54 protein-coding genes (1 of these 54 running past the window's edge) are annotated in these 57,671 nt (G+C 30.9%); 5 read left to right on the forward strand and 49 right to left on the reverse strand.

The annotated features are described in order from the left end of the window. Positions 1 to 497: 497 nt before the first annotated feature. The 40 genes from ABWP20_RS05050 to spoVG form a co-directional block, all read right to left on the reverse strand. Positions 498 to 971, reverse strand: coding sequence for a spore coat protein (locus tag ABWP20_RS05050; RefSeq protein WP_353094361.1), 474 nt, complete (start codon positions 969 to 971; stop codon positions 498 to 500). A gap of 106 nt (positions 972 to 1,077) precedes the next feature. Further along, positions 1,078 to 2,289: a glycosyltransferase family 4 protein gene (locus ABWP20_RS05055; RefSeq protein WP_353094363.1), complete on the reverse strand. Its 1,212-nt coding sequence runs from the start codon at positions 2,287 to 2,289 to the stop codon at positions 1,078 to 1,080. 128 nt (positions 2,290 to 2,417) lie between these two features. Beyond that, entirely contained in the window at positions 2,418 to 3,896 is a 1,479-nt protein-coding gene (gene lysS, locus ABWP20_RS05060) for a lysine--tRNA ligase (protein ID WP_353094365.1), read from the reverse strand. 31 nt (positions 3,897 to 3,927) lie between these two features. Then, positions 3,928 to 4,404 (reverse strand): transcription elongation factor GreA, encoded by a 477-nt coding sequence (gene greA / locus ABWP20_RS05065; RefSeq protein ID WP_353094367.1) that lies wholly within the window; start codon positions 4,402 to 4,404, stop codon positions 3,928 to 3,930. A 155-nt stretch (positions 4,405 to 4,559) separates the two neighbouring features. Further along, positions 4,560 to 5,420, reverse strand: coding sequence for a hypothetical protein (locus ABWP20_RS05070; protein ID WP_353094369.1), 861 nt, complete (start codon positions 5,418 to 5,420; stop codon positions 4,560 to 4,562). A 124-nt stretch (positions 5,421 to 5,544) separates the two neighbouring features. After that, positions 5,545 to 6,513, reverse strand: coding sequence for a tRNA dihydrouridine synthase DusB (gene dusB / locus ABWP20_RS05075; RefSeq protein ID WP_353094371.1), 969 nt, complete (start codon positions 6,511 to 6,513; stop codon positions 5,545 to 5,547). A gap of 44 nt (positions 6,514 to 6,557) precedes the next feature. Continuing rightward, positions 6,558 to 7,340, reverse strand: a complete 783-nt coding sequence (locus ABWP20_RS05080; RefSeq protein ID WP_503012512.1) for a type III pantothenate kinase — start codon at positions 7,338 to 7,340, stop codon at positions 6,558 to 6,560. 10 nt (positions 7,341 to 7,350) lie between these two features. Further along, on the reverse strand, positions 7,351 to 8,100 hold the full coding sequence (locus ABWP20_RS05085; protein WP_353094375.1) for an ECF transporter S component: 750 nt from the start codon (positions 8,098 to 8,100) through the stop codon (positions 7,351 to 7,353). Positions 8,101 to 8,264: 164 nt separating this feature from the next. Next, positions 8,265 to 9,236 (reverse strand): P1 family peptidase, encoded by a 972-nt coding sequence (locus tag ABWP20_RS05090; RefSeq protein ID WP_353094377.1) that lies wholly within the window; start codon positions 9,234 to 9,236, stop codon positions 8,265 to 8,267. Between the two features lie 156 nt (positions 9,237 to 9,392). Then, positions 9,393 to 10,577, reverse strand: a complete 1,185-nt coding sequence (locus ABWP20_RS05095; protein WP_353094379.1) for a sodium ion-translocating decarboxylase subunit beta — start codon at positions 10,575 to 10,577, stop codon at positions 9,393 to 9,395. Between the two features lie 27 nt (positions 10,578 to 10,604). After that, positions 10,605 to 10,991 (reverse strand): DUF2118 domain-containing protein, encoded by a 387-nt coding sequence (locus ABWP20_RS05100; protein WP_353094381.1) that lies wholly within the window; start codon positions 10,989 to 10,991, stop codon positions 10,605 to 10,607. Positions 10,992 to 11,016: 25 nt separating this feature from the next. Then, positions 11,017 to 11,382: an OadG family protein gene (locus ABWP20_RS05105; protein WP_353094383.1), complete on the reverse strand. Its 366-nt coding sequence runs from the start codon at positions 11,380 to 11,382 to the stop codon at positions 11,017 to 11,019. A 14-nt stretch (positions 11,383 to 11,396) separates the two neighbouring features. After that, positions 11,397 to 12,941, reverse strand: a complete 1,545-nt coding sequence (locus ABWP20_RS05110; protein WP_353094385.1) for an acyl-CoA carboxylase subunit beta — start codon at positions 12,939 to 12,941, stop codon at positions 11,397 to 11,399. A 27-nt stretch (positions 12,942 to 12,968) separates the two neighbouring features. Beyond that, positions 12,969 to 13,370, reverse strand: a complete 402-nt coding sequence (gene mce, locus ABWP20_RS05115) for a methylmalonyl-CoA epimerase (protein ID WP_353094386.1) — start codon at positions 13,368 to 13,370, stop codon at positions 12,969 to 12,971. Positions 13,371 to 13,503: 133 nt separating this feature from the next. Then, the gene (gene meaB, locus ABWP20_RS05120) at positions 13,504 to 14,439 is read right to left on the reverse strand and encodes a methylmalonyl Co-A mutase-associated GTPase MeaB (RefSeq protein ID WP_353094388.1); all 936 of its coding nucleotides are present in this window, start codon (positions 14,437 to 14,439) and stop codon (positions 13,504 to 13,506) included. 15 nt (positions 14,440 to 14,454) lie between these two features. Next, the gene (locus ABWP20_RS05125; protein WP_353094390.1) at positions 14,455 to 14,850 is read right to left on the reverse strand and encodes a cobalamin B12-binding domain-containing protein; all 396 of its coding nucleotides are present in this window, start codon (positions 14,848 to 14,850) and stop codon (positions 14,455 to 14,457) included. A gap of 153 nt (positions 14,851 to 15,003) precedes the next feature. Continuing rightward, positions 15,004 to 16,683, reverse strand: coding sequence for an acyl-CoA mutase large subunit family protein (locus ABWP20_RS05130; protein WP_353094392.1), 1,680 nt, complete (start codon positions 16,681 to 16,683; stop codon positions 15,004 to 15,006). A gap of 255 nt (positions 16,684 to 16,938) precedes the next feature. Continuing rightward, complete coding sequence (locus tag ABWP20_RS05135) at positions 16,939 to 17,292, reverse strand: DUF3870 domain-containing protein (protein ID WP_353094394.1); 354 nt, start codon at positions 17,290 to 17,292, stop codon at positions 16,939 to 16,941. A 63-nt stretch (positions 17,293 to 17,355) separates the two neighbouring features. Further along, complete coding sequence (locus ABWP20_RS05140) at positions 17,356 to 18,183, reverse strand: beta-keto acid cleavage family enzyme (RefSeq protein WP_353094395.1); 828 nt, start codon at positions 18,181 to 18,183, stop codon at positions 17,356 to 17,358. After that, positions 18,180 to 19,547 (reverse strand): aspartate aminotransferase family protein, encoded by a 1,368-nt coding sequence (locus ABWP20_RS05145; RefSeq protein ID WP_353094397.1) that lies wholly within the window; start codon positions 19,545 to 19,547, stop codon positions 18,180 to 18,182. The genes ABWP20_RS05140 and ABWP20_RS05145 overlap by 4 nt, the downstream gene beginning before the upstream one ends. A gap of 38 nt (positions 19,548 to 19,585) precedes the next feature. Next, positions 19,586 to 20,872 carry a dicarboxylate/amino acid:cation symporter gene (locus ABWP20_RS05150; protein ID WP_353094399.1) on the reverse strand — a complete coding sequence of 429 codons (1,287 nt, stop codon included), beginning with the start codon at positions 20,870 to 20,872 and terminating at the stop codon, positions 19,586 to 19,588. Between the two features lie 302 nt (positions 20,873 to 21,174). Beyond that, a complete protein-coding gene (ftsH, locus tag ABWP20_RS05155) occupies positions 21,175 to 22,986 on the reverse strand; it encodes an ATP-dependent zinc metalloprotease FtsH (RefSeq protein WP_353094401.1) in 1,812 nt (603 codons plus the stop codon). Positions 22,987 to 23,063: 77 nt separating this feature from the next. After that, entirely contained in the window at positions 23,064 to 23,600 is a 537-nt protein-coding gene (gene hpt, locus ABWP20_RS05160) for a hypoxanthine phosphoribosyltransferase (RefSeq protein WP_353094403.1), read from the reverse strand. A gap of 29 nt (positions 23,601 to 23,629) precedes the next feature. Beyond that, on the reverse strand, positions 23,630 to 25,009 hold the full coding sequence (gene tilS, locus ABWP20_RS05165; protein ID WP_353094405.1) for a tRNA lysidine(34) synthetase TilS: 1,380 nt from the start codon (positions 25,007 to 25,009) through the stop codon (positions 23,630 to 23,632). 161 nt (positions 25,010 to 25,170) lie between these two features. Next, the gene (gene spoIIE, locus ABWP20_RS05170) at positions 25,171 to 27,498 is read right to left on the reverse strand and encodes a stage II sporulation protein E (RefSeq protein ID WP_353094407.1); all 2,328 of its coding nucleotides are present in this window, start codon (positions 27,496 to 27,498) and stop codon (positions 25,171 to 25,173) included. 278 nt (positions 27,499 to 27,776) lie between these two features. Beyond that, positions 27,777 to 28,196: a S1 RNA-binding domain-containing protein gene (locus ABWP20_RS05175; RefSeq protein WP_353094409.1), complete on the reverse strand. Its 420-nt coding sequence runs from the start codon at positions 28,194 to 28,196 to the stop codon at positions 27,777 to 27,779. A 68-nt stretch (positions 28,197 to 28,264) separates the two neighbouring features. After that, the gene (locus ABWP20_RS05180; RefSeq protein ID WP_353094411.1) at positions 28,265 to 28,591 is read right to left on the reverse strand and encodes an FtsB family cell division protein; all 327 of its coding nucleotides are present in this window, start codon (positions 28,589 to 28,591) and stop codon (positions 28,265 to 28,267) included. Between the two features lie 48 nt (positions 28,592 to 28,639). Then, positions 28,640 to 29,107 carry a spore cortex biosynthesis protein YabQ gene (yabQ, locus tag ABWP20_RS05185; RefSeq protein ID WP_353094413.1) on the reverse strand — a complete coding sequence of 156 codons (468 nt, stop codon included), beginning with the start codon at positions 29,105 to 29,107 and terminating at the stop codon, positions 28,640 to 28,642. A 20-nt stretch (positions 29,108 to 29,127) separates the two neighbouring features. Beyond that, a complete protein-coding gene (gene yabP, locus ABWP20_RS05190) occupies positions 29,128 to 29,406 on the reverse strand; it encodes a sporulation protein YabP (RefSeq protein WP_353094414.1) in 279 nt (92 codons plus the stop codon). Positions 29,407 to 29,473: 67 nt separating this feature from the next. Continuing rightward, a complete protein-coding gene (locus ABWP20_RS05195; RefSeq protein ID WP_353094416.1) occupies positions 29,474 to 29,716 on the reverse strand; it encodes an RNA-binding S4 domain-containing protein in 243 nt (80 codons plus the stop codon). A 74-nt stretch (positions 29,717 to 29,790) separates the two neighbouring features. Continuing rightward, positions 29,791 to 30,069 carry a non-specific DNA-binding protein Hbs gene (gene hbs, locus ABWP20_RS05200; RefSeq protein ID WP_353094418.1) on the reverse strand — a complete coding sequence of 93 codons (279 nt, stop codon included), beginning with the start codon at positions 30,067 to 30,069 and terminating at the stop codon, positions 29,791 to 29,793. Positions 30,070 to 30,166: 97 nt separating this feature from the next. Next, positions 30,167 to 31,627, reverse strand: coding sequence for a bifunctional methyltransferase/pyrophosphohydrolase YabN (gene yabN / locus ABWP20_RS05205; RefSeq protein WP_353094420.1), 1,461 nt, complete (start codon positions 31,625 to 31,627; stop codon positions 30,167 to 30,169). Between the two features lie 27 nt (positions 31,628 to 31,654). Then, positions 31,655 to 33,301: a putative polysaccharide biosynthesis protein gene (locus tag ABWP20_RS05210; RefSeq protein WP_353094422.1), complete on the reverse strand. Its 1,647-nt coding sequence runs from the start codon at positions 33,299 to 33,301 to the stop codon at positions 31,655 to 31,657. Between the two features lie 95 nt (positions 33,302 to 33,396). Next, positions 33,397 to 33,948: a stage V sporulation protein T gene (gene spoVT / locus ABWP20_RS05215; protein WP_353094424.1), complete on the reverse strand. Its 552-nt coding sequence runs from the start codon at positions 33,946 to 33,948 to the stop codon at positions 33,397 to 33,399. 171 nt (positions 33,949 to 34,119) lie between these two features. Then, positions 34,120 to 35,067, reverse strand: coding sequence for a peptidylprolyl isomerase (locus ABWP20_RS05220; RefSeq protein WP_353094426.1), 948 nt, complete (start codon positions 35,065 to 35,067; stop codon positions 34,120 to 34,122). Positions 35,068 to 35,121: 54 nt separating this feature from the next. Beyond that, entirely contained in the window at positions 35,122 to 38,628 is a 3,507-nt protein-coding gene (mfd, locus tag ABWP20_RS05225; RefSeq protein ID WP_353094428.1) for a transcription-repair coupling factor, read from the reverse strand. A 35-nt stretch (positions 38,629 to 38,663) separates the two neighbouring features. Then, positions 38,664 to 39,245: an aminoacyl-tRNA hydrolase gene (gene pth, locus ABWP20_RS05230; protein WP_353094430.1), complete on the reverse strand. Its 582-nt coding sequence runs from the start codon at positions 39,243 to 39,245 to the stop codon at positions 38,664 to 38,666. 18 nt (positions 39,246 to 39,263) lie between these two features. Continuing rightward, the gene (locus ABWP20_RS05235; protein ID WP_353094432.1) at positions 39,264 to 40,211 is read right to left on the reverse strand and encodes a ribose-phosphate diphosphokinase; all 948 of its coding nucleotides are present in this window, start codon (positions 40,209 to 40,211) and stop codon (positions 39,264 to 39,266) included. A 21-nt stretch (positions 40,212 to 40,232) separates the two neighbouring features. Beyond that, positions 40,233 to 41,618, reverse strand: coding sequence for a bifunctional UDP-N-acetylglucosamine diphosphorylase/glucosamine-1-phosphate N-acetyltransferase GlmU (gene glmU, locus ABWP20_RS05240; protein WP_353094434.1), 1,386 nt, complete (start codon positions 41,616 to 41,618; stop codon positions 40,233 to 40,235). A 133-nt stretch (positions 41,619 to 41,751) separates the two neighbouring features. Beyond that, positions 41,752 to 42,015, reverse strand: a complete 264-nt coding sequence (gene spoVG, locus ABWP20_RS05245; protein WP_353094436.1) for a septation regulator SpoVG — start codon at positions 42,013 to 42,015, stop codon at positions 41,752 to 41,754. A 287-nt stretch (positions 42,016 to 42,302) separates the two neighbouring features. On the opposite strand from spoVG, the gene murC reads away from it, so the two are divergent. Further along, complete coding sequence (gene murC / locus ABWP20_RS05250; RefSeq protein WP_353094438.1) at positions 42,303 to 43,706, forward strand: UDP-N-acetylmuramate--L-alanine ligase; 1,404 nt, start codon at positions 42,303 to 42,305, stop codon at positions 43,704 to 43,706. Between the two features lie 124 nt (positions 43,707 to 43,830). Here murC and ABWP20_RS05255 read toward each other — a convergent pair whose 3' ends face one another. Further along, positions 43,831 to 44,829, reverse strand: a complete 999-nt coding sequence (locus ABWP20_RS05255; protein ID WP_353094440.1) for an LCP family protein — start codon at positions 44,827 to 44,829, stop codon at positions 43,831 to 43,833. 381 nt (positions 44,830 to 45,210) lie between these two features. Here ABWP20_RS05255 and yfcC point away from each other — a divergent pair, with 381 nt between their 5' ends. After that, entirely contained in the window at positions 45,211 to 46,896 is a 1,686-nt protein-coding gene (gene yfcC, locus ABWP20_RS05260) for a putative basic amino acid antiporter YfcC (protein WP_353094442.1), read from the forward strand. Positions 46,897 to 46,931: 35 nt separating this feature from the next. Further along, the gene (gene iadA / locus ABWP20_RS05265; protein WP_353094444.1) at positions 46,932 to 48,110 is read left to right on the forward strand and encodes a beta-aspartyl-peptidase; all 1,179 of its coding nucleotides are present in this window, start codon (positions 46,932 to 46,934) and stop codon (positions 48,108 to 48,110) included. A gap of 35 nt (positions 48,111 to 48,145) precedes the next feature. Here iadA and ABWP20_RS05270 read toward each other — a convergent pair whose 3' ends face one another. The 5 genes from ABWP20_RS05270 to ABWP20_RS05290 all read right to left on the reverse strand — a co-directional run bounded on the left by ABWP20_RS05270 (position 48,146) and on the right by ABWP20_RS05290 (position 52,878). Then, entirely contained in the window at positions 48,146 to 48,994 is an 849-nt protein-coding gene (locus ABWP20_RS05270) for a 3-hydroxybutyryl-CoA dehydrogenase (protein ID WP_353094446.1), read from the reverse strand. A gap of 27 nt (positions 48,995 to 49,021) precedes the next feature. Then, positions 49,022 to 49,801 carry a short-chain-enoyl-CoA hydratase gene (locus ABWP20_RS05275; RefSeq protein ID WP_503012513.1) on the reverse strand — a complete coding sequence of 260 codons (780 nt, stop codon included), beginning with the start codon at positions 49,799 to 49,801 and terminating at the stop codon, positions 49,022 to 49,024. A 110-nt stretch (positions 49,802 to 49,911) separates the two neighbouring features. Beyond that, entirely contained in the window at positions 49,912 to 51,036 is a 1,125-nt protein-coding gene (locus ABWP20_RS05280; RefSeq protein ID WP_353094448.1) for a SpoIIE family protein phosphatase, read from the reverse strand. Between the two features lie 111 nt (positions 51,037 to 51,147). Next, the gene (locus tag ABWP20_RS05285) at positions 51,148 to 51,669 is read right to left on the reverse strand and encodes a cob(I)yrinic acid a,c-diamide adenosyltransferase (protein ID WP_353094450.1); all 522 of its coding nucleotides are present in this window, start codon (positions 51,667 to 51,669) and stop codon (positions 51,148 to 51,150) included. Between the two features lie 75 nt (positions 51,670 to 51,744). Then, complete coding sequence (locus ABWP20_RS05290) at positions 51,745 to 52,878, reverse strand: THUMP domain-containing class I SAM-dependent RNA methyltransferase (protein ID WP_353094451.1); 1,134 nt, start codon at positions 52,876 to 52,878, stop codon at positions 51,745 to 51,747. 141 nt (positions 52,879 to 53,019) lie between these two features. Between ABWP20_RS05290 and ABWP20_RS05295 the strand changes: the two genes are divergently transcribed. Further along, complete coding sequence (locus ABWP20_RS05295) at positions 53,020 to 53,397, forward strand: class II SORL domain-containing protein (RefSeq protein ID WP_353094453.1); 378 nt, start codon at positions 53,020 to 53,022, stop codon at positions 53,395 to 53,397. 462 nt (positions 53,398 to 53,859) lie between these two features. Further along, entirely contained in the window at positions 53,860 to 55,083 is a 1,224-nt protein-coding gene (gene tyrS, locus ABWP20_RS05300) for a tyrosine--tRNA ligase (protein WP_353094455.1), read from the forward strand. Between the two features lie 66 nt (positions 55,084 to 55,149). Here the strand turns inward: tyrS and ABWP20_RS05305 are convergent, their stop codons facing one another. The 3 genes from ABWP20_RS05305 to ABWP20_RS05315 all read right to left on the reverse strand — a co-directional run. Beyond that, entirely contained in the window at positions 55,150 to 55,719 is a 570-nt protein-coding gene (locus ABWP20_RS05305) for a xanthine phosphoribosyltransferase (protein ID WP_353094457.1), read from the reverse strand. 169 nt (positions 55,720 to 55,888) lie between these two features. Continuing rightward, positions 55,889 to 56,662, reverse strand: coding sequence for an alpha/beta hydrolase family protein (locus tag ABWP20_RS05310; RefSeq protein WP_353094459.1), 774 nt, complete (start codon positions 56,660 to 56,662; stop codon positions 55,889 to 55,891). A 338-nt stretch (positions 56,663 to 57,000) separates the two neighbouring features. Beyond that, positions 57,001 to 57,671: the 3' portion of a hypothetical protein gene (locus ABWP20_RS05315; protein WP_353094460.1), read on the reverse strand. 130 nt of this gene lie beyond the right edge of the window; 671 of the gene's 801 nt are visible here — the last part of the coding sequence; the start codon falls outside the window, past its right edge; the stop codon is at positions 57,001 to 57,003.

Below are 57,671 nucleotides of genomic sequence, written 5' to 3' on the forward strand. Positions count from 1 at the left end.
TACTCTCTTTTCCAAGAGTTGTCAACTGTTTTTTTGAACTTTTTTCAAATCTTTACTTGACTTGTTTAATTCAGTGTCACAGCCGACCTTTATTATGATACATGGTTTTAATCATAAAGTCAATACCTTTTTTTAAAAAGATTGAATTTAAATAGAAAGTCTATATATTTGTCTATTTTTCTAAATTCTACAATTAATTTATCTTTAGAAACTAAGTTAAAAGTCAACTAATCTAAAAATATAAACTTGTTTAATTTATCTTTTAACATTGCTTATAGTATAAATAAGCAGCCCCATAATAGAATTAAATCTTTTAATTCCATTATTTTAATCTTTAAAATATACTTAAACTTGCCTATCTATATCATTGTTTTTTTATAATTATAGTTTTCTACTTAATCTATACTTTTTAAAAACAAAAACTGCTAACAAATTTTACTTCGTCAACAGTTTAAAATAAATAACATACCATTATATATTACTAACTCTCTGTGATTTTATTTCACATTATACATTCCATTGGCATGCATATAATTAAATAATTCTTCTCCATGTTTTTGTTCTTCCTTCTGTATATGTTGAAGAGCTTCTCTTACATCTTTATTAGCAGACTCAAATATTCCTGTATCATAGAACCCAGAAACATATTTTTCGGTAGCTAATAAATCACTACATAATAAAGCGTCTTCAGGATTGTTAAAAGACATATTGTTACTATTATTCGCATTAGTATTTTGTTGACTATTCGCGCTTTGATTGCTATGTGTAAGATTTGGCTTTTTCCCTTGCAACAAATCGCTTACAATATTATAATGATGCTGCTCCTCTGAAGCTAGTTTATTTAGCAGCTGCTTTAAATTAGGATCCTTTGCCTGATTAGCAAAACTCTGATATTTCTTAACACAAATATCCTCTTGTTTTTTACCGTCTTCTAAAATCATTCTCTCTTTTTGACTTAAATTTATTTGCATAATATGCCTCCTAATAATATTTTAATTACCAATAGCTTTTGCTTTTATCTACGTTTATATTCATATTTAATAGCAGAAAATAATTAAAGCCCTATAAAAATAAGGCTTAAAAATATTTCTCTATTTTATTAAATATATTTCTCCAAGATAATCTCTCTATTTCCTTTCTTAAATCATGATCCATAGTATAATTTTCATATACTCTTCCAATTTGCTTCTCAATTGCAATTTGAAGTCTGTTTTCAAACAATGGTAACTCTTCTTCCACTGGTCTATCTACTTGAATCACACCAGGTAATTCTACATACTCTATTGCTCCACTGTTATTAATCACTTCACCTAAATTCGATTTAAGACCTGAAATTTCTGTTACAACTATTAATAATCCACTAGCTAAAGCCTCTATTGTAACTAAAGATAATCCTTCATAAAAAGAAGGCAATACAAATATATCTGACTCTCTAAATACTTCCCCTAAATTTTTTTGAGTCATCTCTCCCAAAAACTCTATACCTTTACCTATCCGCTTTCCTAATTCTTTGATACTTCTTTCTTCTTCTCCTGTGCCTGAACCAATTAAAAGTAGTTTAATATTATATTTATCATTTAATCTTTCAAATACTTTAAGTAGTGACATTACTCCCTTAGCATAGCTAAGCTTTCCTGCATATACTATCTTTATTTCCTCATGGTGAATTTTATTTAATGAAGGAAAAAATATATCTCCATTATATCCTCCACCTATGACTATAATGTTTTCATTAGGAATTCTATATTTTTCATTGATAATTAACCTTTGTTCTTCACTCAATGAAAAAACCTTATTTAACTTCTTGCAACTATCTATTATCTCTTGTCTGTACTGTGGACATTTCTCAAATTGTCTAATATCTGTGCCATGGCATACCCCTATTACCTTAGTACCTTTAGCCACTTTCACTGTTAGAGAAGTTGACAGCCACAAATGATGGGTCAATATAACATTAGGTTTGAAATCTTCTATAGCATTGACAATTATATTATTAAAGCAGTTCTTCCATTTCTCTAACATATCCATAGTTAAGTCACTATATCTCATGCTTTCATAGGGCATAATATCACTCATGCCTACTATGGGAAAGGGAAGTTCCTCTGTATTAAATATTACAGGATAAAATCTATCTATATTCTCAATATCGATATAATCTTTATTTTGTATTCCAGCAATCAAACCTTGAACATATCCTCTTTTATTACTTTCTCTTATTAATGATTGTAGATATATTCCACTTCCTGTTTTGCCAGGATATTGAGATATAATATGTAAAATCTTCTTCATTAAATACTCCTCCTTATTTTAAGGAAAGGGGCTTCTCTATAAATACACCCAGATATATCAAAATAATATTTATTTCTAAATAATAAAAGAGCAGGATTTTAATATCCTGCCCAAAATCAAATCTCTTATTACTCTTCTATTGGTTTCATAGTAGGGAAGAACAATATATCCCTTATACTTGGTTGATTTGTTAGTAATATTACCATTCTATCAATACCAATACCAAGTCCTCCAGTAGGTGGAAGTCCTACTTCTATTGCATTTAAGAAATCAGTATCCATAGGATGTGCTTCATCATCTCCTAAGTCCTTTTGTTTAACTTGATCTTCAAATCTTTCTCTTTGATCTATTGGGTCATTTAACTCTGAGAAGGCATTAGCTAATTCCCAAGTATTGATAAATGCCTCAAACCTATTAGTCTTTCTTGGGTCATCTGGATTCCTCTTAGCAAGAGGTGATATTTCTACTGGATGTCCAGTAATAAATGTAGGTTGAATTAAATGTTCTTCACAGAATTCTTCAAACATTTCTGATATAACATGACCTCTTGTCATACCAGGCTTTATTTCAAGTCCTTTTGCTTTAGCAATGGCTATTGCTTCTTCATCAGTACTAATCGTAGAGAAATCTACACCAGTAAATTCTTTTACTGCATCTGCCATATCTAATCTTCTCCATGGTGGAGATAATTCTAATTCAGTACCTTGATAATTTATCTTAGTAGTTCCTAAAGCCTTTTCTGCTACATAGGCAAAAAGATTTTCAGTTAATCTCATCATTTCTTCATAATCTACATATGCTTGATAAAGCTCTATATTAGTAAACTCAGGATTATGTTTTGGACTCATCCCTTCATTTCTAAACATTCTGCCCATTTCATAAACTTTCTCAAATCCACCAACAATAAGTCTCTTTAAATATAATTCATTGGCTATTCTTAAATACATGTCTATATCTAAAGCATTATGATGTGTAGCAAATGGTCTCGCATTTGCTCCTCCTGCTATTGGGCTTAAAATTGGAGTTTCTACTTCTAAAAATCCTCTATCATCTAAGTATTCTCTTACAGCCTTAAGTATCTTTGTTCTTAGTATAAATGTTTCTCTTACTTCAGGATTTACTATTAAATCTACATATCTTTGTCTATATCTTAGATCTTGGTCTTTTAAACCATGAAACTTTTCTGGCAATATTTGTAAAGATTTAGTCATTATAACTATCTTCTTAGCCCTTATAGATATTTCACCAGCATGTGTTCTAAATACTTCTCCCTCAACACCTATAATATCTCCAATATCTAAAAGACTTAAGTCCTTATATTCTTCTTCACCTAATAAATCTTGCTTAGCAAATATTTGAATACGTCCTTCACTATCTAATAAATCAATAAAACTAACTTTTCCATGTCCACGTCTAGACATAATTCTTCCTGCAACTGCTACACTACTACCGTCTAACTCTTCAAATTTATCCTTAATAGTAGTACTATGATGTGTATAATCAAATTTTTCAACTAAAAAAGGGTTTTTACCCTTTTCAGTCAATTCCTTAAGTTTTTCTCTTCTCATCATTAACATTTCATTTAAATTTAATTCGGTTTCTCCCATTATTTTGCCTCCTTAGTTTATTAACACCTATTTATCTAGTAATAGTTAATATCTCATATTGGATTTTCCCGTCAGGAACTACTACTTCTACAACATCACCAGATTTATATCCTAAAAGTGCGGAACCTACAGGAGATTCATTTGATATTTTACCATTATAAGGGTCAGCCTCCGCAGAACCTACTATAATAAATTCCATTTCTTCATCATATTCTAAATCTTTTACTAAAACCTTAGAACCAATTCCTACTACATCTGTTGTTATATCATCTTCATCTATTATTTTTGCATTTCGTAGCATGGTCTCTAATTTTGCAATTCTTTCTTCTAATTGAGCTTGGTCATTTTTTGCCTGATCATACTCCGAGTTTTCACTTATATCACCAAAACTTAAGGCTTGTTTTATTTTTTCAGCAATTTCCTTCCTTCTAACGGTTTTTAATTCATCTAATTCCTCTTCTAACTTCTTTAATCCATCCTCAGTTAAAAATACATCTCTTTCTGGCATTTCATTCTCTCCTTTACCCAATAAATATTATTGCTTTTTTAACTTATTTATAAATATTATCTAATCTATGGAAACTATTTATTATTAATAGAAAAATTACATTTCCTACTTGTATGCAAGATATTATAATCAAGTGGAACCATAATGTCAAGTACCTAGAACTTCCCTTTGACTCTTATAAAGGAATTTACATAATCTTTTATGGTATAATGCTTCCCTTGGGAATATAAATATGTTACTGCTTCAATATTATTACATATTAAAGATTCAGCTAAGCTAGAAAGAACTTCACCTCTTATCCATCTATTTTCATTGATTCCTAAATCATTTAAATTAAACGCAAAATCCTTAATAGGGAAGAAAGATTTTTTGTTATCTAAATAAATCCCATCTACAAAATCAAAGATTATACAATTTCTTCTGACTTTAGAAAAATTAATCTCTAAATTATCTATCAAATTAATTATTATACTATAATTTCCTAAGATTCTTTCAATATTAGATGGATAAAACAAGGATAATCCTGTTTCATCTAATATATATTCATAAATTTCTTCATTATCCTCTTCGCAGCCTATAGCAGTTATAAACCTAACATTCCTTGAAATTCCTTTAATTATCTTCTTCATTCTTTCCTTATTATCACAAATAATTAAAATTTCTTTCTCCTCTAGATTATCTTTCAATAGGTTACATATTTCTTTCATCACTTTAGAAAGATTGGTTATCTTAATATATTCTCCATCTGATATTTTCATATTTGTAAATTCTTCTATGTTAAATATTATCTCTTTATCTAAATCCTTACACCCTTCAATAAACAATCTATCATAGCTTTCATCTTCTTTAAACTTTATTAAAACATTTAAATATTCTCTAAACTCATGTTTATCATTAAAATCAATAGGCTTTAAATTTATTCCAGCTATTTTACCTACTATATCATTTCCCCTCATAATATCATCTATTACATTAGGTTTGATTTTAGGTAAAATAAATTCTGGTATATATTTCATAAAGCCTTTTTTATAATGTTTTAGATATCTCCCACTATCTACTATATATAAAAGTCCTATAATAACCCTCCTCTCTAATTTTAACACTATTATATGAGAAAGGTTTTATATTCATTACATATACCTATGGATAAAGACTAATATATTCTAATAATACTTTCTCCATCTCTTCCTTATTATCAATAGTATATATTAAATTCTTTATTTCATTTGAATTTCTTAGTCCTTTTAAATACCAGGCAGTATGTTTCCTCATTTCATTTACACCAACTCTTTCGCCTTTTATGGAACAAATTAGATCTAGATGCCTTATACACATATTAATTATTTCTTCTTTTGAAGGCAATACATCTTTGCCCCCATTCATTAAATTAATTATCCTTCTAAATATCCATGGATTCCCTTGGGCCCCCCTACCTATTGCTATGGCATCACAATTCGTCAATTTAAGCATCCTAAGTCCAGCTTCTGGTTCAAATATATCCCCATTTCCTATGACAGGTATATCTATGCTTTCCTTGACTCTTTTAATAAATTCCCAATCTGCTTCACCAGAATAAAACATATCCCTAGTTCTTGCATGAACTGTTAATGCAGAAACTCCTTCTTCCTCTGCAATTTTAGCTATCTGTATTCCATTAATATTATCATGATCCCAACCCATTCTTATTTTTAAAGTAATGGGTTTTTTCGAAACTCTAACCACCTCCCTTAGCACCTGCCTAGCTAATATTGGACTCTTCATTAAAGCACTACCATCACCATTTTTAACTATTTTAGGAGCAGGACACCCCATGTTTATATCTATAATATCTATGTCTTTCCTTGGATTTAAATATTCTTCTACAATATTCGCCATTATATGCGGATCTGAACCAAATATTTGAATTGCTATCGGCCTTTCCATAGGATTTACTTGCAATAATGTTTTCGTTCCTGGATCCTTATGATATATACCTTTACTGCTAACCATCTCAGAGACTACCAATCCTGCTCCCATTTCTTTACATAATATTCTAAAAGCTAAATCTGTAACTCCTGCCATTGGAGCTAAAAATACCTTGTTTTTAAATTCAATATTTCCTATTTTCATGCTTTCACCTCAAATATTAGAAAAGTAAGTAGCTTATAAGCTACTTACTTATTTCTTTCAAATATTATCTTCAAGCCTTCTAATGTTAGCATCTTATCTATATTATTTACATATTTGCTTTCAGAAGCTATAAGATTTGAAAATCCACCTGTTGCTATGATATTTACAGTATCTTCTCTTTCTCCCATTTCATGAATCATTTTTTCTATAATATAATCAACCATTCCTATATAACCAAAAACTAGCCCTGATTGAATACTATTAGTAGTGTTTTTAGCTATTACTTTGTCAGGCTTTGCCAATTCTACTTTTGGAAGCTTAGCTGTTCTCATAAATAATGCCTCTGCAGATATTTTTATTCCAGGGGTTATTGCACCTCCTAAGTAATCGCCTTCCTTAGATACTGCACAAAAAGTAATTGCTGTACCAAAATCTACTATTATCAAAGGACCGCCATATTTCTCATAAGCAGCTACAGCATTTACTATTCTATCTGCTCCCACTTCTCTTGGATTATCATATTTTATATTCATCCCTGTTTTAACACCTGGTCCTACTACAATAGGATCAATACCAAAATATTTTATACTCATTGCTGGTAATGTATGCATCAGTGGCGGCACTACAGAAGAAATAATAACATTGTTTACTTCTCTTGGATTTAGCCCATGATATCTAAATATTTGCTCAAATAAAAGCCCATATTCATCAGATGTTCTATCTCTTTCAGTTGCTATTCGCCAGTCATATAATAATTCTTTATCATCATATACCCCAAATACTATATTAGTATTACCAACATCTATAACTAATAACATTATTTCCACTCTCCGTTCCTTATCTTTTGCTCTTTAGTGCACCTACTACAGAAGTTACTATTATAATTGCAACTATTGTCTCAGGTATTCCATTAACTAATCCTATACCAAAGATAACTTGTCTTGCAGAAGAAATATCTCCGCCTATGGCTTCTACAAATCTTTCGGCATAAAACAAATATATCATTAAAAGAACTCCCATAGTATTAGTTAATGTTCCAACAGCAGATACTATTATGGTATCTAATGCTTTTCCATTAACCTCAGTTTGAGCAAAGTAAGCTATGATTAAAGTTAGTGCTATAAGAAATACATTGATTATGGTTACCCATATACTCCCTGTATTCTTTATATTACTATATATTCCATAGGATAAATATCCTACAATTACTAACCAAATAAAATACAAAATTGTTTTGGTCTTACTTTTGCCTAGTTTTCTCAAAATAGTATATACATAAGAAGATACTACTCCTATTAAAACTCTAGGCAACACAGAAACCAATGGATTTAAAAATACAAAAGACACTGGTGTCGGATTAGTCATAGCTTGGAAAATACTAAATAATCCAAATATCAGTCCAATAAACCCACCTACAACCGGCCCTTCCATTATTGCACCAATTATAACAGGTATATGCATTATTGTTGCTCTTGTAGGCCCTATAGGTATAAAACCTAAAGGAGTCATACCTAACACCACAGAAACAGCACCTAATACCCCAATAATGGTCATCTTTCTCACACTAAATCCTTTTTCTTTTACCATTAAAATCCCTCCCGCTCTAGTTCCTTTTTTGTTGGATACCAGTCGATAAAATATTAAATTTTAGCTTTTACTAAGTCCAATTCTAATATGATATTGGCTATCTAACAAAAATATTATAATTCTATTTTCACATTAATTCAATAATAATTTTGTTAATTTATCTTTTAATTATCAATTGATTGAATATCTTTCCATGTTTTTAACCCACAAACTCCTTCTGCAAGTGATACGCCATTAATAACAGCTTTACTCATTACTTCAGCTGCAATGGTCCCTATAAGGCTTATATCTGTCTTTATTTCATTAGTAGCCATAGTAAATATTGTATCTCCATCTACCATGGTATGAATTGGATTTATTGACCTTGCAAATCCGTTATGAGCCATTTCTGAAACTTTATTTGCCTCAGCTTTAGTCAAAATTGCATTTGTAGCTATTATACCTATTGTCGTATTTTGTACATTGAATCCTAAATCCTTATTTTTATTTTTCATAATATCTATTGTATTTAATAATTTATTATTTTCATAATCATATACTCCAGCAATTTGCTCATTGTTTCTATAATCATATATATCACCAAAGCTATTTACAGAGACCATTGCTGATACTATTAACTTCCCTACTTTTACAGTAGCAGAACCCAAACCTGATTTCATAGCATTCTTTGGTCCTAAAATCTTTCCTATTGTGGCTCCCATACCACATCCTATATTACCTTGTATATTATCATTAATATTTGCATTTTGAGCTGCAATGTATCCCATATTAAAATCTGGTCTAATCCTATAATCTCCAATATTTAAATCAAATATCACAGCAGAAGCTACTATTGGAACTTTAGTTACTCCCACATCAAATCCTATATTCTGCTCCTCTAGATATTTCATAACACCTGATGCAGCTTCAAGACCAAAGGCAGAGCCTCCTGATAATACTACTGCATGAACTTTATCTACCATCTTCTTTGGCTCAAATAAATCTGTTTCTCTTGTGCCTGGAGCTGATCCTCTTATATCCACACCACCTGTTGCACCTTTTTCGCATATAATTACAGTACATCCCGTCATACCTTCATTTGACTGGGCATGGCCTACTTTGATACCTGAAACATCAGTTATATATCCTTTGTACATATTATCACCTCTATTCAATTAACAAACAACGATTAACAATTAACAGAATAAAAACCGAGATCCTTCGCTACACTCAGGATGACAAATTAGTCACTCCAATATGATGAAGAATCTCGATTTAATTGTTCTTTGTTCTATGCTAATTGTTAATTGATTCTAACCTCCAAAGAAATTCAATAATAATCCTGCTGCTATAGCTGAACCTATTACTCCTGCTACATTTGGTCCCATAGCATGCATTAATAGGAAATTTCTTGGATTAGCTTCCTGTCCAACTTTTTGTGACACTCTAGCTGCCATTGGCACTGCTGATACTCCAGCAGATCCTATAAGTGGATTAATCTTTCCACCTGAAACCTTATACATGATCTTACCAAATATTACGCCTGTTGCTGTGCCTATGGAAAATGCCACAAGTCCTAATACTATGATACTCAGTGTTCTAACTGTAAGAAAAGTTTCAGCATTAGCCGTTGCCCCTACAGTTGTACCTAAGAATATTGTAACTATATTTACTAACTCATTTTGTGCTGTCTTAGATAATCTATCTACTACTAAGGACTCTCTAAATAAGTTACCTAACATCAACATACCTACTAATGCTGCTGCTGATGGCAATAATAAAGCTACTAATATTGTAACCATAATAGGGAAAATAACCTTTTCTTTTTTGGATACTACTCTAAGTTGATCCATCACTACTTCTCGTTCTTCTTTGGTTGTTAAAGCTTTCATAATTGGTGGTTGAATAATTGGTACCAAAGCCATATATGAATAAGCAGCAACCGCTATAGGTCCTAATAAATGTGGTGCTAGTTTAGATGTCAAATATAAAGCTGTAGGTCCATCTGCTCCACCAATAATACCAATACTTGCTGCCTCTGGTCCTGTAAATCCTAAAAGAATTGCACCTATAAATGTAACAAAAATACCAAATTGTGCTGCAGCTCCAAGTAATATACTCTTTGGATTTGCAATAAGTGGTCCAAAGTCTGTCATCGCACCTACTCCTAAAAATATAATAGGAGGGTAAATACCTAATTTAACGCCTTGGTATAAATAATATAAAAGTCCTCCGTTCTCCACAACTTTAGAGACTAGTTCTCCAGTCTCAGGATCGGGAGCAATTTTCACAACTGGAGGTGCCATAAGTCCTGCTTCAGGTAAATTAGCCAATAACATACCAAAAGCAATTGGAATAAGTAATAAGGGTTCAAATCCCTTAACTATTGCTAAATATAACAGTATACAGGATACTAAAATCATCAGCGCTTGTCCCCAAGTAATGGCAGCAAATCCCGTACTCTGGAAAAATTCCAGTAATATATCTCCTAAATTCATGAAACTTACCTTCCTTTCTCAATGGAATTAGTCTAATACTACTAATTTATCACCTGTATTTACAGTAGCTCCTTGCGCAGTATTGATGCTAGCTACTATTCCATCTCTAGGAGCTAATATTTCATTTTCCATCTTCATAGCTTCTAATATTAGTAGTATATCTCCAGCCTTAACTTTATCTCCTTCTTTTACTTCTATCTTCCATATATTTCCTGGCATTGGAGCTTCTACAACTTCTTGTCCAGCTGATACTACTACTTCCTTCTTCTCTACCTTTGGTGCTGGCGCTGCCTTTGATGCTGGTGTTGAAACTGCTGGTGCTGCTGGCCTTTGCACACTACTACTTCCTGTAGTTACTTCCTCAACTTCAACCTCATAAGAATTTCCGTTAACATTTATCATAAACTTTCTCATTATTATGCCTCCTTAGAAATTTATATTATAATTTACCATATATTTGTTCTTGTCTACTAGCTGTTGCCCAAGCTGGAGAATTTTGAGGTATTCTTCTAATACTCTTTATATTTACTTCCGGTATACTAATTCCCAAACTTGCTGCTACAGCTGCAGCAATAACTGCCACTAATTCCTCATCATTTGTAAGGCTTTCCTCTACATTTTCTACTATAGTTTCTTTGGATTCAATTGGCGATGGTGATTTTTTAACAACTTCAGATTTTTTTTCGCCACCTATTTTTTTTAACACCGATATAAGCATTGCAAGTACTATCAAACCTGCAAATACTACAACCATACTAAATACCGTAATTACTAAACTATCTCCCAAACTAATAATATCACCCAATGATTTCACCTCTTTTATACTGGTAAATTACCATGTTTTTTCGCAGGCCTATTTTCTCTCTTAGACTCTAACATATCAAATGCCGAGATTAATCTAGGTCTCGTAATGCTTGGAACTAATATATCGTCTACAAATCCTCTTTGAGCAGCAATATATGGATTAGCTACAGTATTTCTATATTCAGCAATTTTTTCCTGTCTTGTTGCAATTGGATCATTAGAGTTCTCAATATCCTTCTTAAATATAATATTTGCAGCACCATCTGGTCCCATAACTGCTATTTCAGCATTTGGCCATGCGAATACTTGGTCTGCACCTAAATCCTTAGAACACATTGCAAGATAAGCACCACCATAAGCTTTTCTAATTATTAATGTAACCTTAGGTACTGTTGCTTCACTATAAGCATATAACATCTTAGCACCATGCCTAATTATTCCGCCATATTCCTGTTCAGTTCCTGGTAAAAATCCTGGAACATCTACTAAATTAAGTAAAGGAATATTAAAGGCATCACAAGTCCTTATAAATCTTCCTGCTTTATCTGATGCATTTATGTCTAGACACCCTGCTAAAACCTTAGGTTGATTACCAACAACTCCTATGGTTCTTCCATTTAATCTAATATATCCAGTTATAATATTTTGTGCATAACATGGTTGAATTTCAAAGAAATCTCCACCATCAGCTAAAAGTTTTATAATTTCTTTCATATCATATGGTTTATTAGGATTTACTGGAACAATTTCATTTAATCTTTCTTCAACTCGATTTATATCATCTTCTATTGTATAAATTGGTGCAATTTCTAAATTATTAGATGGTAAGAAAGATAATAATTCCTTAATTCTCTCAATACATTCTGATTCAGTCTTATCTAAGAAGTGTGCTACTCCTGATATTTTATTATGAGTATTGGCACCGCCCAATTCCTCTTGAGTAACTTCTTCACCTGTTACAGATTTAATTACTTGTGGTCCAGTAATGAACATCATACTAGTCTTATCTACCATAAATATAAAATCTGTTAATGCTGGTGAATAAACTGCTCCACCTGCTGAAGGTCCCATTATAACTGAGATTTGAGGTATAACTCCAGATGCAATAGTATTTCTATAAAATATCTTTCCATATCCTGATAACGCATCTACACCTTCTTGAATTCTAGCTCCACCAGAGTCATTAAACCCTACAATAGGAGCTCCCATTTTAATTGCCATGTCTTGAATCTTGCAAATCTTAGCAGCATGCATTTCTCCTAAAGAGCCACCAACTACTGTAAAATCTTGAGCATAAGTAAATACTAATCTTCCATCAACTGTACCATAACCAGTCACCACTCCATCAGCAGGAGCTTCTACCTTTGCCATATCAAAGTTTGTACATCTATGTTCAACAAACTTATCAATTTCTACAAAAGTACCTTCATCAAATAGCAAGTTAATTCTTTCTCTTGCAGTAAGTTTTCCTGCCTTATGATGTTTTTCAATTCTTTTATCTCCACCACCAAGCTCAATTTTCTTAGTAGTTTCTAAGAGTCTTTCAATTCTCTCCTTCATATTTACCCTCCTTCTTGTGTTAAGTACCTAATCCCTTTGACAAAGCTCTATAAGCACTCCAAAGGTTGACTTTGGATGTAAAAAGGCAATTTTAGCGCCACCAGCACCATATCTTGGTTTCTCATCTATCATTCTAATTCCTTTTTCTTTCATTTCTTCAATGGCTTTCTCAATATCATCTACTCTATAAGCAATATGCTGAATTCCCTCACCTTTTTTTTCAATAAACTTAGCTATTGGCCCATCTTCTTCTGTTGATTCAAGTAGCTCAACCTCTGTATCCCCTATAGGTAAAAATGCCACTTTAACTTTTTGCTCTTCAACTACTTCTTTATCTATACATTTCATCCCTAAAATATCTTCATAAAATTTAAGTGTTGCATCTAGATTTTTAACAGCAATACCTATATGATCAACTCTACCAACCATATGACCGCCTCCCTTTCTATTCAATCCACAATAAAACCATAATACTACAAATTCCAACATTTGTAAAAGTCATAAAAATAATAAATACATTAAATTATGGTTATTTTAACCTATTAAATATTAATTGTCATCATCAACTCCTCATTAACTGCATTATTTCGTCCTTTGCAGTATAAGGGTCTATTTCCCTTAATGTGACTTTTCTCGCTAAATTTTCAATTAAATCTTCTTTAACCGCTTTATCTAATATTAAATTCATTAACTCTTCTTCTACCATTTTAAGTATCTCTAATTTATTATTCCTCGTCCTTATTTCTTCAAGTTCATTAGTCTTTTCTACATATTCTCTGTGTTCTAATATTTTCTCTAAAAGTATATCTATATCCTTATTCTGTCCTGCAGACACTTTGACTACTGGTGGTCTATAATCTCTCTTTTCATTTAAATCTAAGTTCATCTCTATTTCCACCTTAGTCTTATCCGCTCCATCAAGATCCGATTTATTTATAGTAAATACATCTGCAATTTCCATAATTCCAGCTTTTATTGCCTGAATATCATCTCCAAGATTAGGCACCATAACCATAAGAACAGTATCAGCTGTCTTTACTATATCTACTTCTGATTGTCCAACACCTACTGTTTCTATAAAGATGTAATCACATCCAAAAATATCTAATACCTTTACAGCACCCCAAGTAGCCATGGACATACCACCTAATGAACCGCGTGTACCCATACTTCTTATAAATACATCTTTATCTAAAGAAAGATCACTCATTCTTATTCTGTCTCCTAAAATAGCCCCTCCACTAAAAGGACTAGTAGGGTCTACTGCTACTATGCCTACTTTCTTTCCTTGTTTTCTGAGCTCTTTAGTTAACTTATCAGTTAAAGTAGATTTCCCAGCTCCCGGAGGACCAGTTACACCAATTACATAAGCTTTACCTGATTTTTTATATAATTTCTTTAATATATCAATCGCTTCTCTATCATTATTTTCCAACATTGTAATGAGCCTAGCACATGCCCTTTTACTACCTTGTAATAAACCTTCGTTTATATTCAAATAAGACACCACCTATTATCTTTTAAGGTTATTTGTAATAAAATCAATTACATCCTTTGTTGGTGTACCTGGAGTAAAAATAGCTTCTATACCTGATTCTATAAGATGAGGGATATCGTCCTCTGGAATAACCCCTCCCCCTAGTATAAGCATATCATCTACTCCTTCTTCTCTCAATAGATTAACTACCTTTGGAAATAAATGATTGTGAGCTCCTGATAATATACTCATAGCTACTACATCTACGTCCTCCTGAATTGCAGCAGCAACTATTTGTTCTGGTGTCTGTCTAAGACCTGTATATATAACTTCCATTCCTGCATCTCTTAATGCTCTTGCAATTACCTTTGCCCCTCTATCATGTCCATCAAGTCCAGGTTTTGCCACTAAAACTCTAATTGGTCTATCCATGTTCCTTTATACCTCCCATTTATTCAATTGCCGATTAACAATTAATAATGTTAATTAGTCATCAGTTAACAATTTATAGCAACTAAAGCCAATTAGTAAATCAGTCTCTTAGCTGTTAATTGTTCTTTGTTAATTGTTCTTTGTTAATTGTTTTTATAATATTACTGATTGTTGGTATTCTCCAAATACTTCTCTTAATACATTACAAATTTCTCCAAGGGTTGCATATTCTTTAACCGCATCTAATATAAATGGCATTAAATTTTCATCAGTATTTGCCTTTTCCTTTAATAAATTTAATGTTCTTTCAACTTCTTCATTATTTCTTTCCGACCTTAATTTTTTTAACTTTTCTCTTTGATTTATTTCAACCGTTCTATCTACTTTCAGCAATTCCTTTTTACCTGTTTCTTCAATATGGAATTTATTCACTCCTACAACTATTCTATCTAAGGATTCTATTTCCATTTGATATCTATAAGCAGCATTTTGTATTTCTTTTTGGATATATCCTTTTTCTATTGCCTTAGGTGAACCACCTAATTCATCTATGGTTTCTATATATCTAACCGCTTCTTCTTCAATTTTATTAGTTAGGCTTTCAATATAATAAGAGCCTGCTAATGGATCTATTGTTTCCGTTACTCCAGATTCATGAGCTACTATTTGTTGAGTCCTTAAAGCAATTCTAACAGAATCTTCTGTTGGCAATGCCAAAGCCTCATCTCTTGAATTAGTGTGAAGTGATTGAGTTCCACCAAGTACTGCCGCTAGTGTTTGAATTGTAACCCTTATTATATTATTATCAGGTTGTTGTGCTGTTAATGTGGAACCTGCTGTTTGAGTATGGAATTTAAGCTGCATTGATTTTGACTTCTTTGCTTTAAATCTTTCTTTCATTATTTTAGCCCATAGTCTTCTAGCTGCTCTATATTTAGCCACTTCTTCTAAGAGGTCATTATGAGCATTGAAGAAGAATGATAGTCTTGGTGCAAAATCGTCTACATCAAGTCCTGCATTAATAGCTGCATCAACATAAGCTATACCATCAGCCAATGTGAATGCCACTTCCTGTGCTGCAGTAGAGCCTGCTTCTCTTATATGATATCCACTAATACTTATGGTGTTCCATGCTGGAACTTCTTTTGAACAATATTCAAAAATATTAGTAATAAGTCTCATGGATGGCTCTGGTGGGAATATATAAGTTCCTCTTGCTATGTATTCCTTTAAGATGTCATTTTGTATAGTCCCTCTTAATTTATCCTTTGAAACTCCTTGTTTTTCTGCAACAGCAATATACATCGCCAATAAAACAGATGCTGGCGCATTTATAGTCATTGATGTACTAACCTTGTCTAATGGTATGCCGTCAAATAAAACTTCCATATCCTCTAAGGAATCTATTGCTACACCAACCTTGCCAACTTCTCCTTCAGATAATCCATCATCAGAATCATAACCTATTTGCGTAGGTAAGTCAAAAGCAACACTTAATCCCGTTTGACCTTGTTCCAATAAGTATTTATATCTTTGATTAGATTCTTCAGCTGATGCAAATCCTGCATATTGCCTCATTGTCCAAAGTCTACCTCTATACATAGTAGATTGAACACCTCTAGTAAATGGATATTCTCCCGGGAATCCTAAATCTTCGTTATAATCTATATCCTCTATATCTAAAAGGGTATATAGCCTATCTACTTCAATATTTGAGCCTGTAGTAAACTTTTCCTTTCTCTCTGGAAATCTAGCTAATGATTTTTGTACTACTTCCTTATCCCACTTATCTACTGACACCTTAACCTCTTCAATTTTTTTATCATCAAACAACTCTTTTACCTCCTTGTTATGGTAATTTTAAAATTTACCCAAAAAGTTATCTTCATAGTATATTATAGTAATAAGTAATAGGGTTTTGCAACATATATTTCAATATATTTTGAAAATGAATGGAATATTGCATTTATTTATATAAATATGTATGAATTTTTTTAATATAATATGTAAAATATACATAGAAAATAATACTAATGGTATCTATCTTTCATTAGTATTAAATCTTAAAGTGTTTTATTGCTTTAACGATTAATTAACTTTCTTATTATTCTGCTTCCATTGCATATATCTGGAATATACTCCTTTAATACACACTATGATAGCTTTTTGTGAATAGCCAAAAAACCGATTATCAATTTTGTCAACAATTTCATCTACACCATCTCTATCAATATTGTGCCCTACTATTAGATATGCTAAAAATTCCTTACATAAATCAGAAATTAATGTTACCATAATATCTTCTATAATTCCTGTTTTTGTATTGATTAAAAAACCAACTCCCACTACCTTATGTACATAAGTGGCTGAAATCTCTTCTGGAAGTTTAGAATAATGAACAAAATACACAGTATCTAATCCAAAGTCTTTGGCATCTATCATCGTTTACATCCTTTCTATATATTTTTTAGAAGGCTGCGTTAAGATACGCAGCCTTGTTTTCTATTAACCTATACCCAATATTTTCCTCGCTTCATCAGGAGTTGCAATTTCTCTACCTAATTCTTTTGCAATTCGTAAGATCCTGTCTATTAACATATGATTAGTGGCCAATATCCCTTTATCATATAGTACTGTATCTTCTAATCCTGTTCGTACATGACCTCCTAATAATATTGCCATTGTTAGCATAGGTATCTGACTAGGTCCAATACCGGATACTGTAAACGTAGAATCTTCTGGTAACGACTCGACCATATGCAAAAGATTTCTAGGAGTACCTTTTACTGAACCTCTTACATTCATCACTAGATTAAATTGCAATGGCTTTTTAAGAACCCCCTCTTTTAATAAATAAGCTGCATTATCTATCATACCTAAATCAAAAGCTTCTATTTCAGGCTTTATATTATTAGCATACATCTTTTTCGCCAATTCTTTTATTAATTCAAAGGAATTTGCATTTATTTGGGAAGGAAAATTAGATGAGCCTGTGGCTAAGCTTGCCATTTCTGCATTTAAATCTAACATTTGTCCACGCCATTCAGCCGTATTTCCTCCTCCTCTAGCACCTGTAGATAGTTGAGTAATTATATCACAATTTTTTTCTTTTAATTTATCCAATACTTCTTTATATAATATTCTATCACAAGTAGGCTCTCCTCTCTCATCCCTTACATGGATATGAGCAACAGAGGCTCCTACTTCCCTACATTTAATAATATCTTCCACTATTTCATCTACTGTAATTGGAGTATTTGAATTCATTTCCTTAGTCGGAACATTTCCAGTTAGCGCTACAGTTATTATAAGTTTTTCTTTTTTATAATTCATGCAATTACCCCCTGTAATTCTTCCGATGTCTTCTTAATTGCATTCTCTAATTTTTCATATAATAAATCTACTTCTTCCTTCGTAATATTTATTGGCGGAGCCAATAATATATGATCACCTCTTATTCCATCTACAGAACCGCCACCTGGATATGGCACTAAACCTTCTTCTAAACAATTGTTGGTTATTTTTCCCCTTACATTATCCGATACATTAAATGGTTCCTTAGTTTCCTTATCCTTAACAAATTCAATACCTATCATTAGACCCTTACCTCTAATATCTCCCACCATTGGATAATCATAAAGAGCCTCAAGTTTTTCCATTAAATAATCCCCTTGATTAGCACAATTATCAACAAAGTTTTCCCTTTCAATAATCCCCATAACCTTGTCTGCAATACCACAAGATAATGGATTACCTGCATAAGTATGCCCATGAATAAAATTCCCTGAACCTTTAACCATAATTGTTTCAAATACTTCGTTAGTACATACAGCTGCTCCTATTGGAGTATATCCACTACTTAAACCCTTAGCAACCACTAGGATATCTGGCTTAGCATTGAAATGCTCTGATGCCATTTTCCTTCCTGTTCTTCCTGTTCCCGCCATAACTTCATCCATTATAAAGAGGATATCGTATTTATCACAAATTTTTCTTACCATATCAAAATAAATTTTTTCAGGATAAGCTCCTGGCACTGCTGAGCCTACTACTGGTTCAGAAATAAAAGCAGCTATATTCTCTGCCCCATGATGTAATATTTCTGCCTCCAAGCTATTAGCAGCAAGTATGCTAGTCTCTTCTAAAGTTTTTGCTCCCCATGGATTTCTATAATGATAAAATTGACTAATTTTAGGAAAATTAGTTAGTAAAGGATCGTATATTTTTCTTCGTCCAATTGTTCCTGTCATAGATAAGGAACCTAATGTTGCCCCATGATAAGAATTCCATTTAGATATAATTTTCCACTTACTTGACTTACCATCTCTTTCAACAAAGTACTGTCTTGCCATTTTCATAGCTGTTTCTGTTGCCTCCGAACCACCAGATACAAAGTAAACATGTTCTAACCCTTCCGGACACCAGTCTGCTATTCTTTCTGCACATTTCTCAATAGAATCAACTGTCCACCTGGATAAATGAGTAAAAGCAATTCGTTCAATATGCTTCTTTGCAAACTCAGCAATTTCTTTATTTCCATGACCTATATTTGCAACTGCAGATCCTGAGCAACCATCAATATATCTCTTTCCATCTTCGCCAATTAGATATATTCCTTCGCCCTTTTCAATTTTAGGATAAATCCAATTTTGATTCCTATAAAATACATTGTTTTTAGGTGCTTTGTTTAAACTCACAAAAATTCCCCCTTTAATCCTTTAATTCATATTAAATATTAACCAACATTACTATTTACTGAAACCATGGATTTTTCATTAAATCTTTTCCTATCTAAATCTCCCTCTAAAGATGATACTGCAACTCCAACTACTAAATCCCCTAAAGCATTAGTAGATGTATGAATTTGATCAACAATTCTATAAACTCCCGCTATTAGTGCTATTCCATCTAAAGGAATCCCCAAACTTGTTAGAAGTGCTATTGATATGATTAGTCCTGTTTGAGGTGCTGCTGCACATCCTATGGATAGCATTGTAGCTGTAAGCACTAACATTATCTGCTGAGTAAATGAAATTGGTATACCATATAATTGAGCAGCAAATATTACTACTACTCCAAAATAAATTCCAGTACCATTCATATTTGCAGTTGCTCCTAAAGGTAAAATAAAACTAGCAGTTTCCTTTGGAATTCCTAGTTCATCAGTGCCTACTTTCATAGTTACGGGTAAGGCCGCAGCACTGCTGCATGTACTAAAAGCTATGGCCCAAGGCTGGAATGCCTTTTTATAGAAAGTTAATGGATTTACTTTAGCTATGAAGTATAATATTAGAGAATACCATATGGTTACATTAAATATATTCGCTCCATAATCAACTAAAATAAACTTAAATACAGGTCCAAATATTCCTACACCAAATGTAGCTACTGCTTTTGCCATAAGTCCGAACACTCCAATTGGGGTAAATTGTATTACTATATCAACTACTTTATACATCATTTCAGAGCATCTATCTACCAAATCAATAATAGGCTCTGCTCTCTCTCCCATGATTAATAATCCAGCTCCAATAAAAATTCCAAAAGAAATTACATGTAACATCTCTCCTTGAGCTAAAGATTCAAATATGTTTGCTGGAAATAATCCTAATATAGAATCAAATACTGTTGGAAGCTCTTTCATCTCTACTGCTCCAGCACCTAATTCAGCAATTTTCAATCCTGCACCTGGTTTAAATATATTAGCCATTAAAAGACCTGTTCCTATTGAAAGAAATCCTGTTCCGAAAAAAAACATTATAGTCTTAGTTCCTATACTTCTAAGCTTCTTGATTTCTGTTAAATTTGATACTCCGCTAATTATTGAAAAAAGTACCAATGGAACTACTACCATTCTAATTAGTCTTAGAAATATATCTCCTAGAAGACCTAACCAAGGCAATAAATTCACGACAAAATCTTTATCTTTCCCTATAGCTGATAAAATAGCACCTATTATAATGCCGAGAAACAATCCAATAAAAATTTTTTGAAATAATTTTATTTTTTTCGGTTTTGACATTAATACGCCTCCTATCTTTTCAGTTTATATATTAAAGATTATTGATTGTGGATACTATTCCTCCTTTCTATGTTAATAAAAAAACCCAGTATTAATGGCAATATTAAACCATTAATACTGGGTTTTATTTGCTCTGCAAACTGGGGTAACCATTTTGCCACAAACAAAGCAGTATTTCTTGAATATTTGGAATTATTTAACATTATTATATAGTATTTCATTAAATCTGTAAAGCATTTTTTGAAAATTTGTTTAACTTTAGTCAAATAAAAAGTAGGCTCCCTTAAAAGGGATTACCTACTTTATACTCCTACAAATAAGGATTCAAATTCCTTACCATCTATAGTTTCTTTTTCCAATAAAACTTGTGCTACTTTATGAAGCTTATCCATATTATCTTTTAGCAATTGTTCTGCTTTATTATATGCAGTATCTATTAAAGTTCTCATTTCTTTATCTATGGCAGCTGCAACATCTTCACTATAATTTCTAGCTCTGCCAAAGTCTCTGCCTACAAATACTTCTTCATCATCAGTACCATAGGTCATAGGTCCAAGTTTATTACTCATACCATAATGGGTAACCATAGATCTTGCAATTTTAGTAGCTCTTTCAATATCATTTTGGGCACCTGTACTTATATCTCCCAATACTAATGCTTCTGCTACCCTGCCTCCAAGAAGAGTCACTAGTTTACCTTCCATTTGCTTCTTTGTTAAAAAGCTTCTATCTTCTTCTGGAATATAAGCTGTAAATCCTCCAGCCATTCCCCTTGGAATAATAGTTACCATATGAACTGGGTCAGTATCTGGCGTAAGTCTAGATGTAAGTGCATGACCTGCCTCATGATAAGCTGTAAGCTTTCTTTCCTTTTCACTAACAACTTTAGATTTCTTCTCTGGTCCTGCTTGAACTTTAATAGAAGCTTCTTCAATTAAATGCATAGGTATTGTCTTTAAATTAAATCTAGCTGTAAGTAATGCTGCTTCATTTACTAAGTTTTCTAAATCTGCTGGAGTGAATCCTGGAGTTCTCTTGGCAACTACTTGTAAATCAACATCACTATCCAATGGCTTATTTTTAGTATGAACTTTTAAAATCTGTTCTCTACCTCTTACATCTGGTAATCCTACATAAATAGTTCTATCAAATCTACCTGGACGAAGTAATGCTGGATCCAGTATATCAGCTCTATTGGTTGCAGCCATTACAATTATTCCTTCATTAGTTGCAAATCCATCCATCTCAACTAATAATTGATTCAATGTTTGCTCCCTTTCATCATGGCCTCCACCAAGACCTGCACCTCTTCTTCTACCTACTGCATCAATTTCATCAATAAATACTATACATGGAGCATTTTTCTTTGCCTGTTCAAATAAATCTCTAACTCTACTTGCTCCAACTCCTACAAACATCTCCACAAAGTCTGAACCAGATATTGTAAAAAAAGGTACTCCTGCCTCTCCTGCTACAGCTTTAGACAAATAAGTCTTACCTGTTCCTGGAGGACCAACTAACAATACTCCTGTAGGAATTCTAGCACCTATTTCAATATATTTTCTAGGAGTTCTCAAGAAATCTACTATTTCTTTTAACTCTTCCTTTTCTTCTTCTAATCCTGCTACATCAGTAAATGTAATAACCTTACCACTATCTTCTTTAACCATTTTAGCCCTAGATCTGCCGAAGGACATTACTTTCCCTCCGCCGCCTTGAGATTGCTGCATAAATACAAACCAAAATACTGCAATAACAAGAAGTGTTAATATGGTTGGAATCATGCCTACAAACCAAGGAGTAGTAGGCTCTGGTACAGCACCATAATTTATTTTTCCACTGTCAACTAATTCCTTTAGATAATCAGAATAAAATGTATATCCCATTTCATTAGGTAACAAAGTCTTAAATTGAGTCTTGTCCTTCAATTTACCTTTGACTTCATTTCCTTCCATTTCAATGCTTTCAACTCTACCATTATTCAAATGTCCTACCAATTCAGTTACATCTATTTTCTTAACCTGTTCCACATCATTTCCAAACTTCGTTACTAAAAGCATTATAACAATTACTATTAGTAGGTACACACTAATACCCTTGAAAAACCTTTTCAATACAAATCCTCCCTCCTCTTATAAGTAAATAATATTTTTTTATTATATCATCATTATATGATTTTTTCAACCTTCTACTAACTATATACTTCCTCTTTAAGTGCTGCTACATAAGGTAAATTTCTTCCTATTTCAGAATAGTCTAGACCATATCCTACTACAAATTCATCTGGAATAATAAAACCTAAATAATCCACATTTACATTAACCTTTCTTCTATCTGGTTTATCTAAAAGAGTGCATACTTTAACAGAAGCAGCTCCTCTCTTTTTTAAATTATCTGTTAAATAAGCCAATGTATAACCTGTATCTATAATATCTTCTATAATTAATACATCCTTGTTCTCTACACTAAAGTCTAAATCCTTAATTATTCTAACTTCACCAGTAGATGTAGAGGATCTTCCATAACTTGAAACAGCCATGAAATCCAGACCTATTGGTTTAGTTATATTCCTAGCTAAATCTGACATGAAAATAACGGCACCCTTTAATATTCCCACTAAAATTAAATCTTTATTCTTATAGTCTTCAGTAATCTGTGCTCCTAATTCTTTTACTCTTTTTTTAATATCTTCTTCGGAAACTAATATGTTTTTGATTATATTTTCCATTATAATCCTCCTTATTATGTATTGTTAAACTAATTATACGATATTAACAAGATTCTTTTTGTTTTTTTAGTAACCCTATACAAATCATTTGTTCTATATCCTACAACCCAAATAATATTTTCATCATCTACTATTAAAGGAATCTTATCCCTTAACTCTTTTGGAATCTTTTCATCAATAAAATAATCCTTCAGTTTCTTTGTACCTCTCATACCAAATGGTATAAATCTATCACCATTTATCCTATTTCTTGCGACTAATTTTCCCTTTACTTTATCTGCATCAAAATATTTAGTATTCTTATCCTTATTCATAATAAAATCTTTATCCATATTAAAAATTTTAATGTTAAAGGAATATCCTATATCCTCTATAATATTAAATCCTGGAAATCTTAGACTATATGAATAATTAATATTGTTTTTATTTATACCTTTTTCAATTACTAAATCCCCATAACTTAATTTAGCTATTATATTATTTGATAAATGAACTTCCTTGCCAGTATCAAAGGTTGATAAAAGATTTATAACTGTAGATATTTGAACTTCACTAATTCCCTGTAAAGAACCATTGATTTTCAATATAGACATTCTTATAATCCTTTGTTGAATACATTTATGTTCATCTAATAATTTTCCTCCATCTAAGATTATACTATGTTTGTCTTGATTTTTCACTATAATATTATATCTTGACTCTGAAAATTCCTCTAAAAATTCACTATCAATAGAAGAAACTCTAGACATTCGCCAAAGGGTATTTACTATATTAGGATTAAAATTTCTTTCAATATAAGGCAGTATCTCTAATCTAACTTTATTCCTACTGTAGATAGGTTCTAAATTTGTCTTATCCAATACTGTTTCTATCTTTTTCTTCTCTATATAAGCTTCTATTTCCTTTCTATCTATACCCAATATTGGTCTAATTATATCCTTAGTTCTAAAATCCATACCCTTTAATCCATCAATTCCTGTTCCTCTCAAAAACCTCATAATCAAAGTTTCAGCTTGGTCATTCTTATTATGTGCTACTGCTATCTTACCACCACCTAACTTTGTGAGAATTCCTCTAAAAAATCCATATCTTAACTCTCGTCCTGCCTCTTCCGAAGATATTCCCTTTTCTTTACCATATTTAATCATATCCACATCCTTAGTATAATATGGAAGACCAAGTTTTCTAGCTACATTTTCAACAAATATTTGGTCTGATTTAGCATCTTCACCTCTTACGCCATGATTTACATGGGCAATATGTATATTAAAATCAATTGAATCCTTAATCTCTAATAAGACATATAACAAGGCCATAGAATCTGGCCCTCCAGAAACACCCACCAATATATTATCATTTTCATTAATTAAATCATACTCTCTAATAGAAGATAACACTTTATTCTTCAAAATAATCACCCTATACCTTATTTACTAGAACTAATGTACACTATACCCCTATTATAACCTAATTGTCAACAAAATTTAAGGTTGCAAATAACTTTTATTCTTTGCAACCTTATACTATTTGATGACAATAGGTTATCTTTAACTATTTTCTATTAAATATTTTATATATTTTTCCAGACCTTTGTTACTAAAACTGTCATATCATCTCTTCCATCAGATACTATACAACTAGCCTCATTTAATATTTCATTAGCTATAGCCTGTGGATTGATACTATCTATCTTCGTTATAATATCTTTCATCCAAAGCTCTGCATCCTCTATATACCTATTTGCATCTAATACTCCATCTGAAACCATAACAATAATATCTCCATCTTCAATATATTCTTCGTATAAATTAAAATCCACATCCTTTAGAATTCCTACAGGTAATGTCCTTGAATTAATTATTTCCACCCTATCCTTCTTCTTTATGAAGGTAGCAGGAGCTCCAGTTTTAATCATCTGCAATTTTCCTAAATATAAATCTATAAATGAAAGGTCTAATGTTGCAAACATCTCATCATTTGATTTTGTCCTTAGTACTGAGTTTATAGTCTTTATTATTATATCCTTATCTACATTTGCCTCCATAAGTTTTTCTAATAAAGAAATCGCTACTGTACTTTCCTCATTTGCCTTTCTTCCTATTCCCATTCCATCACTTAATGCAGAATAGTGGATATTATCAATTTCTCCAAATGTAAAATTGTCGCCTGATATTTTATTCTCCGAATTAGACATTGTTGCCATTTTTGTCATAGCATTAAATCTATTGGATTTTAAAAGTTTAAATCTTTGTCTTTTACTAGATATATCATTAAATCCAGTATCACTTACTACTGGAGAACCTAAACTTTGTGATACCATTGTTTTTAATTTACTATTGGCACTCATAGGTGTATTTAAATCTACAAATATTTCAAAATCTTCTTCTCCCATTTGTACTACTGATATATCTTTTATATCTATTCTATTGTTTTTCAAATCCTTATATAAATTTTCTTCTACTTCTTTGTTAAAAGTAGAGCTAGTATAAATATCAGCAGTCATATCTCGTATTGCCTTACTAATTCCTTCTAGCTGTTCTGATAAAAGTAATCTGCTTTCCATTAATTTTAATTGCCAGTTATAATTTAGTTTTACCCGCTCAACTGCTTTATCAATTGTTTCTATTATCTCCCTTGGTCTAATGCAAAATTCATTGGCTTCAGAATAAATAAGCTCATTATCAGAACTATTGACTTCCACAAGACCTACTAGATTAAAAAAGTTTTGATAAGATCTATAATAATTCTTCTCCCAACACTCTTCATGCCTAGAACAATTTACACAAATATTATTAGCTATGCCATCGACCATACTATATACTTCATTAGCAGAATTAAAGTCTTTTTCTTCCATAGACTCTTTAAATGTAGAGCTTAGGTTGTTAAATAAGTCTGACATCCTATTTAATTTTTTAACTACGATTTCATCCTTCTTCTCAGCATAACCTTTCTTTAAATCTAAATCCATAGTAAACAGTTTAGATATTTTCGAACTCATTTTATCTGCAGTTATTAAGAAAAATAAAGAAGCTATTATTATTTCCTTAAAGTTTAGAAAGGAAGTTCCTAAACCATTTATATAAAAAGAAATAATCCCATTTCCAAGCAAAAATCCTAAGACTGAACCAAATATACCTAAATCTTTAAATATTCCTGCCAATAAACCTGTAATTCCAAATATACCTATAATAAAAGGCATCTCTGGATGAGATATATAAGCTACCATTCCTAGAACTATTCCTGTAACTCCACTTAAAAATGCTCCATAATTATAAGCTAAATGTAATATTATAATTATACTAACTAAGTTTTTAATGGCAACTCCCATTATTGAAATATCTTTAATTCCTGCCAAGGTCAATGCCAAAGTAATAAATGAACAAATTATCTTTTCATTATTAAAATTCGCCCCATTAATTTTTTCTATTGGAATACTAAAAGAAAAAATATAAGTCATGGTAAAAGCCACTACGCCTTCAAATATAACTATAAATAAATCATATATAAAGACTGTCTTGCCAAAAACAATTCCTAAAATCCTGCAAAGTGTAAATATAAAAGCAGATACTAAAGCTGTTTTTAATAAGGAATAATTTCTTTCTTCCTTAAAAAGAGTAAAGAAAGCATAGATTAAAACATATGACAATATATAGCTTGTACTCTTTGTTCCCTGAAACGATAAAGTTCCTAATACTACAGATAGAAATATAGGGATACTTAAATTTTTCATTATAAGATATGAAGCTAAAAATGAAAAGCCAAATGGAGTTAGTTTAGTAAATACATTTACTCTAGCTAGGAAAAACCCCATGATAATAGCTATTATTGTATCATTATCCAGTTCAAATCCTATATTGTAGCAATGCTTTTTAGTAACTAAAGAATCAGTCCTCATCATAAAAATCACTCCTATTATTTGTATTTAACTAAATACTAACAAAGGAGTTCTTTATAATTTGTCAATTCAAGGCACTAGATTTCAAGAAAGTTTAGACATAAATCATTAGTTTGTACTATAACCTTAAGTTTTCCTAAATAAATCTTAATATTCTTTACCTTAAGATGTAACCCTTGTATTTTCAAGCTTTGCATCCTTAAGTGTCATATTTTTTATTAAATGTATAATTTTGTAGTTTTATAGCAATAAACAAAAATAAAAACCGGTAATAACCGGTTTTATAACTCTATTCCACTCATTTTCCTTTGTTTCATACCACTACTTCTTCTATTATCTCTCGTCTTTAGCTGATCTTGTTTCTCATTGCTATCCTTTAAAAATTTATTCATCTTATCTTCAAAGGACATATACTTTTGTTTATCATCTGGTTTATTCCATTCAATTTCAACAGGTTTTGTAGTCTTAGGTTTTGCCTGTCTAATTGAAAGACTAATCTTTCCCTCGTTTGAAATTGATAAGATCTTAACTCTAACCTTCTGTTCCTTCTTTAAATGATCAGTTACCTTTTCTACATAATCGTGTGATATCTCTGAAATATGAACAAGTCCACTTTTCCCTTCTGGTAGTTGAATAAAAGCTCCAAAGTTTGTTATCCCCGTAACAGTGCCATCAACTACGTCTCCTACAGATACCGGCATAAATTAATGATTCCTCCTTAAAAATAGTTTTCTTAGTCCAGTATATATTAGAAATCTTTTAATGTCAATTAGTTATGCTTTTTTATAGTAGCCAAAAATGGATTTTTCCTTTTATTTTTATCTATATATATCATTTCCCTTGGCTTTACCATTCCTAATTCATCTCTTGCTACTTTCTCTACAAACTGTAAACTATCACTATCTCCTATTTCCTTATTTAAACTTTCTATTTCTCTTTCCAGATTGTTAACTTCTGCCTCAATAGCTTGTCTTTTAGTTTCCAATCTTTTCATTAAAGTTCTCTGATTCCAAAAAATAAGTCCTAAATATACGAATAGAAAGCCGATTACTATATATCTTAGCTTTAGTTTTTTCTTCTTTCTCTTTTTCTCCATAGTATCACCACCTAATATATAATATTCTACGAAATTTAAAAAACTCCTTTATTTTTTTGAAGAAATTATTTTTTTACATTTCTTTGTCTGTTTTACAATCTCTCTTGGAACCTTCTTCATCTTTTTTAAGGTTGGCGATGATTTAGTTTTTAAAAACTTAAAAGGATATAAAATTAAGTATATGATTTTTTTTACAAATTCATTTACTATTCGTCCAACTTTTATACAAATCTGATAGACAAATTTGCTAAATATCTTGGCATATATAAAAACACCTATAATAAATCCGAATATAATATATCCCCGTATTTCTCCCCAGTTAATTTTTATAAGAATATAAAAGAATACAGAAGCAATAATTGTCCAAAATAAGAGGTCCTCTATATAAGTAATAATTTTACTAGGTCTAGAAAAATATCTTATTGTTTTATATATATCATAAATAAATCCAGCTATCAACCCTCCATAAACAGCAGTAAAAAAAATATGCAATTCCAACATTAACGAAGTATCCATACTATTCCCCTCAAATAAATTTATTTAAATATTTTGCCCATCAGATTCTTTGATGAACCTTCTTTGCTCATATAGTTTACTCCATTAATCTTTCCTTCTATTTTTACACTGCCATCATCTAAATTTAATTTAGCTATATTTAGATTTTCCCCCTTTATTGTCATCCCGCCTTTTACTGTAGTTAAAACGATTGTGTTATCATTGAAACTCTCTACTTGCTCTACACCAGTTACTGTCATTTTTTCCCTATCTTCTACCATTATATTTTGATTTCTAATTTTGATTTTATTTTCAGTCATCCCTATCCCCTCCAATTTTTCAACTATTAATATCTATGAGAAAAAAAAGACTTTTATTACAAAGTCTTTAATCCATCTTCTCATATAATTCTATTGCATTATCCTTTTTAACATTGTCTGATATATCCAATACTTGAATTTTCAAAGATTCATTGCCAAAATTTATTTTAACCATATCTCCTATATTAACTTCATCCCCTGGTTTAGCTTGTCTCTCATTTATAAACACTCTACCTTGCTCACATGCTTCTTTAGCTATGGTTCTTCTCTTTATTATTCTAGCATTCTTTAAATATTTATCAATTCTCATGATCTTCCTCCTATTTTAAAATAACACATAATCACTTTGCATTATAAAAAAATCAGGTCAAAGACCTGATTTTATTATTTATTTACTATTTCTTTTAAAGCCTTTCCTGCTTTAAATACTGGAGCTTTTGAAGCTGCTATTTTTATAACTTCTTCTGGATTTCTAGGATTTCTACCTTCTCTAGCTTTTCTTTCTCTTACTTCAAAAGTTCCAAATCCAACAAGTTGTACTTTTTCTCCTTGTGCTAATGTTTCCTCAACTGTCTTCATAAATGCATTTAATGCACCTTCTGCGTCTTTTTTAGTTAAATTACTTTTCTCTGCTATACTTGATACTAATTCAGCTTTGTTCATAATAAATTCCTCCTCATAGTTATGGTTTTTATTTTTTCAATAAATAATTCTATATAAATTTGAAAAATCCTTCTTTTATTATATAATTGTTAGCAATTTAATGGATTTTATGTATTTTTGCTTCATTCCATAGTTCATCCATCTCTTCCAATGTCATTTCTTCAAATTTTTTGCCAATACCTTCCAGCCTCTTCTCCATAAACTCGAATCGATTAATAAATTTATTTATGGTTCTGTTTAAGGCTATCTCAGGATTTATGTCTAAAAATCTAGAAAGATTAACTATAGCAAAAATCAAATCTCCTAACTCTTCCTCTGTCCTTTCATCACCACCTCCAAATTTTTCCATGACCTCTAATACTTCTTCATACTCTTCTTTTATTTTGCTTAAAGGTCCTTCTATGTCCTCCCAATCAAATCCAACTTCTGCTGCCTTTTCTTGAATTTTAAAGCTAGTCATAAGAGCTGGTAGCTTGGGTATATCCCTTAGTTTATCTGTGAACTTAGTGATATTTCGCTTGGCATATTTTAGCATATTCCAATTATATACTACTTCTTCTGAGTTTTCCACACTTTTTTTCAAAAAAACATGCGGATGTCTATAAATTAATTTATTGCCAAGTGCTGAAGTTATATCATATATGGTAAATTCTCCTTCATCAAAACCAATTTGTGAATGAAATATAACCTGAAGTAACAAATCTCCTAGTTCTTCTATAAGTCCATCAACATGGTTTTTATCAATTGCATCAACTACTTCATATGCTTCTTCAATTACTGATTGGCGTATAGATTCATGGGTTTGTTCCATATCCCAAGGGCAGCCATTTTCAGATCTTAATATTCTCATTATATCCAATAAATCATTGAAATCAAATACTTTCTTATGATTTTTATCTATTTTTGGGACATATATACTAGTTAAAGGCCCAACTTCCTGAACTCTGTCTAATTCATAAACAGGAATAGAATATTTTTTCTCGTATCCTTTCACACCAGCATTATGAACTAAGTATATTTCATGCTCATCTCCATAAATCTCCGATAATACAATCTTAACTTCTGATAATATTCTAAAATTATATACTTGCGTAATTATCATGTCTATGTTAATATTTACCATCAAATTATTAAATTCTTCACCATCTACTAGCTTAAGCCCATTTATTGGATCTCGCCCAATTAGTTCAATCATTGGTTCAATAAAGCTCATACCAGATATTATTTCTATATCTATATCCTGTGAAGTTAGAATTTCCACAGTTTTCTCAGCAATTAAAGGATGCCCAGGTACAAAGTAATTTATACTTGAATTTCCATTTGATTCTTCAATTAAATCATCGACAATTTTTTCATATACTCTATCAAAGCTATCTTCGCTATCATATAAAAAGTCATAGGACTTATAAGGAATATTTTTGTCTATAAAATAATTAACAGTAGGATGCTTTTCCGTTCTCAAAAAATTCTTATCCCCAGAATTTATCCTTTCTACTGCCCCTAAAGTAAGAGAATTAATGTCTCCTGGCCCTAACCCTATTATATATATTTTCCCCATAGTTCTTCTCCTTTGCATGTAAATTAACTATTTAATTAATTTAAACTTCTCTAGCCTTTTTCCTATCTTATCACCTTTAGGTAATAGACTCCAATCCTCAGCTGTAATAGATCCAGTCACAACTAAAAGTATAACATAAGTTATAGCACCAACTAAAACTGCACCTAATGTTGAAAATCTTCCTAGTATAACTTTAGCCCTACTTGCAGTATTAACCTTAGCTATTATATTTATTAAAGAAAAATAAGAAGCAAGTGCTGCAATTGCCATACCTAGAGATGCAATAAATGGTTTTATAAATATATCCTTAGCACTTAACCTTATTTTAGCATATTTTATTACACTTGTTAAATCCAAGATAGCTGCAATTCCAAAGGCTGCTACAGTAGATATAGCGGCACCATAGATATTTATACTAGGTATAGTTGTTAAAGTATATGAAAGTATAATCTTAACTACTGCACCAATAAACAAATTCCTAGCTGGCAATCCTGGTCTGCCTAAGCCTTGCAATATAGCAGATAGAGTTTGAACTATAGTTAAAAATATTACACTGAAAGATAAAATTGATAAAGAATTACTAACATTAACTATTGTATCCACATCATTATTATAATATAGCAGCTCAATTATAGGTCTCGCCAATACAAATAATCCAAATGCACAAGGTAATCCTATTAACAAAGTAATTCTAATACCTGAAGAAATAATAGACTCTATTTCCCTTTTCTTGTTTCTAGCACTTGCATCAGATATTGCAGGAACTAAACTCATGGAAATAGCTATAGAAAATACTTGAGGTAAATTGATTAAGGTTTGTGCCATTCCCTTTAGGTTACCATACAAATCATTTGCCTGTTGTTCACTATATCCTATAAGTTGAAGTCGATTTAATACAATCATAACATCTATTGTATCCATTATAGGAACTATAGCTGCACCTAATGTAATTGGAATAGCAATTATAAGAAGATCACGTATAATATGATTTACTTCATATTCATCCCTAATTGCATTCTTCTCTAACTCTCCCATAATTTCATTTCTTCTATGCAAATAAATAAAAATCACTGTGAAGGCTCCTGCCATAGCCCCTATAGAACCACCGAATGAAGCTCCTCCAGCAGCTATTGGAACTCCTTTATCCAATAGAAGATAAGTTAATAATAGTCCTGAACCTACTCTAAAAAACTGCTCCATTATTTGAGACAAGGCAGTAGGTGTCATTAATTGATGTCCTTGAAAAAAACCTCTAAAGGCTGACATAATAGGTACAAAGAATAATGCTGGTACTAAAGCAATCAAGGCATAATAAGCATTACTATTTCCCAATTTCTCAACTATAATATCTGCTGTCAAATATACAAATAAAGAAGTAAGCAAACCTCCTATGAAAAGCCCTGTAAGTGTTACCTTAAATACTTTATGTGCTCCCTTAAAGTCTCCTATTGCTCTTCTTTCTGATACTAACTTAGCTATGGCTATTGGAAAGCCTGCTGTTGATATAGTAAGTAATAAAGTATATAGCGGATATGCAGTCTGATAGTATCCCATACCCTCAGATTTTATTATATTAGATAAAGGTAATCTATATATAGCTCCTAGAATCTTTACAATTATTCCAGCTATGCCTAGAATAGCTGCTCCCATCATAAAATTGTTCTTCTTATTCATTATTCTTCCCCCTAAAACATAATCTTTTATATTATATCATTGAATTTAAAAAAATAATACAAATAAAAGATAAACCTACCCTTAGGGTAGGTTTATTAGTTCTCCATTTGTTTAGATAAGAAACCTGCTGCTGTTTCGCTTAATTTTACTTCTAAATCGCCCATAGATACATTTGGTTCCTTTGATATTAATATTACAGAACCTATAGGATCTCCTTGCATAATTATAGGTGCAATTACTTGAGCCGTATAATCTTCTATATTAGGATCTTCATAGGTTATCTTCATAGGTTTATTATCATCACCTGTTGAATAAGTATGCCTGTCTTCTGTTAACTTTTCTAATTCAGGGCTAATTCTTTTTTCTAGATAGTCTCTCTTAGGCCCGCCAGATATAGCTATTATAAAGTCCCTATCCGATATCATAGCAGTATGATTTGTACTTTCGTGAAGAGAATCACAATACTCTTGTGCAAATTCATTTAGTTCACCAATAGGAGAATACTTCTTAAGTATTATTTGACCTTCTCTATCAGTAAATATCTCCAAAGGGTCACCTTCCCTAATCCTAAGAGTTCTTCTTATTTCTTTAGGAATTACTACCCTACCTAATTCATCTATTCTTCTAACAATCCCTGTAGCTTTCATTCTTAACCTCCTATAACAATAATTGTGTAGTGAGATTATTATTTAACTAAAAGGAAATTTTTATACATCTTTCAAAGATTAGGTTAATGTATTTACATTAATTAACTTAAAGTAGTTAACCTAAAGTAAAATACGGCAGCTGGAACCGCATGTTTCCAACCACCGCATTTCTTATTTTATCTTAGTTGATTTAGTATCTAAAAGGATTTTTACCTTAGCTTTATTCCTTAACTCTTTCATTTCTTCTAAATATTTATCATCTTTTAATACTTTTACTATATCATCTTTCAAGGCTTCATAAGTATCCTTTTTATCTTCAACCTTAATTATATGATAACCAACTTCAGTATGAACTAAGTCACTAATTTCTCCAGGACTTAAAGCGAAAGCTGCTTCTTCAAATTCAGCAATCATATCTCCTTTAGCAAAATATGGTAGGCTTCCACCTTGCATAGAAGAAGTTTTATCTATAGATACCTCACTGGCAACTTTAGCAAAATCTTCTCCAGCTTCAAGTCTCTTTAACACCTTCTTGCCTTCCTCTTCGGTCTTTACTAATATATGAGATGCTTTAACTACAATTAGCTCTTCTTTATTTTCTTCAAAATATTTTTTTACTTCTTTTTCATTTATTTGAATGTCGTCTAGAAAAGCATCCCTATACTTATTAAATAGTAACTCTTTTCTTAAATTCTCTTCGAAAAATTCTTTAGATATATGGTTATTTTTTAGAAATTCATCAAATTTTTCTTCTCCGCCCATTGCCTTAACATATTCTTCCATCTGCTTTTGAATTTCATCTGAAGTAATTTCGATATTCATCTTTTTTGATTCTTTTTCTACGATTCTTTCCATAATCAATTTTTCAATTATTTTTTGTTTAAGTGTTTCTTCTAATGTCTTACCATCTTCTCCTACTTGTGACATAGCATCTTCTCCAAGTTGTTGTTCAGAAATCCTTTTAAACACTTGAAAATCGCTGTCAAATTCTTCTTGTGTAATCTTATCTCCATCTACCTTTGCAACAATACCTTCTTCTTTACCTGTACATCCACTTATAGTTAAAATAAGTGCTAATAATAGCCCTATTATTGCAAATCTTCTACTTATTCTGTTCAATAATAACATCCTTTCTAAATCTATTTATGAAACCCATATTTATTATATATTATTTTATCTATGATTAAAACCATTAATTTTTTCTACTAAAAGTTTTAATTCTTCCAATACATTATCCTTTACTCTAAATCTAAAGGATGGTTCCATAGATAAATCAAATGATAAATATCTTCCATATTCTGTAGATAAAAAATGCAATAGCTCTGCAGACAAATTGTCTGTAGACATGAATTCTAGTGTGATTTTCTTATCTATTTGGGTAATATTTTTTATATTATTTTTACTACATAAATATCTAATATAAGAAATATCCATGAGGTTTTCTACCTCCTTAGGTAGATCTCCAAATCTATCAATTAGTTCATCCAATAATTCCCCATACTCACTTTTATTGGAAATAGAGGCAATCTTTTTATATACCTCTATTTTCTGTTCCTCATCTACAATATATTTTTGTTTAATATATCCATCAACTTTAATATCAATTGTAGTATCTATATGTTCTTCAATTTTTTCTCCCTTTAATTTTCTAATAGCCTCATTTAAGAATTTTACATACAAATCATATCCTATGGCCTCAATGTGACCATGCTGTTCTAAACCAAGAAGATTTCCTGCTCCCCTTATCTCCAAATCCCTCATGGCAATCTTAAACCCAGAGCCAAATTCTGTAAATTCCTTTATTGCTCTAAGTCTTTTTTCTGCTACTTCTGATAAAACTTTATTTTTCTCATAGGTAAAATATCCATAAGCAATTCTATTGGACCTTCCTACCCTTCCCCTAAGCTGATACAACTGTGATAATCCCATTTTATCAGCATCATATATTATTATGGTATTTACATTTGGAATATCTAGACCTGTTTCAATAATAGTAGTACACACAAGAACGTCTACTTCTTTTTCCAAGAAACTTACCATAACTCTTTCTAACTCTCTTTCACCCATTTGACCGTGACCTATGGCAAACTTAGCCTCTGGCACCAGTTTTTTAAGGATAGAAGCCATTTTATCAATATTTTCAACTCTATTATATACAAAATAAACCTGTCCTCCACGACCAACTTCTTTTAAAATAGCATCTCTAATCATTTGTTCATTAAATTCCACAACATAAGTTTGTACAGGATATCTCTCTTCTGGCGGGTCCTCTATTACAGACATGTCCCTAATGCCTGATAAGGACATATGAAGGGTCCTAGGTATAGGTGTAGCTGTAAGAGTAAGTACATCTACAGTCTCTTTAAATCTCTTTAAAGCTTCTTTATGTTTTACACCAAATCTCTGTTCCTCATCTATAATCAGTAAGCCTAAATCATTAAAAGAAACATCCTTAGACAATAATCTATGGGTACCCACCACAATATCTACTAGACCTCTTCTAATATTATCAATTGCAAGTTTTTGTTCTGATTTACTTCTAAATCTACTAAGAGTAGCTATTTTTATTGGAAATCCTGCAAACCTCTCTACAATCGTATTATAATGCTGCTGAGCAAGAATAGTCGTAGGTACTAAGAAAGCAACCTGTTTTCCATCCATAACAGCTTTAAAAGCTGCTCTTAGGGCTACTTCTGTCTTGCCATAACCAACATCACCGCATAGAAGTCTATCCATGGGCTTTACTCTTTCCATATCCTTTTTAATTTCTATAATACTTCTAAGCTGACCATCAGTTTCTTCATAGGGAAACAAGTCTTCAAATTGACGTTGCCATTCACCGTCTTTAGAAAAAATAAACCCTTTATAGCTTTCTCTCTTTGCATATAGTTCTAGTAAATCATGAGCCATATCCTCTACAGCTTTTTTAGCCTTTTCCTTTGTTCTTGCCCATTCTGCACTAGACAATTTATTTACTTTTGGCTTTATACTATCAGAACCAATATATTTTTGAATTAAATGCATTTGGTCTATAGGTACATATAATTTATCTTCACCTTTATACTTTATAGTCAAGTAATCCTTCTTTATACCTTGGATATTTAATTGCTCTACTCCTTCATATCGACCAATCCCATGATTTTCATGTACTACATAATCACCCACATTTAGATCGGAAAAACTAACGGATTTACTAGGATCCTTCTTCCTCAATTTTCCAGTCTTTTTTTTGCCAGCACCAAATATCTCCTTATCACTAATTACAATAAATTTTAAAGCAGGATATTCAAAACCTCCATGGATACTACCTGGTGTAATAAATACCTGTGAGGATTTAATTTCAGCATCTTTATCAGACATATAATTGGATTCTATGTCCATATCCAGCAATAGTTTCTGAAGTCTTTTTCCCCTTTCCTCTGTTCCAGAAAGAATGATAATTTTATATCCTCTATATTTAAAATGATTAATATCCTCTTTTAAAATCTCCATTTTATTGTGATATGATTGCATTCCTTTTACTGAGAAATTGTGGATAGCCTTTGGATTAAAACCATTATCTCCGCTTAAAAGTGCACTATTTGTAATACATGTCTTCTCCTTTATTTCTTCTAATAGCTCATCATATCTATAAAGAATATCTGAATGTAAAGGTAGAACCTCTCCAACTTCATAAAGGTCAGTAAATTTCAGATTAAAATCATATTCTATATTTTTTACTCTCTCTTCTATTCTTTTAGGTTCATCTATATAAATTATGGCATCTTCTTTTAAAAATCTAATTATAGATGATAAATATTCTCTTGGCATATATGGCACAATCATATCCATATTTGATATAAACAATTTTTCAGTCAAATACTCTTTGTATTTATTAAACTTATTTTCTAAATTTTCCTTTTCTATTTCACTAATCTTTGATTTAGATAAGGCTTTATCTAAATCTTTATTCAAATTATTGATTATAACTTCTCTATATTCATCTAATATTAAATTTTCCTTTACTGGAAATATAAAAGTATTATTAAGGACTTCAATAGATCTTTGGTTGGTAATATCAAAAGTCCTTATAGAATCAATTTCATCATCAAATAATTCAATTCTAATAGGATTTTCACTATATGCAGGGAAAAAATCTATTATCCCTCCCCTTAGACTAAATTGACCTATACCTTCAACCATATTAACTCTCTCATATCCGCTATCCAATAAAACTTTTATTAAATTATCTAAATCTATTTCTTCTCCTATTTTCACCTCTTGTGAATATAGTTTAAAAACTTCTTTAGACATTAATTTATGAAATATAGCATCTATAGAGGTAACTAACAATAAATCTTCACCCTCTATAAGTCTGGAAACAATCCCCAGTCTTTCATTAGTATTTTCATAACTAGAGGCATCCACCTCATAAAATACTAATTCTCGTTTTGGAAGTAAAAATACATTATTATTGCCTAGATTCTTTAAATCCTCATAAATTCTTCGCCCTCTTATTTCATTATGACTTATTACTAATATTTGTCTTTTAGTGTGTTCCTTCAATGCATAAAGAATATGTCCTATGCTTTCATCAATAATACCATAAGTAGCAATAGGACTGTTTTTATTTTCTATGTCTGTTTTCAATTTATCATAAGTATTTAAATTATCCAACGGGTCTACTAAAAAATTGAGCATATTCTCACTCCTTTGGAAAAGACCATAGCCCAGGTTTAATCCTGGGCTCTATTTCCTTTAGTATTGAATTCATTCATAGCTTCATCTAAACCATACTTTATAATTGCTTCTACGGATTCAGCTCCAGTCAAGAGAGAGCCTTCAATAATTTCTCTTTCTTCCTTTGAAAATCTACTTAGAACAAAATTTGCTAAATCCTGATTTTCATGTTTTTTCCCGATACCTATTTTAACCCTAGGAAAATTATCTTGTTGGAGTAAATATATTATAGACTTTAATCCATTATGGGAACCTGCACTTCCCTTTCGCTTTATCCTTACTGCAGCAAAATCAATATCAATATCATCAACTATAATTATAATGTTTTCTATAGGTACTTTATAAAAATTATATATATCCCTAACAGTAATTCCACTGTTATTCATATAAGTCTGTGGTTTTACTAATAAAACTTTTTCATTTCCTATAATTCCTTCACCATAAACAGATTTAAATTTAATCTTATTTATTTTAATATTATTCCTATTTGCTAATAAATCTATTGTGTCAAATCCTATATTATGTCTTGTATTAGTATATTCCTTACCGGGATTTCCTAAACCCACTACAACAAACAAAAAATCATCCCCTGTTTTCTATTCAAATAATTTACTTACAGATTCATTGTCATGGATTCTTTTTATAGCCTCAGCAAATAGTGGTGCAACAGACACTATCTCTATTTTATCAATTTTCTTTTCTTCTGGAAGAGGTATAGTATCTGTAATAATAAATTTTTCCAATTCTGAATCCTTTATTCTTTCTATGGCTGGACCTGATAATACTCCATGAGTAGCACAACCATAAACTTTCTTTGAACCAAAGTTTTTTAGAACACTGGCAGCTTTAGATATTGTTCCTGCTGTGTCAATGATATCATCAATTAATATAACATTCTTGCCATTAATATCTCCTATAACATTCATAACTTCTGCAACATTTGCCTTAGGTCTTCTCTTTTCTATTATAGCTATTGGAAGATCTAAAAGATTAGCAAAAGCTCTTGCTCTAGTTACACCGCCTAAATCTGGAGAAACTACAACTGTTTCTTCATCTATAATATCTTTAAAATATTCTGCTAATATGGAAACACCTGATAAATGGTCTACAGGAATATCAAAATATCCTTGAATTTGTGCAGCATGTAAATCCATACTTATTACTCTATCTGCACCAGCTGTTGTAAATAAATTTGCTACTAATTTTGCTGTTATTGGCTCTCTTGCTTTAGTTTTTCTATCCTGTCTGGCATATCCATAATATGGAATTACAGCATTAACTCTACCTGCTGAGGCCCTTTTCACTGCATCTATAAGTATTAGAGTTTCCATAAGATTATCATTTACAGGGCTACAGGTTGGTTGTACTATAAAAACATCTACCCCTCTAACTGTTTCACTAATATTTACATTTATTTCTCCATCACTAAAATGACTAACATCACATGTTCCAAGTGGTATACCCAGTTCTTTACATATATTTTCTGCCAGTTCAGTATTTGCATTACCTGAAAAAACTTTAATTCCACCTATGCTCAAATTCATTTTTATTTATTCCTCCTAAGTTTATTTATTATTTTTATATCCTTTTTTTTCTACCCAGTCTTCTATATTTCTTTGCTGTGCCCTAGCTATAGATAAGGCACTTTCCGGTACCTCTTTAGTTATAGTAGATCCTGCTGCCACATATCCCCATGGATTTACATTAACTGGAGCAACTAAATTAGAATTGCTTCCGACAAATGCATTATCTCCTACTGTAGTTCTAAATTTCTCCTTGCCATTATAATTTACAAATACAACACCACATCCTATATTTACATGATGACCAACATCAGCATCTCCTATATATGCTAAATGACTAGCTTTTGTATTATCCTTGAGAGTGGAGTTTTTAACCTCAACAAAATTGCCTATTTTAACATTTTTACCTAAATTGCTATTAGGTCTCAAATGAGCATAAGGACCTATATGAGTATCTTCTCCAACAATACTATTCTCAATAGTTGAAGATTCAATACTAACCTTATTATAAATCATACTATTTATAATTCTAGAATTACTTCTTATAATACAATCTTCTCCTATTTCAGTATTTCCTTCTAAAATAACATCTGGGTAAATAATCGTATCTCTACCTATTTTAACTCCATCTTCAATATAAGTATTATCAGGATTTATTAGAGTTACACCGTTTACCATATGGTAATCATTTATTCTTTTTCTCATCACTTCTTCGGTAAATGCCAATTGGATCCTTGAGTTTACACCATGTATCTCAACAGAATCTTCAATAACATAAGCTCCAACTTTATATCCTTCTTTCTTCAATATACCAATAACATCTGTGGCATAATATTCTTTTTGAGCATTGTTGTTATCAATTTTACTCAAAGCATACTTTAAAAGTTTCCCATCAAAGCAATATATACCAGAATTGATTTCTTTTACCTTTTTTTCTTCGTCTGTGGAGTCTTTGTCTTCTACAATTTTAAGTATATGCCCTGCATCTTTTCTAATAATCCTGCCATATCCTGTAGGATTATCTAAAATAGCAGTAAGTACTGTTGCCTGAAACTCATTTTTCTTGTGATAATTAATTAACTTATTTATAGTCGATTCTGTAATAAGTGGTGTATCCCCATAAAGAATGATTACAGTACTATCATCTTCTATATGCTCTACTGCTTGCATTACAGCAAAACCAGTACCATATGGAACATCGTCACCAATAGGTTGATCCTTGAATATTATATTCTCTTCTTTAAAATATTCCTTTATCCTATCTCCACCATGTCCTACAATAACTATGTTCTTTTCTGTATTTGCACCTTTACTAGCATTTATTACATATTCCAATATTGGTTTTCCGCAAACCTTATGTAATACTTTAGAAATCTTTGATTTCATTCTTGTTCCTTCTCCTGCTGCTAATATAACAGAAATATTCATTTTTTTACACCTCAATTTAATTTATCTATCAAATAATATTTTAACCCATTTCTTATATAAGTCTACACTAAAATCCATAAAATTTCATATATTTTATATTTATATACATAAAAAAGAGCCTATAGGCTCTTTTCTATTCTGTAGCTAATACTTTTTCATATTCTCTAAAAATTGCATCTTGAATCTTTTGCCTTGTTTCAGCATTGATGGGATGGGCTATATCTCTAAATTCTCCATCTGCCATCCTTCTACTAGGCATAGCAACAAATAATCCATTTTGGCCTTCAATTATTTTGATATCATGTACTACAAATTCTTCATCAAAAGTAACTGATACTATTGCCTTCATTTTCCCCTCTTCTGAAATTTTTCTCAGTCTTACGTCTGTAATCTTCATTCCATTAAGCCCCCTTTATTTAAGTCACAAAAACTATTGAATATTCTTTATATTCTATAAAAATTCAAAAACTCCTTCTTTTTTTTGAAATTTTTTTTATTTTTTATATAATATATTAGAATAATATATTAGAAACTTTACATAATCCATAAATTTATCTTTAAATATTTTGCCATTATGATATAATCTATCAGTGACAATTTAATACTATTAGAATAAGATAATATTAATATATAATATGGTAATAATAATTGGAGAAAGTAATTTTTTATTTAGGAGGAAAGCTTATGTTCGACTTTTGCATAACTGATAATAAATATCCTAGGGTTCATTTTATTGGAATTGGCGGTATATCCATGAGTGGTTTAGCTGAAATCTTGTTATCCGAAGGATATATTGTAACTGGTTCTGATACAAAGGATAGTACAATAATTGAAAAATTAAAAAACTTAGGAGCCAAGATTTACATAAATCATAGGGAAAGTAATGTAGATGGGGCTGACTTAGTAATTTATACAGATGCTATATCAAAGGATAATGAAGAGCTTGCAAAAGCCTTTTCACTTAATGTCCCTGTAATAGATAGAGCAACATTCCTAGGTGCTTTAATGAAAAATTATAAAAATTCTATTGCAGTATCTGGCACCCATGGAAAAACTACAACTACTAGTATGTTATCTACTATATTAAATCGTTCCATATTAAATCCTACTATTCTTTTAGGTGGACAATTAGATGAAATTGATGGCAACGTGAAATTAGGCTCTAAAGATTATATACTTACAGAAGCTTGTGAATATAAAGGAAATATATTAAAATATTTTCCTACAATGGCTATTATTTTAAATATGGATGCAGATCATTTAGATTATTTTAAAAATATGGACCATATAATGGAAACCTTTATTAAATATGGTAAAAACCTTAGTGACGATAGCTACTTGGTAATTAACATAGATGATATAGGCTCTGAAAAAATAATATCTAGTACAAAGGCAAAGGTAATTACTTTTGGAACTACTGGAGAACCAGATTATAAAGCAGAAAATATCACTTTTTCTCCAGAAGGTTATCCATCATATACTCTCAATATTAAAGGAAATACATCATTTCCTATTAGTTTAAATGTTATGGGCATTCATAATGTATATAATTCTTTAGCTAGTGTTGCTGCAGCACATATCTATGGTATTCCTATTGAAGATATTCAAAAAAACATCTCACTTTATACAGGAGTCCATAGAAGATTGGAATTAAAAGGATATTATAAAGGTGTAAAAATAATTGATGATTATGCACATCATCCAACTGAAATTAAGGCTACATTAAATGCATTAAAAAATTCTACATCTGGAGACATTTACTGTGTATTTCAACCACATACTTATACTAGAACGAAGCTTTTATTAGACAATTTTGCAGAAGCTTTTACAGATGCAGACAAGGTTATAATTACTGATATATATGCGGCTAGAGAGATTGATAATGGATTAATTCATTCAAAAGATTTGGCAAATGCAATATTTAAGAAAGGGTCAGATGCTGTTTATCTTGGATCTTTTGATGAAGTAGAATCCTATTTGTTAAATAATGTTAAAGAAAATGATATTATCCTAACTATGGGCGCTGGTAATGTATATCTTGTAGGAGATTCAATAATGGAACATAGTAAAGAGAAAACAGCAGTTTAACCTTCAGAAATTTAAATTTTCAAGTTAAAACATAGATTCTCCACTGTGTTCAGAATTATAAATATGCTGTATCTGAGCATAGTGAAGATTCTTTTTTAGACATAAAAAAACCCTTATCAATAAATTAAAGATTCGGGCTTTTTACATTGTATATTTTTTCTAGTACTTTTGTAGTTTCTTTTTTATCATAAATGAAATATGACAATACCTTTTTCTGTACTTTTCTAAATTCTGCCTTTCCCGGTAAAATGAGTATCTCAAAATCTTCATTATTCATTCCTATAGCTTTTCTTCCGTAAGATAATGTATCCATCAGATTAAGATCTGTTTTAACATGGTTAAATCCCTTTGTAATGACCGCTAATATATTTTCTGATGCCTTTCCTATAAATGACTGTAAAAATTCATGTTGTGCCTTTATTCTCCCTAAATCACCATCGATATATCCACCTTTTTTATTATTTCCTTTTCTATATCTTAAAAATTCTATTGATCTTTTCCCATCTAATACTTGTTTTCCTGGCTGGATATCTATATTTAATGGAGGTTTAGCTGAAGGATCTTTATATTTCATATGAAATGGCACTTCTACTTCAACACCATTTAACCCGTCTACAATTTTTTCTACGCCTTTATAATCTAACATAATATAATGATGAATAGGTACATCACCTAATATATGAGATATTGTTTTTTTAACTCCTTCTACTCCATGCGTTCCATATACACTATTTATTTTTCTTTGTTCTGCTCCATTATATCCCTTTCTATGAATATAAGTATCTCTAGGTATGTTCATTAAACTTACTTTTTTAGTATCGGGACAAAAAGAAGCAAACATAATAGTATCAGTCCTTACATCTTCCATTCCTAATATTAAAAAATTTACCCTCTTACTTTTTTTTAACGCTTCTTCTAAAGTAGAATAAGTTTCAGGTTCCTTTGTTTCTGTTTCTAATTTTTTAATTATAGTCCTACCCAAATCCATTTTATCTATTATGGGAGCATCTATATTGCTTTCAAACTCTACATTATTCTCTTTTACATAAGAATAAGAACCAATAGATATTGCAATTATAAAACAAATAAATGATATAATAAAAACCTTGGAAAAAGTTTTCATATAACTCCACCTTCCTGAGTAAAGTCCTTCTAGTATATTGTAACCATAATTATATTTTTTAAATGTTAATGGAATATATAAAATATTATTATATAATGAAAACATTAATTAAATAGATATATAATCTGTCAAGGACAACCTTTTAATAGAAGAATGGGTTTTATGATAAAAAATAACATTAATTGCAAATGCTGACTCTATAAGATCCTATAATCTTTACTTTACTTGAATCACTTCTAGATAAATATGTTCCTTATTAGATTTATCTATTATTTTATATAGATTTTTTAATCCTATTACCTTATAATAGATACTATAAAATTTGGCATATTTTTTGCATCAACATAATTAATCAACATAATTAAGGGAGGTATTGTCATAATGTCAACTAAATCAGGACCAGGCACCAAACTGCAAAGAACATGGAACATGCCAGATACTTATGTCATTATATTTTTTGTAGTTGTGCTGGCCGCATTATTAACTTATTTGGTCCCTTTGGGACGATTTGAAATTTACTACAATGTTTATGATTCAAGTAACAAAAAAATTGCTACGATTTTAGATGGAGATACTGCTGATTTTAATGTAAACGAAAAAAATTATCTCTTAGATGCTTCAGGGGATTCCACATTAATTTTAGAAAAAAATATAGAGGAACCTCTAGGCTTCATTAGAAAAGATCGTGCTAAAGCTTTCGAATTAAAGACTGATTCTGGCGAACTAAATTTTAAAGTTCTACAAGAATATGGAAAATATGTGTCATCTGGTGAAAAAAATGGAATTAAATTATTTGCCAAAGGCGGCGATATGGGATTTCTTAATTTCGCTTTTGAAGGATTAGTTAAGGGAGATAAATGGGGTACTTCTGTTGGTATAATAGCATTTATACTAGTAGTTGGAGGAGCATTTGGTATAGTCCTTAAAACTGGAGCTGTTGAAGCAGGTATAATGAATATTATTAGCAAGACTAAAGGTACAGAAGTATTGTTAATACCTATATTATTTATTCTATTTTCTCTAGGTGGTGCTATTTTTGGTATGGGTGAAGAATCAATACCATTTACCATAATTATTGTACCTATTGTTATAGCCATGGGATATGATGCAATTGTAGGAATTATGATTACCTATTGTGCAACACAAATAGGATTTGCAACTTCATGGATGAATCCATTTAGTGTATCCATTGCCCAAAGTATATCTGGGCTTCCAGTACAATCTGGATCTGGTTATAGAATCATAATGTATATTGTGTTTAATATAATTAGTGTTATATTTATCTGTTTCTATGCTAAAAAGGTCAAGAAAAATCCTACAAAATCCGTAGCATATGAATCAGATGCTTACTTTAGGGAAGATTTCAAAAACACTAATGAATCCAAAGTTGAATTTAAACTAGGTCATGGATTAATTATGATATATTTAGTTCTATCAATGGTTTGGATTATTTGGGGAGTAAGAGTACATGAATACTATCTTCCTGAAATTGCAACTATATTCTTTGCTCTAGGACTAGCGTCTGGAATTACTGCTGTAATCTTTAAATTAAATAATATGAGTGTAAATGATATTGCTACTTCCTTTAGAGATGGGGCTAAAGATTTAGTAGGCGCAGCTATGGTTGTTGCCTTTGCTCAAGGTATAGTTTTAGTTCTAGGCGATACTAATCCTGGTTCTAATACAGTTTTAAACACCGTACTAAGTGGAATGTCTAAAGCCTTAAGCGGACTTCCAGTAGTATTATCAGCATGGTTTATGTATGTATTTCAATCAATATTTAATTTCTTTGTAGTTTCCGGTTCTGGTCAAGCTGCAATAACAATGCCCCTTATGGCACCATTAGCACAAATAATTGGTCTAAGTAAGCAAGTTGCAGTCCTTGCCTTTCAATTAGGTGATGGACTTACTAACCTTATTGTACCTACATCAGCTTGTTTAATGGCAGTATTAGGCGTTGCTAAATTAGACTGGGTTAAGTGGGCAAAATTTCAAATTAAATTCCAATGCATACTATTCTTAACAGCTAGTTTCTTTGTAATATTAGGTGTACTAATTGGATTCTAAATATATGATTTATATTAAAATTAGGCGGTGAAGCTATGATTAGAATAATAAAAAATGCTAAAGTATATGCTCCCGAATATTTAGGAGTAAAAGATGTAGTACTTGTAGGAGATAAAATACATTCTATAGGAAATGATTTAAGTATTGAGAATAACAATGCTGTTATCACCAATATAATAGATGGAAATGGAAAAATACTAACTCCTGGTTTCATTGATAATCACGTTCATATAATGGGTGGTGGCGGTGAAGGTGGATTTAAAACTAGAACACCAGAAATCAAATTAACTGATATTACTACTGGTGGAATAACCACTATTATTGGATGCTTAGGAACAGATGGTATAGCAAGAGATATGATATCTTTATTGGCTAAAGCAAGGGGTTTAGAAGAAGAAGGAATTACAACTTATATATACACTGGTTCATATCAAATTCCAGTTACTACCATTACAGGAGATGTAGCAAAGGATATAATGATAGTTGATAAAATTATTGGTGTTGGCGAAATTGCAATTTCTGATCATCGTTCCTCACAACCTACCTTAAATGAATTAAGAAAATTAACATCTAGTGCAAGAGTTGCAGGTATATTATCTGGAAAAGCTGGTATCGTAAATATTCATGTAGGTGATGGTACAAGTAAGATAGACTATCTAATTGAAATAGTAAACAACACTGAAATACCATATACTCAATTTATACCAACTCATATGAATAGAAATGAAGAATTATTCCTACAAGGAATTGAATATAGTAAATCAGGTGGCTTTATAGATTTTACAACTAGTTCTGATCCATTATTCTGGGAAGAAGGAGAAGTAAAAGTAAGTGTAGCACTGAAAAGATGCTATGATGCTGGAGTTCCTGACACCAATATAACTCTTTCTTCTGATGGTCAAGGAAGCCTTCCTAGCTTTAATGATAAAAAAGAGTTTGTTGGTATTAAAGTTGGAAAAGTAACTTCTCTGTTTAATGAAGTAAGAGATGCAGTATTGGAAGAAGGATTGCCTTTAGAGAAAGTTCTAAAGACTATTACTTCAAATCCTGCAGCACTTTTAAAATTAAAGGGCAAAGGACAAATTAAAGAAGGATATGATGCAGACATAGTATTATTAGATGAAAAAAATCTTGAGATAGATACAGTAATAGCTAAGGGACAGATAATGATTGAAAACAAAGAAATAAAAGTTTTTAATACCTTTGGAGAATAAAAATCAACCCTTCCAGAATTGGAAGGGTTTTATTTTTAATACTTAAAGAATCCTTTTTTAGTCTTTCTTCCTAGCAATCCGCCTCTAACCATCTTTCTTAGTAGAGGATGAGCTCTATATTTGGAATCACCAAATTCTTCATATAATACATCCATGATAGCTAAGCAAACATCAAGACCTATTAAATCTCCTAAAGCTAAAGGTCCCATTGGATGATTTGCTCCTAATTTCATAGCTTCATCTATATCGGAAGCTGTAGCTACTCCATCTGCAAAGATTCCTACTGCTTCATTTATCATAGGAATAAGTATTCTATTTACTACAAATCCTGGTGCCTCTTCTACTTCTACTGGAGTCTTTCCTAATCCTTTGGATAATTCAATTATTGTATTTTTAGTTTCATCAGAAGTTGCAATTCCTTTTATAACTTCAACTAATTTCATCATTGGAACTGGATTGAAGAAATGCATTCCTATAACTTTATCAGGTCTATTAGTTGAATTTGCAATTTCAGTAATAGATAATGATGAAGTATTTGTAGCAAGAATAGCATTTTCCTTACATAGGCCATCTAATTTAGAAAATATTTCTTTCTTTAATGCCATATCTTCAGATATAGCTTCAATAACTAAATCACAGTCTTTTAAGTCTTCATATGTTGTAGTTATGGAAATATTTTTTAATGTATTATCCATAAACTCTTTTGTAATTCTTTCTTTTTCTACTAGTCTATTTAATCCTTTTTCTATAGACTTAATACTTCCTCTTGGGTTAGCCTCATCAATGGATCTAACCCACATAGTTACATCATAATCCTTCTGTGCAAAAATTTGTACTATACCACAAGCCATTGTGCCTCTACCTAATATACCTATTTTTTTCATAGTGCACCTCCAAATTATTTTAATTTATTATTTTAATTTATAGTTAGGATTACGTTTTTGTAAAAACGCTTCCATCCCTTCCTTTTGGTCTTCTGTTGCAAAACAAAGTCCAAACAAATCTCTTTCAATAATCATTCCAGTTTCTAAATCAGTTTCTATTCCTCTATTTATAGCAGTTTTCGCATATCTTACAGCAAGCTGACCTTTAGAAATAATCTTATTTGCCAATTCAATAGCTGTATTCATTAATTCATCTACTGATACTACCTTATTAACTAATCCTATTCTATATGCCTCTTCTGCATTAATTATATCACAAGTAAATATAAGTTCCTTTGCTCTACCTACTCCTGCAAGTCTGGATAATCTCTGAGTTCCAGCAAATCCTGGAGTTATACCAAGACCTACTTCCGGTTGTCCGAACTTAGCTTTTTCAGATGCTATTCTAATATCACAGCACATAGAAAGTTCACATCCTCCACCTAAAGCAAAGCCATTTACAGCAGCTATAACTGGCTTTTCCATAAGCTCTATCTTTCTAAATACAGACAATCCCTTCTCAGCGAAAATTCTAGCTTCTGTTGCATTCATGTCTTTCATTTCCCCTATATCAGCCCCAGCAACAAAAGCCCTTCCTTCTCCTGTTAATATCAATACATAGATCTCTTCATCTTTGTTAACCATGTCTATAGCTTTGTCTAAATCATCCAATACTGCCGTGTTCAGTGCATTTAATGCTTCTTGCCTGTTGATAGATAAAATTCCGATGTTCCCTTCCTTCCTAAATAATAAATTATCCAAATTCAAAACATCATCCCCTTTTGTTAATATTATATCAAATGCTTTGTTGGAAATCAATTCCTATATATATAAATTATACCATATAAATAAACTGAATAAGTAAGAACTTATCCAGTTTATTTAATAACTTCCATTAATACTAAGGCAAAATCATCCTGTTGTTCACCCCAGCTATGGATTACAATATTATTATTTATTTCATTCAAAATATTTTCTTTGTGACTTTCTATAATCTTCATTACACTTTCTATACCAAATTCTTTTCCCGATTTATCCTTTGCTTCAGTAATACCATCAGTATAAAATAAAATCTTATCTCCCTTACTTAATTTAATATTTTTTTCCTCATAAAGTATCTCATCAAAAAGTAAAGTCATAGGATATCCTTTTATTTCTAATGTTGTCATTTTATTTTTGTTATACATAATAGGAATACAGTTATGCCCTGCATTGGAATATTTAAATTCATATGTCTTTTTATTAAAAACACCATAAAATATTGTAAAATACTTATCTACATCTAAATTCAATGTGCTAAATCTTCGATATAATTCTGACAATGTAGCTGATGGACTTACTATATCATCTTTAATGGATCTCATAGTCTGCCTTATAAACATGGTCATCATAGCTGCTGCCACACCATGACCTGAAACATCTGAAATATATATCCCTATATTTTCGTCATCAATATAAAAAACATCAAACATATCACCGCTAAGCATTTCAGATGGCCTATAAATATAATCAATTGCAATATTATCTAATTTCTCTTTATTGGGCAGAATCTTTTCCTGAATTCTCTTGGCAAATCCAAGGTCCTTACTCATTTTCTTATTCTTCTCAATTAATTCTAATTCTAGCTTTCTTTCCCTAGTTACATCTCTAAATACCTCTACAGCAGCAAAAACCTTTCCTTCTGAATTAGTAACAGGTGAAGACTTCACCGAGAAATATCTTCCATTAATTTTTTCTTCTTTCTGTACTATCTCCCCAGTACTTATGCTTCTCTCTGTAATACAAAAACTACATGGCTTCTTTTTACCGTGAGACTTGTAGCATTTCATACCTACTACATCTTTTCCCAAGGATTCCTTCATTGTCCTATTTGCATATATAATAGTTCCATCTCCATCAACAACACGAACCCAGTCTGCCATGCCTTCAAGTACGTGGTAGTTTAGCATACCATATTCTTCTATTTTCTTTTCTACATAATTCAAATTTTCTTTTTCTAGCATGCTTATCACCTATATATAATATTTAATACTGTTAAATATTTTATAAAACTACTTGTCCTTATTTTATACTATTTAATAAACAAATTCTACATATTTTTATAATTTAATACTTTAGTATCTTACAGCTACTTCTATATCCTCTGAATATCTTGCCATTGCATATAGGACATCGGATAATCTATTTATATACTTAATAGCCAAGGGATCTATATCTGCCAATTTTGATAAAGTAATAATTCTTCTTTCTGCTCTTCTGCATATAGTTCTAGCTACATGTAAATGAGCAGATTTCTTCCCAGAACCTGGTATAATAAAACCAGTAGGATTATTTAGTCTACCCATGTATAAGTCGATGATTTTTTCCAAATCATCTATATCCTTATCCAATATATGATACTTTACCTTTGTATTATCTTCTGTTGCTAAATTTGTAGCAACTGTAAAAAGTTTATTCTGTATACTTTGAATTATATCATACATTTCATCATCAACATAATTTTTTGCTAATCCAAGAAATGTACCTAATTCATCAACAGTTCCATAACTCTCCACTCTTATATCATCCTTTGATACTCTCTTGTTATCAAAAAGGCTGGTTGTTCCCTTATCTCCTGTCTTAGTATAAATAGTCATACTATCCCTCCTATTTTGTTAATTAATAACTAAAAGATGGTTTAACTACTAACTCAAAAGATTAATAGAAATTTATTATTTTTTTGGTCTTGGCCCATAGTATTGATAATAATCTACCTTAATCCTACCATTATATAATTTTCTTTTTCTATCTGCATTTTTCCCATAATCTTTCTCGAAATTTTCACTAGAAGTAATTACATAAACTGACCAAGTATCTAGTTCCTTAAACCTTAGTCCTAAATCCTTATGAAGCCTTTCAACTTCTCTTCTCTCACTTATACGTTCTCCATATGGTGGATTTGTAATAACTACACCATATTCATTCTTTAATTCTGCATCCCTGAAATCTTTAATAAAAAATGCAATATCATCTTCTAAACCAAAATTAGCTGCATTATCCCTTGCACGAAGAATTGCCTTTCTATCTATATCACACCCAAGTATATGCAATTTTACGTCATTATCTATGGCTTTAAAAGCTTCTTTTTTCGCCTCCTGCCAATATTCCTTCTTCACCCTAGGCCATTCTTCTGATGCAAAGTTTCTATCAAGTCCAGGAGCCATATTTCTGCCTATCATAGCTGCCTCTATTGGAATAGTACCTGAGCCGCAAAATGGATCAAATAACACCCTATCCTTATTCCAATAGCTTAATAATATCATTGCAGCTGCAAGAGTTTCTTTTATAGGTGCATCACCTTGTCTCTCTCTATATCCTCTTTTATGAAGCCCTTCTCCTGAAGTATCTATCGTCAAAGTTGCTATATCTTTTAATAAAGATACCTCTATAGTATATTTAGCTCCTGTTTTTTCAAACCATTCTACATTATATTTAGTCTTCAGCTTTTCTACCACTGCTTTTTCTACTATTCTCTGACAATCAGATATACTAAATAATTTAGAATCAATACTTTTACCTTCAACTACAAAATTTCCATCCTCTGTAATCCACTCTTCCCATGGAAGTTCCTTTGTCTTTTCAAATAATTCTTCAAAAGTTAAAGCTTTAAATTCTCCCATCTTTAAAAGTACTCTATCTGCTGTTCTAAGCCATAAATTAGTCTTTGGTATATCCTTCTCTGTTCCAATAAATGTAACCTTACCATTTTCTACTTTTAAATCATTATATCCTAAATTAATTAATTCTCTCTTAACTACAGCCTCTAAACCGAATGTTGCAGTGGCTATTAATTCAATGTTTCCCATATCATCTCTCCTTAAAAAATGTCTAACTCTATTATACTCTATATATTAAATATTTAGTTAATAATATTGATTATTTTTTTCTATATTGGGGTATAACAGTTACAGAATGTTAAATAATAATTATTATGGAGGGGTTTATACATGAAAAGCATAGGTAATTTATATCAAAGTGGTGATTGGAAAGGTGAAAAACATGTTCCAGTAATTCATGCACCTGAAACAGTTAAAAAAGATAATCTAGTAGACGTTAAGGTTATTGTTGGAGAAGAAATAGCACATCCAAATACATTTGAACACTATATATCATGGATAAAAGTATATTTCCAACCAGAAGGACATAAATTCCCAATTGAGATTGCATCATCTAATTTTACTTCCCATGGAGAAGGTGGATTATTCACTGAACCAAATGTATCCATTAGATTTAAAGCTGAAAAATCAGGTACAATATATGCAACATCCTATTGTAATATCCATGGACTATGGGAAAACAGCGTAGAACTTAAAGTAGAAGAATAGGCTTTATTAAAATTTTAAATTAAAATATAAGGGCCTAGAAAAATTCTAGGCTTTTTTTCACCTCTTGACATTATTCTTATATTATATTAATATATAAGAAAATTATATAATTAACTACGAAGGATATAAGTAGCTAATTAAAAGTAAATTCACAGAGAATAGACCATTGGTGAGAGGTCTGTATATTTAACTTAGCGAATTACATTTCTGGAGTTTCAATATTATTATTGCGTTTCCCACACGTTACGTGGATGAGGCTTTATGCGAATTAAGGTGGTACCACGGGTTTCCTCTCGTCCTTTAGATGAGATGAAGCCCTTTTTTTATGACCTAACCCAATGAGCGTAGCTAATTGCAGGTAGGTCAAACATAACGAGAACCAAATTCATACGAGTGTAGCGAGTAAATGAATTTGAGTTGCGAGACTGAGCGATATGATAATTAAAAAGTAGGAGGAATATTATGCAAAATGTATTCGATGCTTTAATGGAAAGAGGATATATCAAGCAAACTACCCATGAAGAAGAAATAAGAGAATTATTAGGCAAAGAAAGTGTAACTTTCTATATAGGATTCGACCCCACTGCAGATAGTTTACATGTCGGCCATTTTATAGCTATGATGTTCATGGCTCATATGCAAAGAGCTGGTCATAGACCAATAGCTTTAGTTGGTGGCGGTACTGCAATGATTGGGGACCCTTCTGGTAGGACTGATATGAGAAAAATGCTTACTAAAGAAGATATTGCACACAATGTAAGCAGTATTAAAAAACAACTAAGCAGATTAATTGACTTTAGTGACGATAAAGCCATTTTAGTTGATAATTCTGATTGGTTACTTGACTTAAACTATGTTGAATTCCTAAGAGATGTTGGTTCTCATTTCTCAGTAAATAGAATGTTAACAGCAGAATGTTTTAAGCAAAGATTAGAAAAAGGACTATCCTTCTTAGAATTTAACTATATGTTAATGCAAGGATATGATTTCTATGTATTAAATCAAAAATACAACTGTAAAATGCAATTAGGCGGAGATGACCAATGGTCTAATATGATTGCTGGAATGGATTTAATAAGAAGAAAATCCAGTAAACAAGTATATGCTATGACTTGTACACTCCTTACTAATAGTGAAGGAGATAAAATGGGCAAAACAGCAAAGGGTGCTCTTTGGTTAGATCCAGAAAAAACATCTCCTTATGAATTTTATCAATACTGGAGAAATGTTGATGATGCAGATGTTGATAAATGTTTAAGACTCCTTACATTTATCCCTATGGACGAAGTAAGAAGATTAAATTCATTAGAAGGAGCAGAAATCAATAAAGCTAAAGAAGTATTAGCATATGAAGTAACTAAGTTAATCCATGGAGAAGAAGAAGCTAACAAGGCACAACAAGCAGCCAAAGCATTATTCTCTGGTGGTATGGATGAAGGCTCTATTCCTTTTACTGAAATGGACAGATCAATATTTGAAAAGGGAATTGGAATCCTTGATTTGCTAAAAGACATAGGACTTACTAAGTCAAATAGCGAAGGAAGAAGACTTGTGGAACAAGGTGGTATCGTTATAGATGATATAAAAGTAGAATCTATAGACAAAGAAATTAATTTAGATGATTTCAAAGATAATAAGATAATGATAAGAAAAGGTAAAAAAGTATATCATCAAGTACGAATCTAAATATCAACACTTTATAACAAATAAGTATCATTCTTGGTGCCAGGCACCAAAAATGATACTTATTTGTTATCTAAATATTATCTTTTCTCCATCTATTGATTCTACAATGGCTAAAGATTCTAGTTTTATATCTTTTCTTCTTATATTATCTCCGCCTTTTTGAAATCCTTTTTCTATGACAATACCTACACCAACTAAATTACAATTAGCCTTATTTATTATATCTATTAATCCTTCAGCTGCTTTTCCATTGGCAAGGAAATCATCTATTATTAATATATTTTCTCCTTCTTTTAAATATCTTTTAGATACTTTTATGGTATAAGTCTTGTTCTTTGTATAGGAATATACAGAACTTTCATATGTATCATTATCTAGATTCTTTGATTCTGTTTTCTTTGCAAATACTACAGGCACATTAAAGTACTGAGCTGCAATAACTGCAATAGCTATACCAGATGCCTCTATAGTAAGAATTTTATCTATTTTATCAGATGAAAATCTAGCTTTAATTTCCTTTCCTATTTCATTTAGCAATCCTATATCTATTTGATGATTTAAAAAACTATCTACTTTTATAACATTCCCTTCCTTAAGGGTTCCATCATTAATTATCCTTTGTTTTAACAATTCCATTTTTTCACCTCAATAATTATTTTATATTATACTATAATAATTAATGGATTTATTCAAGAAAATTTATATTGATTTAGATAATACAAGTAATTTCGCTGTAATATGTATAATCGGAAATAATAATTTAAGTATATCAGCTATGATTATACGTCAAAATACTTTATAACTTTTAACTCTTTGCTTTGCACAACCAAGATATACTTTCTTCCATCATATTTGTAGTTACATAATGATTTAAATTAGGGTATTCGATTAATTGAATTTTCTGTTTATCTTTATATAAAGGTTGGATATTTTGTAAAAATAATCTTTGACTCTCTATAGAAACTGTACTATCACTACTGCCGTGAAGCATAAGAACAGATCTATCATTAAATAATTCCATATTGCTATAAGGGTCTAACCTCTCCATTTTTTCTTCTATTTCCTTTAACTCTTCAGTCATTTTTATTCCCAAATACTTTTTAAATATTTCATTTGAATTTTTCCATGCACAGGAACCATTTAATACAATTAAAGATTTTATCATAGGATTATGTACAAATACTCCTGCAGCAGTAAATCCACCCATAGAATGACCTACCAAGAAAATATTATTTGGATCTCCCTTATATTCCATAATAAGCTTTTCTATCAATAAATTAGATTCTTCCAGATTATTTAATATTGTCTTCCAAAAATACTTACAATTATCTAGTTTATAATAATCTATCAAACCTCTTTCACCATGATAAATCCCATCAGGTATTAATACCTGAAAACCTACTGCCGCAAATATTAGCCCTCTAATCCTTTGAGACTCCTTATTTGAACTCCAGCCATGATAAAATATAATAGTTGGTATAGTACCTTCTGCATCCTTTGGTCTAAATAAAATAGCTGGAATATTTTCTATATATATCTTCTCTTCAATTATATGATTAGAATATAAATAATCTTTCATTTAATCCTGATTTATAAAACATAGATAATTATCTATCTAAGTTTTTCATCCTATTATATAAATAAGATGGTGGTATTATAGAATTCACTCACTAGAATTACCCCATCATTAGTAATTCTAATCCCTTTAACCACAAATCAGTTTTCACCTACCTTCCTCTTCTGATTTTATTTATTTCTATCTATTCTACCCATTAATCTATATCCTTAAATCCTTATTATCTAATATCAATTTTCTATATATAAATTCTTCCAATATAATATCTAATAAATATATATAAAGCCGCCCATAAAAAAAGGACAGCTTCCGCTAATTTCAATTTAAGCAATTCCAATATACTATTTTGAACCTTTTACTTTAACAAAATATCTAATTATAAAACCTATAACTAAGATTATAAAACTGCATCCTATAGCTGGTATAAAAGATTTCTTGGAACTTCCTGTAACATATAGAGCTGTAGGACCATCAGCTCCACCTATTACTTCTATATGAGATGATGACTTATTTTTCTTATTTACATTATCAGATATATTTGACGATTTATCTGGCATAATATCCTCCTGTTCATTTCCATCGAAAATAACAATCTCATCTTCACCAGCATAAACTGTTACTTTCTGTCCAGCAAATGAAAACTCATTAAGCTCTCCATCACTATTTACAAAGGCTTTAATGGCTGCAGCATCCATCTTAGAACTCATATTTGAATCCTCCGGTAAAACTACTGATAAACTTTCATAATCAAGATTATTCACCTTATATGCTCCCCAAGCAATCTTAAAATCATTTCCCGATTTTTCAATTGACATAAGTACATAATCTCCTAAAGAAGGATTGGCTTTCTCATCATTCTCATCATAAAAAAATCCGTACTTAAATGAAGATATAATATTTACTTCATCAAGATTTAACTTATTTTTAACAGCTGAACTATTTAAGTCCTTACTACTAATTATACTTTTTTCTACAGAAACCTTTATATTATCTTCATCTATGCTTATTATTT

The organism is Tissierella praeacuta (assembly GCF_040396155.1).
GTDB classification, from domain to species: Bacteria; Bacillota; Clostridia; order Tissierellales; family Tissierellaceae; genus Tissierella; species Tissierella praeacuta_A.

What these genes read in the sequence shown, in the direction of transcription:
- dusB (WP_353094371.1), bottom strand. Translation starts at nt 6,513, where the DNA reads ATGAAAATAGGAAATATTGAATTTAAAAACAAGGTATTTTTAGCTCCA.
- ABWP20_RS05095 (WP_353094379.1), bottom strand. Translation starts at nt 10,577, where the DNA reads ATGAATTTAGGAGATATATTACTGGAATTTTTCCAGAGTACGGGATTT.
- ABWP20_RS05125 (WP_353094390.1), bottom strand. Translation starts at nt 14,850, where the DNA reads ATGGATAGACCAATTAGAGTTTTAGTGGCAAAACCTGGACTTGATGGA.
- ABWP20_RS05140 (WP_353094395.1), bottom strand. Translation starts at nt 18,183, where the DNA reads ATGAATTATAAAAAAGAAAAACTTATAATAACTGTAGCGCTAACTGGA.
- spoVT (WP_353094424.1), bottom strand. Translation starts at nt 33,948, where the DNA reads ATGAAAGCTACAGGGATTGTTAGAAGAATAGATGAATTAGGTAGGGTA.
- greA (WP_353094367.1), bottom strand. Translation starts at nt 4,404, where the DNA reads ATGCCAGAAAGAGATGTATTTTTAACTGAGGATGGATTAAAGAAGTTA.
- ABWP20_RS05295 (WP_353094453.1), top strand. Translation starts at nt 53,020, where the DNA reads ATGAAAAGCATAGGTAATTTATATCAAAGTGGTGATTGGAAAGGTGAA.
- ABWP20_RS05290 (WP_353094451.1), bottom strand. Translation starts at nt 52,878, where the DNA reads ATGGGAAACATTGAATTAATAGCCACTGCAACATTCGGTTTAGAGGCT.
- ABWP20_RS05285 (WP_353094450.1), bottom strand. Translation starts at nt 51,669, where the DNA reads ATGACTATTTATACTAAGACAGGAGATAAGGGAACAACCAGCCTTTTT.
- ABWP20_RS05235 (WP_353094432.1), bottom strand. Translation starts at nt 40,211, where the DNA reads ATGAATTTGAGCATAGGTGGAATTAAAGTTTTTTCAGGTAATGCAAAT.
- ABWP20_RS05100 (WP_353094381.1), bottom strand. Translation starts at nt 10,991, where the DNA reads ATGAGAAAGTTTATGATAAATGTTAACGGAAATTCTTATGAGGTTGAA.
- yabQ (WP_353094413.1), bottom strand. Translation starts at nt 29,107, where the DNA reads ATGGATACTTCGTTAATGTTGGAATTGCATATTTTTTTTACTGCTGTT.
- hpt (WP_353094403.1), bottom strand. Translation starts at nt 23,600, where the DNA reads ATGGAAAATATAATCAAAAACATATTAGTTTCCGAAGAAGATATTAAA.
- ABWP20_RS05085 (WP_353094375.1), bottom strand. Translation starts at nt 8,100, where the DNA reads ATGGTAAAAGAAAAAGGATTTAGTGTGAGAAAGATGACCATTATTGGG.
- ABWP20_RS05210 (WP_353094422.1), bottom strand. Translation starts at nt 33,301, where the DNA reads ATGAATAAGAAGAACAATTTTATGATGGGAGCAGCTATTCTAGGCATA.
- ABWP20_RS05150 (WP_353094399.1), bottom strand. Translation starts at nt 20,872, where the DNA reads ATGTCAAAACCGAAAAAAATAAAATTATTTCAAAAAATTTTTATTGGA.
- ABWP20_RS05180 (WP_353094411.1), bottom strand. Translation starts at nt 28,591, where the DNA reads ATGGAGAAAAAGAGAAAGAAGAAAAAACTAAAGCTAAGATATATAGTA.
- yfcC (WP_353094442.1), top strand. Translation starts at nt 45,211, where the DNA reads ATGTCAACTAAATCAGGACCAGGCACCAAACTGCAAAGAACATGGAAC.
- mce (WP_353094386.1), bottom strand. Translation starts at nt 13,370, where the DNA reads ATGGTTGGTAGAGTTGATCATATAGGTATTGCTGTTAAAAATCTAGAT.
- spoVG (WP_353094436.1), bottom strand. Translation starts at nt 42,015, where the DNA reads ATGAAGATTACAGACGTAAGACTGAGAAAAATTTCAGAAGAGGGGAAA.
- hbs (WP_353094418.1), bottom strand. Translation starts at nt 30,069, where the DNA reads ATGAACAAAGCTGAATTAGTATCAAGTATAGCAGAGAAAAGTAATTTA.
- ABWP20_RS05270 (WP_353094446.1), bottom strand. Translation starts at nt 48,994, where the DNA reads ATGAAAAAAATAGGTATATTAGGTAGAGGCACAATGGCTTGTGGTATA.
- ABWP20_RS05310 (WP_353094459.1), bottom strand. Translation starts at nt 56,662, where the DNA reads ATGAAAGATTATTTATATTCTAATCATATAATTGAAGAGAAGATATAT.
- tyrS (WP_353094455.1), top strand. Translation starts at nt 53,860, where the DNA reads ATGCAAAATGTATTCGATGCTTTAATGGAAAGAGGATATATCAAGCAA.
- ABWP20_RS05255 (WP_353094440.1), bottom strand. Translation starts at nt 44,829, where the DNA reads ATGAAAACTTTTTCCAAGGTTTTTATTATATCATTTATTTGTTTTATA.
- ABWP20_RS05070 (WP_353094369.1), bottom strand. Translation starts at nt 5,420, where the DNA reads ATGAAATATATACCAGAATTTATTTTACCTAAAATCAAACCTAATGTA.
- iadA (WP_353094444.1), top strand. Translation starts at nt 46,932, where the DNA reads ATGATTAGAATAATAAAAAATGCTAAAGTATATGCTCCCGAATATTTA.
- ABWP20_RS05110 (WP_353094385.1), bottom strand. Translation starts at nt 12,941, where the DNA reads ATGAAGGAGAGAATTGAAAGACTCTTAGAAACTACTAAGAAAATTGAG.
- ABWP20_RS05055 (WP_353094363.1), bottom strand. Translation starts at nt 2,289, where the DNA reads ATGAAGAAGATTTTACATATTATATCTCAATATCCTGGCAAAACAGGA.
- murC (WP_353094438.1), top strand. Translation starts at nt 42,303, where the DNA reads ATGTTCGACTTTTGCATAACTGATAATAAATATCCTAGGGTTCATTTT.
- ABWP20_RS05135 (WP_353094394.1), bottom strand. Translation starts at nt 17,292, where the DNA reads ATGATAGATGCCAAAGACTTTGGATTAGATACTGTGTATTTTGTTCAT.
- ABWP20_RS05195 (WP_353094416.1), bottom strand. Translation starts at nt 29,716, where the DNA reads ATGAGAATTGATAAATATTTAAAGAATGCTAGAATAATAAAGAGAAGA.
- ABWP20_RS05050 (WP_353094361.1), bottom strand. Translation starts at nt 971, where the DNA reads ATGCAAATAAATTTAAGTCAAAAAGAGAGAATGATTTTAGAAGACGGT.
- ABWP20_RS05175 (WP_353094409.1), bottom strand. Translation starts at nt 28,196, where the DNA reads ATGCCGGTATCTGTAGGAGACGTAGTTGATGGCACTGTTACGGGGATA.
- mfd (WP_353094428.1), bottom strand. Translation starts at nt 38,628, where the DNA reads ATGCTCAATTTTTTAGTAGACCCGTTGGATAATTTAAATACTTATGAT.
- ABWP20_RS05090 (WP_353094377.1), bottom strand. Translation starts at nt 9,236, where the DNA reads ATGTACAAAGGATATATAACTGATGTTTCAGGTATCAAAGTAGGCCAT.
- yabN (WP_353094420.1), bottom strand. Translation starts at nt 31,627, where the DNA reads ATGGGGAAAATATATATAATAGGGTTAGGGCCAGGAGACATTAATTCT.
- ABWP20_RS05305 (WP_353094457.1), bottom strand. Translation starts at nt 55,719, where the DNA reads ATGGAATTGTTAAAACAAAGGATAATTAATGATGGAACCCTTAAGGAA.
- ABWP20_RS05280 (WP_353094448.1), bottom strand. Translation starts at nt 51,036, where the DNA reads ATGCTAGAAAAAGAAAATTTGAATTATGTAGAAAAGAAAATAGAAGAA.
- spoIIE (WP_353094407.1), bottom strand. Translation starts at nt 27,498, where the DNA reads ATGATGAGGACTGATTCTTTAGTTACTAAAAAGCATTGCTACAATATA.
- glmU (WP_353094434.1), bottom strand. Translation starts at nt 41,618, where the DNA reads ATGAATATTTCTGTTATATTAGCAGCAGGAGAAGGAACAAGAATGAAA.
- lysS (WP_353094365.1), bottom strand. Translation starts at nt 3,896, where the DNA reads ATGGGAGAAACCGAATTAAATTTAAATGAAATGTTAATGATGAGAAGA.
- yabP (WP_353094414.1), bottom strand. Translation starts at nt 29,406, where the DNA reads ATGACTGAAAATAAAATCAAAATTAGAAATCAAAATATAATGGTAGAA.